Origin of the sequence: Chitinophaga pinensis DSM 2588, assembly GCF_000024005.1 — a bacterium.
Classification (GTDB): Bacteria; Bacteroidota; Bacteroidia; order Chitinophagales; family Chitinophagaceae; genus Chitinophaga; species Chitinophaga pinensis.
In genome coordinates this window covers 7380863-7438533 of sequence record NC_013132.1, presented here as the reverse complement: position 1 = coordinate 7438533, position 57671 = coordinate 7380863, and the positions used below count along the sequence as shown (strand labels likewise).

At 46.0% G+C, this 57671-nt stretch carries 47 protein-coding genes (1 of these 47 cut by a window edge); 23 read left to right on the top strand and 24 right to left on the bottom strand.

Annotated elements, in window-relative coordinates; translation table 11 throughout:
- Positions 1–203, top strand: the end of a protein-coding gene (locus tag CPIN_RS28960) for an SAM domain-containing protein (protein ID WP_012793441.1). 1468 nt of this gene lie to the left of the window's left edge; the window shows 203 of its 1671 coding nt (coding positions 1469–1671); its start codon lies off the left edge, out of view; the stop codon is at positions 201–203.
- A 59-nt stretch (positions 204–262) separates the two neighbouring features.
- Here the strand turns inward: CPIN_RS28960 and CPIN_RS28955 are convergent, their stop codons facing one another.
- Entirely contained in the window at positions 263–502 is a 240-nt protein-coding gene (locus CPIN_RS28955; RefSeq protein WP_272867919.1) for a DUF885 family protein, read from the bottom strand.
- A 217-nt stretch (positions 503–719) separates the two neighbouring features.
- On the opposite strand from CPIN_RS28955, the gene CPIN_RS28950 reads away from it, so the two are divergent.
- The 6 genes from CPIN_RS28950 (at position 720) to CPIN_RS28930 (ending at position 6022) form a co-directional block, all read left to right on the top strand.
- Positions 720–1097: a DUF4890 domain-containing protein gene (locus CPIN_RS28950; RefSeq protein ID WP_044219947.1), complete on the top strand. Its 378-nt coding sequence runs from the start codon at positions 720–722 to the stop codon at positions 1095–1097.
- A 26-nt stretch (positions 1098–1123) separates the two neighbouring features.
- Positions 1124–1345 (top strand): hypothetical protein, encoded by a 222-nt coding sequence (locus CPIN_RS38800; protein WP_012793439.1) that lies wholly within the window; start codon positions 1124–1126, stop codon positions 1343–1345.
- 229 nt (positions 1346–1574) lie between these two features.
- Complete coding sequence (locus CPIN_RS28945; protein ID WP_187294703.1) at positions 1575–2492, top strand: tetratricopeptide repeat protein; 918 nt, start codon at positions 1575–1577, stop codon at positions 2490–2492.
- Positions 2493–2548: 56 nt separating this feature from the next.
- Positions 2549–3862 carry a sensor histidine kinase gene (locus CPIN_RS28940; protein WP_012793437.1) on the top strand — a complete coding sequence of 438 codons (1314 nt, stop codon included), beginning with the start codon at positions 2549–2551 and terminating at the stop codon, positions 3860–3862.
- Positions 3863–3895: 33 nt separating this feature from the next.
- Positions 3896–4564, top strand: coding sequence for a glycoside hydrolase family 19 protein (locus tag CPIN_RS28935; RefSeq protein ID WP_044219942.1), 669 nt, complete (start codon positions 3896–3898; stop codon positions 4562–4564).
- Positions 4565–4816: 252 nt separating this feature from the next.
- Positions 4817–6022 (top strand): hypothetical protein, encoded by a 1206-nt coding sequence (locus tag CPIN_RS28930; RefSeq protein ID WP_012793435.1) that lies wholly within the window; start codon positions 4817–4819, stop codon positions 6020–6022.
- An 815-nt stretch (positions 6023–6837) separates the two neighbouring features.
- On the opposite strand, the gene CPIN_RS28925 is transcribed toward CPIN_RS28930, so the two are convergent.
- Positions 6838–8007 (bottom strand): lipase family protein, encoded by a 1170-nt coding sequence (locus CPIN_RS28925; protein ID WP_083781164.1) that lies wholly within the window; start codon positions 8005–8007, stop codon positions 6838–6840.
- A 78-nt stretch (positions 8008–8085) separates the two neighbouring features.
- Positions 8086–10539, bottom strand: coding sequence for a hypothetical protein (locus CPIN_RS28920; protein ID WP_012793432.1), 2454 nt, complete (start codon positions 10537–10539; stop codon positions 8086–8088).
- Positions 10540–10711: 172 nt separating this feature from the next.
- On the opposite strand from CPIN_RS28920, the gene CPIN_RS28915 reads away from it, so the two are divergent.
- The gene (locus tag CPIN_RS28915; protein ID WP_012793431.1) at positions 10712–11938 is read left to right on the top strand and encodes a BaiN/RdsA family NAD(P)/FAD-dependent oxidoreductase; all 1227 of its coding nucleotides are present in this window, start codon (positions 10712–10714) and stop codon (positions 11936–11938) included.
- A gap of 156 nt (positions 11939–12094) precedes the next feature.
- On the opposite strand, the gene CPIN_RS28910 is transcribed toward CPIN_RS28915, so the two are convergent.
- The 3 genes from CPIN_RS28910 to folK all read right to left on the bottom strand — a co-directional run bounded on the left by CPIN_RS28910 (position 12095) and on the right by folK (position 14872).
- Positions 12095–13576, bottom strand: coding sequence for a catalase (locus CPIN_RS28910; protein ID WP_012793430.1), 1482 nt, complete (start codon positions 13574–13576; stop codon positions 12095–12097).
- Between the two features lie 164 nt (positions 13577–13740).
- Positions 13741–14364, bottom strand: coding sequence for a deoxynucleoside kinase (locus CPIN_RS28905; RefSeq protein ID WP_012793429.1), 624 nt, complete (start codon positions 14362–14364; stop codon positions 13741–13743).
- A 16-nt stretch (positions 14365–14380) separates the two neighbouring features.
- On the bottom strand, positions 14381–14872 hold the full coding sequence (gene folK, locus CPIN_RS28900) for a 2-amino-4-hydroxy-6-hydroxymethyldihydropteridine diphosphokinase (protein WP_012793428.1): 492 nt from the start codon (positions 14870–14872) through the stop codon (positions 14381–14383).
- Positions 14873–14963: 91 nt separating this feature from the next.
- Between folK and sppA the strand changes: the two genes are divergently transcribed.
- The 4 genes from sppA (at position 14964) to CPIN_RS28880 (ending at position 19203) form a co-directional block, all read left to right on the top strand.
- Positions 14964–16727 (top strand): signal peptide peptidase SppA, encoded by a 1764-nt coding sequence (gene sppA, locus CPIN_RS28895; RefSeq protein WP_012793427.1) that lies wholly within the window; start codon positions 14964–14966, stop codon positions 16725–16727.
- Between the two features lie 170 nt (positions 16728–16897).
- Complete coding sequence (locus CPIN_RS28890) at positions 16898–18001, top strand: ABC transporter permease (RefSeq protein ID WP_012793426.1); 1104 nt, start codon at positions 16898–16900, stop codon at positions 17999–18001.
- Between the two features lie 53 nt (positions 18002–18054).
- The gene (locus tag CPIN_RS28885) at positions 18055–18597 is read left to right on the top strand and encodes an SRPBCC family protein (RefSeq protein WP_012793425.1); all 543 of its coding nucleotides are present in this window, start codon (positions 18055–18057) and stop codon (positions 18595–18597) included.
- Positions 18598–18702: 105 nt separating this feature from the next.
- On the top strand, positions 18703–19203 hold the full coding sequence (locus tag CPIN_RS28880; protein ID WP_012793424.1) for a DUF2911 domain-containing protein: 501 nt from the start codon (positions 18703–18705) through the stop codon (positions 19201–19203).
- Positions 19204–19286: 83 nt separating this feature from the next.
- Here CPIN_RS28880 and CPIN_RS28875 read toward each other — a convergent pair whose 3' ends face one another.
- The 11 genes from CPIN_RS28875 to CPIN_RS28825 all read right to left on the bottom strand — a co-directional run bounded on the left by CPIN_RS28875 (position 19287) and on the right by CPIN_RS28825 (position 36453).
- Positions 19287–20228, bottom strand: a complete 942-nt coding sequence (locus tag CPIN_RS28875) for a hypothetical protein (RefSeq protein ID WP_012793423.1) — start codon at positions 20226–20228, stop codon at positions 19287–19289.
- Positions 20229–20237: 9 nt separating this feature from the next.
- Complete coding sequence (locus CPIN_RS28870) at positions 20238–22049, bottom strand: RagB/SusD family nutrient uptake outer membrane protein (protein WP_044219937.1); 1812 nt, start codon at positions 22047–22049, stop codon at positions 20238–20240.
- Between the two features lie 63 nt (positions 22050–22112).
- Complete coding sequence (locus tag CPIN_RS28865) at positions 22113–25244, bottom strand: SusC/RagA family TonB-linked outer membrane protein (protein ID WP_222838156.1); 3132 nt, start codon at positions 25242–25244, stop codon at positions 22113–22115.
- An 86-nt stretch (positions 25245–25330) separates the two neighbouring features.
- A complete protein-coding gene (locus CPIN_RS28860) occupies positions 25331–25906 on the bottom strand; it encodes a discoidin domain-containing protein (protein WP_187294702.1) in 576 nt (191 codons plus the stop codon).
- 704 nt (positions 25907–26610) lie between these two features.
- Entirely contained in the window at positions 26611–27933 is a 1323-nt protein-coding gene (locus CPIN_RS28855; RefSeq protein ID WP_012793419.1) for an ABC1 kinase family protein, read from the bottom strand.
- Between the two features lie 7 nt (positions 27934–27940).
- The gene (locus CPIN_RS28850; RefSeq protein WP_012793418.1) at positions 27941–28567 is read right to left on the bottom strand and encodes a TetR/AcrR family transcriptional regulator; all 627 of its coding nucleotides are present in this window, start codon (positions 28565–28567) and stop codon (positions 27941–27943) included.
- Between the two features lie 140 nt (positions 28568–28707).
- On the bottom strand, positions 28708–31494 hold the full coding sequence (locus CPIN_RS28845; RefSeq protein WP_012793417.1) for a bpX3 domain-containing protein: 2787 nt from the start codon (positions 31492–31494) through the stop codon (positions 28708–28710).
- A complete protein-coding gene (locus tag CPIN_RS28840; RefSeq protein WP_012793416.1) occupies positions 31472–33964 on the bottom strand; it encodes a hypothetical protein in 2493 nt (830 codons plus the stop codon). Before CPIN_RS28840 ends, CPIN_RS28845 begins: the two co-directional genes overlap by 23 nt.
- A complete protein-coding gene (locus CPIN_RS28835; RefSeq protein ID WP_012793415.1) occupies positions 33964–34668 on the bottom strand; it encodes a hypothetical protein in 705 nt (234 codons plus the stop codon). Before CPIN_RS28835 ends, CPIN_RS28840 begins: the two co-directional genes overlap by 1 nt.
- Entirely contained in the window at positions 34665–35816 is a 1152-nt protein-coding gene (locus CPIN_RS28830; protein ID WP_012793414.1) for an AAA family ATPase, read from the bottom strand. The genes CPIN_RS28835 and CPIN_RS28830 overlap by 4 nt, the downstream gene beginning before the upstream one ends.
- Before the next feature lie 7 nt (positions 35817–35823).
- Positions 35824–36453, bottom strand: coding sequence for a conflict system bpX4 domain-containing protein (locus CPIN_RS28825; RefSeq protein ID WP_012793413.1), 630 nt, complete (start codon positions 36451–36453; stop codon positions 35824–35826).
- Between the two features lie 193 nt (positions 36454–36646).
- On the opposite strand from CPIN_RS28825, the gene CPIN_RS28820 reads away from it, so the two are divergent.
- From CPIN_RS28820 to CPIN_RS28805, 4 genes are all read left to right on the top strand, one after another.
- Positions 36647–37414 carry a 3-keto-disaccharide hydrolase gene (locus CPIN_RS28820; RefSeq protein WP_012793412.1) on the top strand — a complete coding sequence of 256 codons (768 nt, stop codon included), beginning with the start codon at positions 36647–36649 and terminating at the stop codon, positions 37412–37414.
- Between the two features lie 158 nt (positions 37415–37572).
- Positions 37573–38586, top strand: a complete 1014-nt coding sequence (locus CPIN_RS28815; RefSeq protein WP_187294701.1) for a sensor histidine kinase — start codon at positions 37573–37575, stop codon at positions 38584–38586.
- Between the two features lies 1 nt (position 38587).
- Positions 38588–39364: a LytR/AlgR family response regulator transcription factor gene (locus tag CPIN_RS28810; RefSeq protein ID WP_012793410.1), complete on the top strand. Its 777-nt coding sequence runs from the start codon at positions 38588–38590 to the stop codon at positions 39362–39364.
- A gap of 416 nt (positions 39365–39780) precedes the next feature.
- The gene (locus CPIN_RS28805) at positions 39781–40548 is read left to right on the top strand and encodes a hypothetical protein (protein ID WP_044219932.1); all 768 of its coding nucleotides are present in this window, start codon (positions 39781–39783) and stop codon (positions 40546–40548) included.
- 80 nt (positions 40549–40628) lie between these two features.
- Here the strand turns inward: CPIN_RS28805 and CPIN_RS28800 are convergent, their stop codons facing one another.
- Positions 40629–41333 (bottom strand): DUF4397 domain-containing protein, encoded by a 705-nt coding sequence (locus CPIN_RS28800; protein ID WP_012793408.1) that lies wholly within the window; start codon positions 41331–41333, stop codon positions 40629–40631.
- A gap of 236 nt (positions 41334–41569) precedes the next feature.
- Here CPIN_RS28800 and CPIN_RS28795 point away from each other — a divergent pair, with 236 nt between their 5' ends.
- Together CPIN_RS28795 and CPIN_RS28790 are read left to right on the top strand one after the other, a co-directional pair.
- Positions 41570–42382 carry an alpha/beta fold hydrolase gene (locus tag CPIN_RS28795; protein WP_012793407.1) on the top strand — a complete coding sequence of 271 codons (813 nt, stop codon included), beginning with the start codon at positions 41570–41572 and terminating at the stop codon, positions 42380–42382.
- 22 nt (positions 42383–42404) lie between these two features.
- Positions 42405–43229, top strand: coding sequence for a hypothetical protein (locus CPIN_RS28790; protein ID WP_012793406.1), 825 nt, complete (start codon positions 42405–42407; stop codon positions 43227–43229).
- Between the two features lie 281 nt (positions 43230–43510).
- Here the strand turns inward: CPIN_RS28790 and CPIN_RS28785 are convergent, their stop codons facing one another.
- Complete coding sequence (locus CPIN_RS28785; RefSeq protein ID WP_012793405.1) at positions 43511–45961, bottom strand: alpha/beta hydrolase family protein; 2451 nt, start codon at positions 45959–45961, stop codon at positions 43511–43513.
- A 97-nt stretch (positions 45962–46058) separates the two neighbouring features.
- Positions 46059–46982, bottom strand: a complete 924-nt coding sequence (locus tag CPIN_RS28780) for a diacylglycerol/lipid kinase family protein (protein ID WP_245552043.1) — start codon at positions 46980–46982, stop codon at positions 46059–46061.
- Between the two features lie 37 nt (positions 46983–47019).
- Here CPIN_RS28780 and CPIN_RS28775 point away from each other — a divergent pair, with 37 nt between their 5' ends.
- Together CPIN_RS28775 and CPIN_RS28770 are read left to right on the top strand one after the other, a co-directional pair.
- Positions 47020–48030 carry an App1 family protein phosphatidate phosphatase gene (locus CPIN_RS28775; RefSeq protein WP_012793403.1) on the top strand — a complete coding sequence of 337 codons (1011 nt, stop codon included), beginning with the start codon at positions 47020–47022 and terminating at the stop codon, positions 48028–48030.
- A 21-nt stretch (positions 48031–48051) separates the two neighbouring features.
- Positions 48052–48783, top strand: a complete 732-nt coding sequence (locus CPIN_RS28770) for a DUF481 domain-containing protein (RefSeq protein WP_012793402.1) — start codon at positions 48052–48054, stop codon at positions 48781–48783.
- Positions 48784–48788: 5 nt separating this feature from the next.
- On the opposite strand, the gene CPIN_RS28765 is transcribed toward CPIN_RS28770, so the two are convergent.
- The 4 genes from CPIN_RS28765 to CPIN_RS28750 all read right to left on the bottom strand — a co-directional run bounded on the left by CPIN_RS28765 (position 48789) and on the right by CPIN_RS28750 (position 53043).
- Entirely contained in the window at positions 48789–49352 is a 564-nt protein-coding gene (locus CPIN_RS28765) for a cysteine hydrolase family protein (RefSeq protein WP_012793401.1), read from the bottom strand.
- Between the two features lie 29 nt (positions 49353–49381).
- The gene (locus CPIN_RS28760) at positions 49382–50653 is read right to left on the bottom strand and encodes an MFS transporter (RefSeq protein ID WP_012793400.1); all 1272 of its coding nucleotides are present in this window, start codon (positions 50651–50653) and stop codon (positions 49382–49384) included.
- A 71-nt stretch (positions 50654–50724) separates the two neighbouring features.
- Positions 50725–51342 (bottom strand): TetR/AcrR family transcriptional regulator, encoded by a 618-nt coding sequence (locus CPIN_RS28755; RefSeq protein WP_044219926.1) that lies wholly within the window; start codon positions 51340–51342, stop codon positions 50725–50727.
- 300 nt (positions 51343–51642) lie between these two features.
- Positions 51643–53043: a DEAD/DEAH box helicase gene (locus CPIN_RS28750; RefSeq protein ID WP_148230664.1), complete on the bottom strand. Its 1401-nt coding sequence runs from the start codon at positions 53041–53043 to the stop codon at positions 51643–51645.
- Positions 53044–53266: 223 nt separating this feature from the next.
- Between CPIN_RS28750 and CPIN_RS28745 the strand changes: the two genes are divergently transcribed.
- The 3 genes from CPIN_RS28745 (at position 53267) to dusB (ending at position 57528) form a co-directional block, all read left to right on the top strand.
- Positions 53267–54376, top strand: a complete 1110-nt coding sequence (locus tag CPIN_RS28745) for a suppressor of fused domain protein (protein ID WP_012793397.1) — start codon at positions 53267–53269, stop codon at positions 54374–54376.
- A 251-nt stretch (positions 54377–54627) separates the two neighbouring features.
- The gene (locus tag CPIN_RS28740) at positions 54628–55956 is read left to right on the top strand and encodes a hypothetical protein (protein ID WP_012793396.1); all 1329 of its coding nucleotides are present in this window, start codon (positions 54628–54630) and stop codon (positions 55954–55956) included.
- A gap of 534 nt (positions 55957–56490) precedes the next feature.
- Complete coding sequence (gene dusB / locus CPIN_RS28735) at positions 56491–57528, top strand: tRNA dihydrouridine synthase DusB (protein WP_012793395.1); 1038 nt, start codon at positions 56491–56493, stop codon at positions 57526–57528.
- The last annotated feature ends 143 nt before the right edge of the window (positions 57529–57671 follow it).

Genomic DNA, 57671 nt, shown 5'->3' with positions numbered 1-57671 from the left:
ACGCCAATGCCGTATTGGCGACCTACGATGGTAAAGATATCCGGAAGACATACCTCTTCGGAGAACCTTCGGGTGAGAAGGAAGCCCGTTTTGCAGAACTGGGCATCAGTACTTACAGCGACGATGGGAAACAATATGCGACCATGATGGTGGAGCGGAAAGGTCGTCATCTGAATGCGTACATCGTGTGGATGAATCTATAAACAAAGGGGGCCTGCATAATTGCTTATGCAGGCCTTCATATATCAGGAATCAGAATGGTCTATTGTATAGTGGCGGCCCATTCATCCATGTACTTTTCCAGCACGGATAAGGGCATATCGCCTTCGCGTAAGAGCGCTTCATGGAATTTCCGCAGACCAAAGTTATTGCCCTGTTGTCTGCTGTATTTATCTCTCATCTTTTGTATTGTAATGCTACCCGCCCTATAGGAAAGCGCCTGCCCGGGATTGGCCATATAACGCTCAATTTCCTTCGTAGCAGTAGCGCCAGCTACTGTCAGCTGTATTCAGCGTTTGCCGGGGAACAAAGCTAGTATATCCGGAACCCGGAAAATTGTATATAATTAGCCTGGGGGAGCGACAGGGGAGTTCAATGTACAGGCAGGTCAGTTCATCCCTGTTTTTGTCAGTTTTGCAGTAATTTATAGGATTTTGCCCTTGTCCGACTGTCTTATATACGAATATCCATTATTACACCTTTAAAACAAGAAGATGACAATGAAAAGAATCAGTACTGTATTAACCGCAGGTTTCCTGCTTTTATTGATGACAATAGCGATGCCTTCCTTTGCCCAGGACACGAAAAAGGACAAGGCGGCAAAAGCCCTTACGGATACCATGCGGACGCAGTTATCACTTGATGATACACAGTATAGCAAAGTATATGATATCAATGCTGACTTCGTGGGTAAGCTGGCGGGTCTGAAAGATGACAGTGATAGCAAAATGGCAAAGTTCAAAAAAATGAAGGCCATTGATGAAGACAGGGATAAGGCATTGAAAGCGGTATTGTCAGCAGAACAGTTCAAGTCATTCCAGGAATTCAAAAAGCAAAACAGGCAGGAGATGAAGGCCCGTTTTAAAGAGCGTTCCTGATTGTTTGATACCTAAAATGTAACACCATGAAAAGTCTGATAATGTTGATGATAGCCGGCCTTTCATTGCCGGGCGGCAAGGTATATGCACAACATGTCATTGTACGGGTAGGATCACCACCTGTATTACTGACGCCTCGTCCGGCGGTCATTGTTGCCCCGCGACCTGTAATAGTACGGCCAGCACCGGTAGTGATAGTGCGTCCCCGCCGGGTGGTATGCAGGCGTCCCGTGCTTTTGGTGAGATAGGATTTTAATACAATAATAGCAGGATAAGGAGTTCGTGTATGCGGACTCCTTATTGCATTTACAGGGGACAGGAGGAATCACGAAATGACGTGAATTCCTGTGAATTATCCATATATCGTAAAGTTTCTGACGAAGGGTATATGGTAAGTGGTTGTCGGTCAGTTGTTTAGCTGTTGGTATGGGATTCGTTATCTCATGGTGTACAGCGAACAAAAAGAGACTTCCTTCTATGCGATTAATACTGATGATTTTAACAGGCATGTTCTTTACCCATACAATGCAGGCCCAGGATGAATATACAAAGGCTATACCGCTACTTTTACAGCAACTGAAAAAAGTGAAGGCTGATACGGGCAGGGTAAGTCTGCTATTGAAAACAGCGCACTTTTATATATTTAAACCTGGTGAACAGGCGGCAGATCTCGACTCTGCCGTATTATTGGCCCATCAGGCTGAAACCTTAAGTCAAAGCCTGAAATATTCCAGGGGAGCAGGGTTGAGTTATCTGGTCATTTCACAGGCATGGCGGGAAAAAGGGGATACGGTACAGGGAAGACCTTATGCTGATCAGGCTATTGCGCAGCTGAGCCGATATGGTACAAAAATGGAACAGGGGAATGCCTGGAAGGAACGTTCGATGTATCCGGGAAATATAAAGGTGGATGAACGTAGTCAGAAGATCTATTACCAGGAGAGGGCGGTGCAGCTGTATAAAGAATCCGGCGATAGTCTGACCTATGCCAAAGAGCTGCTATTCCTGTCAGAGATTACGGATAGTGGGGAAGACCTGGACATGGCGCTGGAAGCGCTGCGGATCTTCAAAAACATAGGCTATAAAGACCTACAGGGTGTTTACTATCTGATAGGGAGCCAGTATTCTGTGCGGAATAACCCGATCGAGGCGATCCGGTACTGTGAGATGGCGGTGGCGGTGGCGGAAGAAAGAGATAGCTCTATGCAGTTATGTACAGTGTACAACAGAATGGGGCTTGCCTATTATGAGATAAATGAGCGGGAGAAAGCAAAGGAGTTTTTTCTCAAAGCATTAGCGGTGGCAGAGCGATATCGGGATATGGATGCAATCTGGACATTGGTGCCGAATGTTACTGCGGGATCAATGATAAAAATGAACGGATACAGTATCTGACAACCATGTTGAAAAAGTTTCCATTACCTGCGGATGATTTTGAAACAAGGGTCCGGATGAATAGTATATATGTGCATACATATACAGAACTGGGGAGGACAACATTGGCGAAATTTTACCTGAATGAATCATTAGCGATGATAGGTCATATACGACTTACGTCCTGGTATAGAATCCCCTTTTACCGTTCAGCCATCGTTTATTATATGCATGTGCATGGATATAATGCGGCTGCAAAACTACTGAAGTTATATGATGAGCAGGTTTACCTGCGGGCGCGTATAGATATGATGGCAGAGAATCATCTGACCTGGTCGAGAATAGATTCGGCGAGAGGGAATTTCGCCGCTGCATTTGAGCATTATAAGGCCTATAAAAAGTTGCAGGACTCTATAATGCTGCAGACTAAAACCAAGGAGTTTGCCAGGGTGCAGGTGGAGTTTGAAACGATCAGAAAGGCCAAGGATCTGAAGTTAAGGGAGCGGGATATTACGTTGCTGCATCAGCAGGCGCAATTGCAGAAAGCGGAATTGAAAAGAGTGACGACCTTACGTAACCTGATCATTATAGGTGCGGTGTTGTTATTCTTACTGCTGATATTAGGGTATAACAGGTATCGCCTGAAACAACGTACAAACCGGGAATTGCAATCCAAACAGGGCCAGATCAACCGGCAGAATGCGTCCCTTAAAAAACTGATCAGGGAGAAAGACTGGTTGGTGAAAGAGATCCATCACCGGGTAAAAAACAATCTTCAGATCGTAGTGAGTTTACTGAACACACAGGCAGCGCACATGGAAGAAGGGTCAGCCCTTACGGCCATCCGCGACAGCCGCCTGCGTATGCAGGCGATTGCGCTGTTGCACCAGAAATTGTACCAGGTGGAAAATGCCGGTTTGATCGATATGCCCTGTTATATCAATGAACTGGTTGGTAATCTGCGCCTGGGATGTGACTGTATGGATGATATCCGTTTTCATATGGAAATAGCGCCGGTATTGCTGGACGTATCACAGGCAACGCCGGTTGGTCTGCTGCTCAATGAAGCCATTACCAACGCCATTAAGTATGCATTTCCTGAGAAGGGGAAGGGGAATATCCATGTATTGCTGAAACAGTTGCCCGAAAGGATGTTCCTCCTGAGTGTTGCTGACGACGGAATCGGACTACCCGCTGATTTCCGGACACAGCGTAAAAAGGGCTCTTTTGGTATGAGTCTGATCGATACCCTGACACAACAGCTGGACGGCAGTCTGGAACTGAAGAATAGTAGTGGATTAACCCTGAATATCACATTCAGGGAGCAATGGGAGGAGCATTCTGTTTTATATAACGAGGACGAAGATTTCGTGCCTGGTGAGTACGTTTAACATTACATTTGTAGTGTTAATCTCAGAAACCTCATGACTATTACCAGCGAACAATTAAAGGCTGTTATGCCTGCGGCTACGCCCGCCAATATCCAGCAATACCTTCCCTATCTGATTCAGGAAATGCCTGTATATCAAATCAATACGCCTGCAAGAGGTTGCGCATTCCTGGCACACCTGGCCCATGAAAGCGGTCAATTTAGTGTTGTGACCGAAAACCTGAATTACAAAGCCGAAAGACTGGTGAAGGTATTCCCCAAGTATTTTCCTGACGTGGCTGCAGCACAGCCGTATGCCGGAAAACCGGAAAAGATCGCTAACAGGGTATATGCCAGCCGCTTAGGGAATGGACCTGAAGAAAGCGGAGATGGCTGGCGCTTCCGTGGCAGGGGGCTTATACAGTTGACCGGCCGGAAGACCTATGGTGATTGCAGTAAGGCCCTGACCGGTGATAAAAAGACTTTTCAGGACAGCTCTGACCTCCTGGTGACCCCACAGTATGCAGTCGCGTCTGCCTGCTGGTTCTGGACCGTTTATAAGGGCCTGAACGACATCGCGGACCAGTCCGACAACTGGACAACCACCTTCAAAGGTAAGATCTACAACAAATTCCAGTGGTTGACGATCAAGATCAACGGTGGCTTGAATGGTTATGACGACAGACTGGCATTCTGGGAACGTGCAAAGGCCGCTATCCGTTAAACCGGCACTTTACAATTTGATTACAGAGCAGATTGGGGTGGAATCCCAAAATGTGTATATTTGCATTCTTCCCATTAGAATCGCTATACTACTCCCATTGAATAACTTATTGTAAAACAAGCAATTGTGTTCGCTATAGCAGCGTCTGCATTGCCGCTGGCATTGCTATGACCCTGATCTGGAAACGGACGGTACAGTCTTTTGTCCGAAAGGTCTGAAAGGCATTATAAGTTGATTTAATCAGATAAATATATGGATAAGCTTAAACTGAAATTACAGGAATATTATCAGCGCTGCCAACGGCAGGAAACGCGGAGTAAAACCAGCCGGGAACAGGCGGGTGGTGCAAGTGTGCTGGATATGGAGAATGATATTCTGCTACAGTTCGGCTTGCCTGCTTCCAAGCGTTTTGTGCAGATATTGCATGACTTTGTCAGCCAGCGTGAAGTGAATGATCATTTACTTGATTACGTGAGTAAGAAATTGCGGACTGCGGCACGTAAGTACCTGCTGGCGCCCGTGATCTCTGACCTGGAACAGCTGGACCAGGCAAAGGAGCAGAAAAAAACACCATATGACCTGTTACCTGAATTGGGGTACCCGGTCAATGACTATTCCGTTTTCCTGATAGGAGAGTTGTTGTATCGCAGGAATATCGTTGCTGTTGATGTGCTCGAAGAACTGAAGAAAGTGCAATACGCGGATGTCTGGGACGATATACTGTTACTCGGAAAGATCGTTAACTATAATACGCATGAACTGTATCATCGTATGAAGGACCACGAGCTCCGTTTTATAGATGATTACGCGCAACAGTCTCTGAAACAGCAGAACGCAAAAGCAGCCGGGAAAAAAGCCCTGCCTGCTTCTGAGGGGTATACTCCTAATCTGCGTATGGTCAGCAAATTGCAGGTAGAGGATATTCTGTTTGATGAACAGCAGATGCCTAGTATCATTGGTAAGCTGAAATCCGGCAGCCGCTATATCCGTGTTACTATGGTAATGGAGTTTTCCCAGTTGAACCAGGTGTTGCAATCCAGTGCCGAACTGGGTGTAGAGATTGGTGCTTTTATCAAAAAGAAACTGTCTGGTGCACAGAAAGACAAACCTATTGCAATTGACGTAAGAGCGGAATTTGGTCAGGTATTACAGCTGGATGATTGTCACCTGGAGGTGTATAAACCGCAACATCAGTCCAGGGGTAAATGGGTAGAGACGAAGGACAATCTGTACTTCGTGGATAAGATCCTTTCCAGGAAGGAATATGATAAGAAGAGTAAAGAAGCGGAGATCAGAGGAAAGATCGAAGAGTGTCTTGAACTGATCGGTGGTTCTTATGGTTATTATCAGCGGATGCGTAAGTTGGGTATTACGGATGAAGAGGCGAAGTTACGTGCAGGTTTGCAGGATGAACTGTTGTTTAAACTGTCTACTTTTTTGCATAAGCTGAGGGATTAAAAAGGTGTGGTTGCGTGAGGTTCTTCTTTGTTTGTGAGGAAGGTGGTGATGATTAAAAGGAAAGGAGAACGACATACGTCTTATTGGATAAAAGATCCGCTTTGCGTATGTCTGGTTATTCGCTGTTAACGAGTGCAGGCGTGAAAGAGAGATAAAAGAGGCAGAGAGTAGCTTTGTAGAAGGATGTGTTTGGTTATTTCTGTTGATGAGTGCGAGCGCAGGCATGAAGAGATAGAAGAAGCAGGAAGCGACATGCGTCTTATTAGGCAAAAGATCCGCTTTACAGAAGCTATGTGCCTAGGTTATTGGCTGCTAATGAATGAAGCGGAAGTGTGAAAAAGATGATGCAAGCCGCAGACATATTATTAAAGAAAACAGCCGCTTTGCGGATCAGGTTATTTTCTGCTTATGAGTGCCGGAGAAACAGTGTGAGAGACGATGAAAAGGACAGTGTCGGGAGCAGATAATCATTATTAAAAGCAATAACTTTTACATCGTTTGCTACATGTTTAGACAGCAAAAAGGTCTCGTGAAAACGAGACCTTTTTCGTTAGTTGGTTTTTGATTTTAGTGACCACACGTCTGTAAGCAAGTGGCCATGTAAAGTATATTTAGTCTACAATATCCCCCTCTAATAAGTTTGCAGGACATGTATGTAATTTCTTCTTTAGAACCCCTTACCATCCAAGCTCCCATACCTCTGTATGAGAACCTGGTAGTAAAGGACAACGTGCTTTTGCTTTTATCGATACAAACATACCGTGAAAAAAAAATCGAACTGTTAATTTCAGGTTAATCAATTGGTTAACCTCATGTTAACGCTCTGTAGGCTTCCCGGAAATGCTCGATTGATAGATACTTTTTGTCATCTCCTGGTAGGGTGCATACATGTGATGAAGGAAGATATTTTTTCCATCGAAAACATGTTTGCTGTCATATGCTGCATCAGGGTATAGAATGATGGGTGTTCCGGCCGGGCTGTAGTTATGACTTTCTGTAAAAGAAGGAGGGACATAACCTGGTACCGATTTTTTCACCAGGCGAGCCAGTCTTTTACCCAACATTTTCTGCATCCTGCGGCTCGCTCTTTTTGTACTGCGATCTAATTTATTATACATAGATCCGATGACAAACCGGACGAAAATGTTCTGTTTTTTAAGTGCGCCTTTTACATTCATGAAGGGATTCGGTGAATTGAAATCCCGGGTGGTCTGGATGGAAAAAGGCGTCTCCGGTACCCAGTCTCTTACATTTACGACACGGAAGCCCCAGCCGTTGCCGGTGATGAAATCGAAGTCATAGGCATAATACAGGTTACCCGGTTTAGGAGCGGCACTGCAATAAGTTTTGTAGGTAATATCCTTTGGAAAACCGGGTTCTTCCAGGTATTGAAGATAGGAGCGTAACAGGAAGCTGATGGCGCCTCCCTGACTGTGTCCTGATATGAAAAAATTACGGATGCCCTGCTGGTAACAGGTCTTGATATGGGCTACGATATCCGGGGCCATACTGGCTAGTGCCAGGGTCCAGCCGGCGTGTACATAGGCCCTTGCATCCCTGGCCAGTTTATACCGGAATTGGGTACTGTCATTAAGCTGTAACTGACCGGTAGCAGGTATCATCCCTGCAAAGAAGTTCTCCATCCAGGATTCCTTATTCCCGACGGTGCCCCGTATGATGATCATAGCTGTTTTATCGTCATGTATCCAGAGGTCCCAGCGATTATATAAACCAGTCTCCGGAGAGCGGTATACCAATCTGGCATTTTCAGGGATGGTGATTTGTTTATTGGTCCAGGGAGTATCTGCTGTCAGAAAATCCATACTGAGCATATCAAGATACTCGCTGGCATCAAATCCGGGTTTCAGTCTTTGAGCGGAGGCTGTCGGGGCCTGTAGAATCGTAAGGCAGCCTGTAATTACTAATAAAAGCAGACTTTTGGGGACCCGCCAGTCTTTTGGGTGCATGTTAATACAATTGTTCATATTCCTGGCATATTGTATAAATAAAAATAGTCCATAGTGATGAACTATGGACTATTTTTTTGTCAGCCAGTATATAGCTTATTGCAACAGTTGTTCCGTGTGTCCTAATGAACCATCTTCACCCATACCTTCTACTACTATACGGAAACGTCTTGTAAAGTCGTTGTTATAGAAGGAGACTTTTGCAGTATGTGTCAGTGAATCTGCAACCAGGTTCGGATTCCAATAGAGAGTCAGCCTCTTGTCCTGGAGGATGTGAATTTCTTTACGAACGGTATAATCCGGTGCATAGAATTCTTTCACGATGTTATAACCACCTTTTCTGTATTTTTCAAAACCACGTGTATCCACATCGTTTTTGCTATCACCGCCTTTTCTGGTGTATACCGCGATAGCGCCAGAGCTACCACCGAAACCACCTACGAAAGTAGGACGCAGTACCTTGATGAACGCCACATCGCCGATGTTGATGTTAGTCAGCATGCTGATGTTGGTTGGCATTTCGTTCAGGAACAGTACCGGAGGACCACCACGCCATTGTAATGAAGGGCCGGTAGTTGGGTCAGACAGGTTTACTGTCAGACCTGGTACTTTGGATTGCAGGTACTGGAAGATGCTCAGACTACCCGCTTCGTCTCTGGTCAGGTCAAAGGAGTAACCGTCGCCTGCATGGAACATACCTGAAGCGTAACGTGCTTCAACACTCTCTGTTTTGCTAAGACGCTTTTCACGTACGTTGATCTCTTTCAGGAAAATCGGCTTATTGGCCATGGATTTGGTTACTGCTGTGTTCTCAGATACGGTGGAGAGGTAAGAACTCAGTACTTTGTTCTCAATTTCCAGTGTATTTCTGAACGGATAAGGCAGTGTTACATTATTGCCAGCTTCGAAGAAGTGTGGCTCAAACTTCACAGATACGTCTTTCCATGCCTTGTTAGGATCGTTTGCGCGGTAGAATACGTTGATGGTATCTACGAACTGCAGACGGTCTACTGCAAACTCACCTTTATCATTGGTTGTAACAGAAGAGAATGCGGTAGAAGTATCGATCGGCTGCTTCAGGATAAAGTCAACTTTACCATTAGAAAGCGGAGCAACGCCTTTGTTGGTAGTAGCAATACCTTTCAGCAGTAAGCCTTGCTCGTAAGGGTATTTGATGTCCGGCATATAGTTATGCAGGATCTTTTCCCAGCTGAATCTTCTCCATCCGTTTGTCATCATTACCAGATCCAGACCTGACAGGGTGGTAGGGTCCGCATCTTTGAAGTACTGTGACGGATTGGAGATATAACCTTTCAGATCAGAAGTCAACAGCAGGTTAGAGAGGATGTTGTTTTCATCCTGGTCTTTTACGATCTGGTCAGCATCCACGATAGATACGGATAAGCTGGTCAGCATCGTATCCGGGATTTTGATCTCCAGGGTGTTCTTCTGTCTTGGTTGTGTATTGATGGCCAGGTTCTGCAGACCCAGTGACAGGAAGTCGTTCTTTCTTACGAAAGCCAGTCTTTCTGCCAGCGGTAAACCGTCACTGTTGAAGACAGTCAGTTGCAGAATACCGGAAGGCAATTCTTTGGTAGGGATGAAACCGCTCATCTGACCTTCCGCTGCATTCAGTTTCGCTTTGTATACGATGTGCTGCTGCATCTGCGCAACGATCATCAGGTTGTTGTACATCGGATCGTCTTTCGTCGCAGGAGAAGTCTGGTAGAAGATACGGGTACTCTTGTTGAATACTTTCAGACCAATCCCTGAAGTTTTCACCACCGGCAGCAGAACGGTTTTCTGCAGACCTTTGCTTGTTTGCATCAGGGCTTTGTAAGTTTCACCGGCAGCAGGCGTCAGTTCAAACATACCCATACCATCACGGGATGTTTTAACCTGTGCAACGGTTTCACCTTTCAGGTTCTGAATGATACCGTTTGCTTCCTGCGGATAACCCTGCTGGTCGATTGCCTTGAACGCAACGCGTCCGGCAACACCGGCGATCAGGTTACCCCCTTCCGGGAAGAAGTTGACAGCAAAGTCAGTCGTAGCCGGTTTCTGGGCAGGACCGATCTGCTTGGAAGGGTCAAATATTTCAATGTTTTTATAGAAGAGATATTCAGCGTCAAAATTCAGCATCCATGCAGTATATGCACGCAGCTGATATTGACCTGGTTTCTGATTGTCCGGGAGTTCGATTGCTCCGGCGCCGGTAGCGCCACCCACGGAGATCAGTTTTTTGTTAACCACAGTTCCTGCTTTATCCACCAGTTCAATGTACAGGTTGGTAGCAGAAAGAGATGGTTGGCCTTGTAGCAAAACATACGCTTTGAACCACATGGTTTCCCCAGCGGCATAGTAATCTTTGTCCAGGTGCAGGTAAACCTTTTCCTGGGGGAAGCGTTTGCTGTACTGTTCTAAGGCTTGTGTGATCTTATCCTGCCATTCATCGGCGGGATAAAATGCAAGAGCGCTCGTAACTCCCAGCAGACAGGCAGGGAGGAGCCACTTTAAGCGTTTTTTGTTTTTATAGAACACAGATTGCATGTGGAACAACATTTTGCGACAATATAGTATCAAAAAATATAATATGCAAAATAGACCGAAAAATTAATATATACAAATAATGTTATTGGTTCCTAATAATTTACAATCTCCCGGCTTTGGATTATTATTGCGGCCAGAAAGGTGACTTTTGCACCTGTCGTTTTATAAGATCATGATAAACAATAGATTAGTAGTAATAGGCGGCGGAGCAGCCGGTTTTTTCTGCGCAGTAAATGCCGCAAGACTGCATAGTCAGCTGGAAGTCATTGTGATAGAAAAAAGTAGTAAGCTTTTATCTAAAGTGAAGGTTTCGGGCGGAGGAAGGTGTAACGTGACCCATAATGCGCCGGATATATTATATATGTCAAAACGTTATCCGAGAGGACAGCACTTCGTAAAGAAGACTTTTAACCACTTTTTTGTACCTGATACGATCAGCTGGTTTAAAGAGAGAGGTGTGTCTCTGAAGGCGGAGGCAGACGGGCGTATGTTTCCGGTAACCGATAATTCCCAGACGATCATCGACTGTCTGTTGAAAGAAGCGGACCGCTATAATGTAAAGATCCGGCTGAATGTAGCAGTTACCGCCCTGGAAAAAACGGAGGCGGGATGGGATGTGCAGTTGCAGGATGGCAGTTCCCTGCAGGCATCTTACGTTTGTGTAGCCGCTGGTGGGTATGCCCAGGCGGATAAATTTGCCTGGTTGAAAGCCCTCGGACATCAGATCGTCGTGCCTATGCCTTCCTTGTTTACGTTTAATATGCCGGGTAATCCTATTACCTCTCTGATGGGCGTGAGCGTGGAAGAAGCGCATATTAAAATAGCCGGTACCAAATTGCAGGAGAAAGGCCCTTTACTCATTACCCACTGGGGGATGAGTGGTCCTTGTGTCTTGCGTTTATCTGCCTGGGGCGCCCGTGAACTGGGCGATATTCAGTACCATTTTACAGCGATTGTTAACTGGTTGCCGGCATTCAATGAAAACAGTCTGCGGGATGAAATCCAGGGATTACGGTTTACACTTGGCGGACAAAAAATGCATCATAAAAATCCATTCGGTCTGCCACAAAGACTCTGGCAGTTCCTGCTGCAGCAATCCGGTATCGGGGAGGATATAAGATGGGCGGATATGCCGGCAAAAGAACAGCATAAGCTGGTCAAAAGTCTGACTGCTATGGAGTGTGGAGTCAAGGGTAAAACTACTTTTAAAGAAGAATTTGTTACCTGTGGAGGTATACAATTGTCAGAGATCGATCCTAATACAATGGAAAGCAAAGTGGCGCCGGGTCTGTTCTTTGCAGGAGAAGTGATGGATGTAGATGGGATAACAGGCGGCTTTAACTTTCAACATGCCTGGACGAGTGGATGGATAGCGGCCAGTAGTATAGGGAGAAATTAGGAATTAGGAATTAGGGAATTAGGAATTAAGATTACGTTTTGCTATTAGTTAGAACAGCGTGCCTTTTAAGTACACCCTGTTCTCTCAGATCAATATACGCATCAATCTTCGCTGCATTTCAATTCCTAATTCCTAATTGAATAATTCCTAATTGATTTAATGTGTTGCCATTGCATCTACCGATACGCCCAGTCCCTGTGCGATACCCATCCCTAACTGGAGGTCTGCACGGAACCAGTGGCATAACTGGCGGTTAATAATTTCCTCTCTTTTGTGTCCTTCAATACCACTCATTGCGCCTACAATATTGCTGATTGTCTTTTTCTTTTCTTCGGCTGTCATCAGGCGGAACAGGTTACCCGGCTGTGTATAATGGTCATTTTCCCCATCTGCATTACGGTCATACCAGTCAGCAAACAGTGAATCCAATGGCATACCTGGTTCTTTGTATGCAGGATCAGGTGCGATATTGCCAAAGCTGTTAGGGAAGTAATTCGGATGGCTACCACCATTACCATCTACGCGCATAGCGCCATCACGGTGATAGTTATTGACAGCAAACGGACATCTGTTCACCGGTATCTGCTCATAGTTTACGCCCAGGCGATAACGATGTGCATCAGGGTAGGAGAGCAGGCGGCCCTGTAACATTTTATCCGGAGAATAGCCGATACCATCCACTACGTGCGCCGGTGCAAATGCAGCCTGTTCTACGTGAGCGAAATAGTTGTCAGGATTCTCATTCAGTTCCATCACACCAACATCGATCAATGGATAATCCGCATGTGGCCATACTTTCGTCAGGTCAAAAGGATTCCAGCGGTAAGTCTTTGCATCCGCTTCCGGCATGATTTGTACTTTCAGTTTCCATCTTGGGAAATCACCTTTATCAATCGATTCAACCAGGTCACGTTGCGCCTGATCCGGATCTTTACCACGCATCTCTGCTGCTTCCTCATTGGTGAAGTTTTTAATTCCCTGTTCGGTGATGAAGTGGAACTTCACATAGAAGCGCTCATTGTCTTTATTCAGGAAAGAGAAGGTATGGCTACCGAATCCATGCATGTGACGATAGCTGATGGGCGTACCTCTGTCACTCATCAGGATCAGTACCTGGTGCAGGCTCTCAGGATTAAGGCTCCAGAAGTCCCATACCATTGTCGCGCTCTTGGTGTTTGTACGCGGATCACGCTTTTGTGTGTGAATGAAGTCGCTGAACTTCTTCGGATCTTTAATGAAAAAGATAGGTGTGTTGTTACCTACAAGATCCCAGTTACCTTCTTCTGTGTAGAATTTTACGGCAAATCCACGCGGATCACGCTCACTGTCTGCCGATCCTTTTTCTCCACCTACAGTCGAGAAGCGAACGAACACGCGCGTCTGTTTGCCAATGGTGTCAAATATCTTTGCTTTTGTAAACGCGGCGATGTCGTGGGTAACGGTAAATGTACCATAGGCACCGCTTCCTTTTGCGTGTACGACTCTCTCAGGAATACGCTCTCTGTTGAAATGCGCCATCTTTTCATGGAGAATAAAATCCTGCAGCAATATCGGACCTCTGGGACCTGCGGTCATTGAATTTTCGTGTTCGAAATAAGGAATGCCGGAGGCTGTGGTCAGCTTCTTCTGCTCAGACATAAAGTAAGTTTTAGGATTGAATAATGTGTGCGACCCGGGAGTGTATTTTAAATAGTCAACTTTAATCAAGTTGTGTCTTTATGTTTTTCCCTGGTACACGACAAAAGTAGCCTTCCCTTACTTATAGAGCAAAACGATATTGTTTATTATACGATAGAGGATCTTTATAGGTAGTGAATGCCTGGCTCGTAATCCTTGTCCAGCGCGGCCAGCAACTTTTCGAAGTCACCGGTATCTTTTACAAAATCAATTTTTGTCATATCCAGCATGAGTACACGCACGGGATGTTGTCTGATATACTGCATGTACATATCATGTACATTGATCAGGTATTGATCTTCTATCTGCTGTTCGTAGGAGCGGTTGCGGTGTTTTATATTCTGTTGCAATTTGCTGACCGGCGCATTGAGGAAGATCAGCAGGTCGGGTTGTATGAGCTGAGGATTGATGATATCAAAAAGTTTCTGGTAAAGATTGTATTCATCTTCTTTCAGATTGATCTTGGCAAACAGGAGGCTCTTGATAAAGAGATAGTCTGAAATTACCAGGTTGCTGAACATATCCTGCATCTGCAGCATATCTTTCAGCTGTTTGTAACGTTCTGCCATGAAGAACAGCTCCAGGGGGAAGGCGTATTGTTGTGGTTTTTCATAGAATTTAGGCAGGAAGGGATTATCTGCAAATTCTTCCAGTATCAGTTTTGCGCCGAAATGTGCGGACAGTTTATTAGCCAGGGTCGTTTTACCCGCGCCTATGTTCCCTTCTATTGTAATGTATTTATATTGCATGAGCCGGTTAAATGGTTTAGGATATGCCGGTGTATTTACTGGCAGGTAGTTGATCGGTGCAGTTGGCCAGTAAGGTGCTGACGGACTGATGCAGCACGGGATGTTCCCAGTCGGGAAGGATTTCCATGAGCGGTACCAGTACAAACTGTCTGAACTGCATCTGTGGATGAGGGATTTTGAGATCCGGTTCATTGATGACGGCATCATTAAAGAAAATGACGTCAATGTCAATTACCCTTGCACCCCATTTCTGCCGGCGTACGCGGCCTATGTTATGTTCTATGGCCAGCACGGTGTTCAGGAGGGTTCGTGCATCCATTTCAGTAGAAACCAAAAGGGCCTGATTCAGGTAATCTGGTTGTCCGGCTACGCCCCAGGCAGCCGTTTCATAAAGAGAGGACTGCTTTTCGACCCTTCCGACCTGTTTGTCTATTTGCTCCACAGCCTCCCGGAGGTGCCCTGTACGGTCTCCCAGATTGCCACCTATAAGTAATATTGCTTTATTCATGTATCTTCAACGGCCCAAAAGTAGACATATTCTTTATTTTTGGAAAAAGGAAGACGGAGCGTCTGTCCTTTAAAACTAAATCCTCTAATAAATGCGTAGCTTTTTTAAAATTTTCTTTGCCACCCTTCTGGCCTTCGTCGTGATCCTCATTTTAGGGGTGATCCTGCTGGCGGGGGTGATCGGCAGCGCTATCAGCCCCGAAGTTGTTACCCTGTCGCCTAACAGCGTACTGGTCCTGGAAACCAGTCAGCAATACAACGAACAAAAAGTTTCAAATCCCGTAAATGCCCTCCTGCGTCAGGAACCGAAATCAGTACCTGGCCTGAACGACATGATTCGTCTGATCAAACATGCGGAAACTGACGACGACATAAAAGGTATCTATCTGAAAGCGGAAGGTAACGCTAACGGATTTGCTACCAACGAAGAAGTCCGCAATGCATTGCTGCGCTTTAAACAGTCCGGCAAGTTTGTTTTTGCCTACGGCGAGGTAATGGACCAGAAGAGCTATTATATGGCTTCCCTCGCTGACCGGGTATATGTGCATCCTAAAGGCGGCGTGGAATTCAGCGGTTTCTTTACCCAGCTGACTTTCCTGAAAGGTACCCTTGAGAAACTGGAGATTCAGCCACAGATTTTCTATGATGGCCGTTTTAAAAGTGCTACTGAGCCTTTACGCGAAACGGAAATGACACTGGCGAACCGTATTCAGACAAGCGCCTACCTGGGTGACCTGTATGGCAATTTCCTGAAGAATATCGGTACGGCCCGTAAAATAGATACTGCTTCCCTGCATCGTTATGCTAATGAAGGACTGATCCAGGAGGCGGCAGACGCATTGAAATATAAACTGGTAGACGGTTTGAAATACAATGACCAGGTGATGGATGAAATTAAATCCAGACTGGGTCTGAAAGGATCTGACGACGTTAACTTCGTATCTGTATCTAAATATATGGATGCCGTTGACCTGACAGAAAATAAGGGCGCCGACAATAAAGTGGCCATTATCTATGCAGAAGGTAATATAGTAGGAGGGGACAGTGAAAAAGACGTTACTATCAGCAGCGGTCATTTTATCAAGTTGATCCGCGAAGCAAGACAAGATAAAGATGTAAAAGCCATCGTTTTCCGTGTGAATTCACCAGGTGGTAGCGCCCTCGCTTCGGAATCGATCTGGCGTGAACTGGTGCTGGCTAAAAAGAGCAAACCTGTGGTAGTGTCCATGGGGGACTATGCAGCTTCCGGAGGCTATTATATCTCCTGTATGGCGGATTCTATCTTCGCACAGCCGAATACCCTGACCGGTTCTATCGGCGTATTTGCCGTATTGCCTAACCTGCAGGGATTCTTTAAGAATAAGCTGGGTGTGACTTTCGACGGGGTGAAGACCGCACAATACGCTGATCTGGGCAATACTTCCCGTCCGCTGACTGACATCGAGAAGAAATTCATCCAGAACTCTGTGGACAGCATTTATAGCACCTTCAAAAGCCGCGTGGTAGAAGGCCGTAAACTGAGCGGTGCTGTGGTAGATAGTATCGCACAAGGTCGTGTATGGAGTGGTATCCAGGCAAAACAACTGGGACTGGTAGACCGTATCGGTGGTATCAATGAAGCAATTGCCTGTGCCGCTAAACTGGCGAAGGTAAGTTCTTACCGTCTTCGTGAATATCCTGAATCAGATGCTTCTTTGTCCCGTATGATGAAGAGCTTTGGCGCCAGCGCCCATGTGGAAGCTGCCGTTAAGAACGAACTGGGTGAGCAGTACGACCTGTACCGCCAGATCAAGGAGATGAAGGAAATGAGCGGTGAGATCCAGGCGAAACTGCCTTATGCGGTAGATATCCGATAATCTCCTTGTAATACAAGTAGTTATTAGTCGGTTGAAAGAAGGAGAAGATGCTGGAAACTGACTTAAAAAAATATTAAACCTGCCGCTTGCGGCAGGTTTTTTTATGGAAATGGGTAAAACAATAGTAGTTTTATGCGATTTTTCAAGAACAGATCCAGCGAAAGTTAAGTATGGCGGTTAAATATAATCAATGGAAGGCGCTGTTAGCCATGTCCAGGGCAAGCCTGAAAGGAATATTAAGAAGCCCTTCAGCAGTTATCTTCAGTTTAGGGTTTCCTTTGGTATTTATCCTGGTATTCGGCTTTATCGGCGATAATGGCGTATCAGTAAAAGTAGGCGTAGACGCTGCGACGGACACCACCAGCTACCTGTACAGGCAACTGGCAAAAGAAAAGAGCCTGAAGTTGCAGACGGGTCAACCGGCGGCAGAAATGGAAGAAGACCTGAAAAAGGGACATATTACTGCCATTATCCGTATCACCTCCCAGTCGGCCGACAGCAATGCGCCGGCCTGTAATGTAAAGGTGCGTACCTCTAAGGCTGCAGTCGACAAGATCTCCCTGTTCAATTCAATCCTGACAGGCGTCATATATAAAGCGGATGACAACTATTATCCGAGACAGTCCATCGCAAAGGTGGAACCTATGGAAGTGCTGCCTGGTCGTCGTTATCGTACTATTGACTTTATTTTACCTGGTCTGCTGAGTTTTTCACTGCTGAGCGCTGCTGTGTTCAGCACTGCTTTCCTGTTCTTTAACCTGCGTCAGACCCTGGTGTTAAAACGTTTCTTCGCGACGCCTATCCGTCGTCTTTATATTGTATTGGGTGAGGCATTGGCCCGTCTGGTGTTCCAGGTAGCCGGTGCTATCGTGATCATTGCTATCGGTTACTTCGCTTTCGGGTTCACCCTGGTGCATGGATGGAGTACCTTTTTTGAAATGCTGTTCCTGACAGCTTTTGGGGTGGTCGTATTTATGGGCTTTGGATTTGTGGTGAGTGGAATTGCCAACAGTGAAAGTACTATTCCGCCGATCGCGAATGTGATCACCTTGCCTCAGTTCCTGTTGGCAGGTACTTTTGTATCGGTAGATTCCTTCCCTTCCTGGTTACAACCGATCTGCCGTATTATGCCGCTGACTTACCTGAATGACGCTTTTCGTAAGGTAGCCTTCGAGGGACAGCATCTCTGGAATGTAGGACTTGAGCTCGGTGTGATTACTGCCTGGGGGATCGTGGTGTATATTGTGGCAGTAAAAGTGTTCCGCTGGGAGTAGACTGGCAGAAAGCGATTTTGAAAGCCGGTCTGTTACCGGAGAAACCAATAGATATGCGTTTTATTAAGTTATTGTTGTTAAGCGGCGTAGTTTTCGGGACATTGATATTCCTGATATCCCTTTTATTTCCGTCAACAGCCATTGTTGAGCGTTCCGGTGTGATCGATGCGCCTATATCAACAGTATATTCCCAGATCAATGATCTTTCTACCTGGCCTTCCTGGAATCCGTGGGCGGCCCCGGATGTGGCGCAAAAGATTGAATTTTCCAGTCCTGCTGCCGGAGAAGGCGCTTACTATACCTGGTCAGGCATGCATCACGAGCGTCCTGTTTCCGGTAAGGTGACGATTAGTAAAAGTAATACGGGTAAGGAGCTGGTATATGCCCTTGATTTCAGCAGTATGAAACCGATGACAGGGACTTTTGAGATTAAACCATCTGCTGATGGAAATGCGACCGCTATTCAATGGAGAGTAGAAACGAAACTCGGGATGCTACCCTGGTGGAAACTGAGGGGATTTCTGGCGGACAAACTGACCGGGCCTCAGCTGGAAAGCGGGCTGACGAAACTGAAGAATATCTGTGAGAAGAAATAGTCAGGAGGCTTACTGCCGCGTTCCCTAATTGTTATGGGCGGTAGTGATGTTTGACCGAAAGGATGTACTTTCATAGAATTCTGAACAGTAAAATAACACATTACTATGAAACACGTTCTCTTATTCTTTGCATTGCTGGCGGGCACCAGCAGCTTTGTATCCGCACAGGAAAAGAAAGCGCCGCAAAGTCCACGCGTGACAGCTGAAGGAAAAAATGTTACAGTTGCCTACGGACAACCGGCTAAGAAAGGCAGAGTTATCTTTGGTGAGCTGGTACCTTATGGTAAAGTATGGCGTTTAGGCGCTAACGAAGCGACTGAAATCACTTTTGCAAAAGACGGTAGCTTTGGTGGTAAACCTGTAAAAGCGGGTACTTATACTTTGTTCACTATTCCGGAAGCAAACGAATGGACATTCATTCTGAACAGCGAACTGAAACAGTGGGGTGCTTACAAATATGAGGAGATCAAAGGAAAAAATGTACTGGAAGTAAAAGCGAAAGCTACTAAGACCAAAGCACCTGTTGAAAAACTCACGCTCACTGTACCGGCTAATAAACTGGTAGTAGAATGGGATGAAACCCATGTTGAAGTGCCTGTAAAATAAGATAGAACAGATTCCATCTTAAATAGAAAGCGCCTGCCATGCGGCAGACGCTTTTTTTATAAAAAAACGAAACAACAAACTGATTAATAGGTGATGTTCGGGAAGTCTTTACGAGCCTGCTCAAACTGCACCGTCCAGTCCTGTCCTTTCTCGTCGTTTGTACCGAAGGCGTCCAGGGCCAGTTGTTTCAGATTACTGTGAGCGGCGCCGCTCCAGAAGTGTACAAATTCACCCATATTCAGGTCTCTTGTATATTCTTTACCCAGGGAGATTGTCCTGGTTGGAAACTGTTGTGATAACAGGGTAAAGAAGCCGTTCAGTACATCTTTACCACCGTGATCGCGGTAGATAGGATAAAACCAGTTTTTAAACCATTGCGTACCCGCCTGCGGATAGTTGTCAACTGCATTCATCTTATCATTATACCAGCGCGTTGCTTCTTTGTCCCATCCCAGATTCTTGTATACATCGTACTGGTAGATCTCCATCCATTTACTGTCATGCCAGATAGCCATAGCAGGGGAATTGTGTGTGCCTTTGGAGGCGCCTTCCACGATATGACCTACTTCATGTGCTACGATATCGAGATTCCATCCTGTACTGTCGGTCCATGGATTGTTGGAACCTACGTCGATCATATTGCGATAGTCATGACTTGCATCAAAGAAAGTAGCCGGGTGGCCGCCGCCATATTTGTTGAAGTGCAGGATTACAGAGAGACGTTTGTCCTTGTCCTGACCGAAGGCGCCGTAAGTCGCTTTGGTATACTTCCAGATAGCGGTCATGGTACGCTGTGGCCAGGTAATGTCTTTAGGAACATCGTCATCGTAATATACGCCTACTTCAGCGTTATAGGAGACAAGTTTCACCAGTTGGTTATGTTCAAACCAATGCTCCTTCCATGTGGAAGAAGGAGCATTGGGATCAGCCTGATTGCCTGTGAGTTTTATTACTTCCTTTTCGGTTTTGCCGCAGGAGGCAGTAAAAAGTCCCAGGAGAGTTAAACTGAAAAATAGCATTCTCATAGAGTTTGATTATTTCCAGCCTGGGTTCTGTGCCAGGTTTGGATTGATCAGGATTTGCTTGTTTGGTATAGGGAACAGATAGTCTTTATCAGTAAAGATGCGGTTTTCGATCTGTGTTTTCTGATAGAACGCAGTACCGTCGCCATTCATATTCATACCATATATCGGACCGTTGTTGGTAGTTTTAGCAATTTTCCAGCGACGGGTATCGAAATAACGTACGCTTTCGAATGCCAATTCCACTCTTCTTTCTGCACGGATAGCTTCACGCATAGCATCCTGTGAAGCAGGCGCCGGAATCATACCTTCACCGCTACCATATTGTGGGATGCCTGCACGCTGACGAATGAGATTTACATATTTCAGGATGTCAGCATTTGCCGGAGAAGATTCATTCAGCGCCTCTGCATAATCCAGGAAAATATTCGCTAATCTCAGCATGAGAGCACCGCGACCGTTATCGTTAGGCATTACGTCTTTTCTCACGATATAACCAGTAGGAGATACATCGGAAGTACTCTGACTTCTACCGGAGTTACCTTTGAATTCCATGTTAGTAATGATCGGATTGGAACCAGTCTGGTACAGCCAGTAACTGTTGTTGTAAGTGATACCAACATAGAAACGAGGTTCTCTGTTGACCCATTGGTTATAGGTATTTCTTGCGGCGTTATCAAATGGTGCTTTAAAGTTGGAGAAACCACTTGCTACATAACCGGAACCTGCATCAGAGATAGGCAGACCGTTTGCCATGAAGTAAGCATCTACCATTGCCTGTGTAGCGCCATTAGCACCTGCACCATGTTGCTCAGCAGGGAAGCCGGCATGGAATGGTGTTCTGTCGTAGCGCATGTAGCTACCAGAGTTAGATCGTGCATAGATCCATTCCTGGTTCCATTCAGTAGTCGTTACCTGGCTGCAGGCATTGTAAGCTGCAGTAAATGCATCAGGGCCGCTGGCAGTGTACAGGCTATATTGACTCGGCACATAGGTATCCAGGAACTCTTTTGCAGCAGCAGCAGCTTTGGTCCATTTAGCAGCATCATAAGTGGTGCTTACGAGTGGCGTACCATCCGGATTTTTGAAATTAGCATAGTCTGCGTTGCCATTCCAAAGTGGGCTGGCGGCCAGTAACAGCGCTTCTACTTTATAGGCCTTCGCAACACCGCTGGTGATCCTTCCGAACTCTGTACCGCCTGGAACGCTTGCGTCCAGGTCAGCAGCCGCTTTGTCCAGTTCACTAACGATATAGTTGATACAGGTATCTATGTGAGAACGCTTGAACTGTAATTGGTCAGCCGGCGTGTTGATATCGATCGGCGCTTCACCCAACAGGATTACCGGGCCATAAATCTTTACCATGAAGAAGTAAAACATAGCACGCAGTGCACGCGCTTCAGCTTTATATTGTTTTTTAAAGCCGTCATTTACTTCAACCGAATTTGCGTTGTCAATGTTCTGTACAAAATAGGAAGCATTACGGATCGCTTTATAATAATTAGTCCAGTAGGTTTCTACTTCACCATCAGTGCTCGCCCATGCACCGGTATTCATATTATTGGTATAGTTAAACGACCAGGTATACTTGGATTCGTCTGAGGCCGCGTACCAGGCGCCTGAGTTCTGATTGCCTGTAAAACGCTGTTGCAGTTCATTAGGCAAGGAGAAATAGATATTCGCGAGGAAATTATCCGTGTTCGTTTTAGACTTGAAGATGTCGTCAATGGTGAGGATATCGTCAGGCACCTGATCAAGATATTTGTTACAGGCGGTGATACCCAATGCCAGTACGGCGGATAATATTAAAAAGACTTTTTTCATGTACGAGTGTTTGACTTTGTCACATATCCCGCTATGTGTATAACGGGTCATTCAAAACCTGTTTTAGAAGTTGGCCTGCAGACCGAAGTTGATAGACCTGGTGTTTGGATAGTTGGTACCGTTGCTGGTATTCAGCTCAGGATCCCACAGTTTGAATTTGCTCCAGTAGAACAGGTTCAGACCCTGTACGTACAGGCGGGCATTTTTGATATGTGCCCTTTTCATCAGACCCTTTGGCAGGTTATATCCGAAATCAGCAGTTTTGAGACGCAGGAAGCTGATATCTTTTACCCACCAGCTGGACTCCTGTGAGTTATTTTTGTTGGCTGCGTTACCATATGCCAGACGAGGATAGAATGCATGCGGATTAGGATTGTCTTCTGTCCATCTGTCTTCTGCTATTGCAAACAGGTTACTTCTTTCAGGACCAGTGCTGTTGTTGAAAGGAATAATACCATCGCCACCCAGCATCCTGTCTGCGCCGGCAACACCCTGGAAGAATGCACCGATGTAGAAGTTTTTCCAGGTCAGGTTCAGACCGAAGCCATATACAGTAGTAGGAACGTCGCCATTACCGATACGTTTTTTATCATTTGCGGTGATAACGCCATCGCCATTCAGATCCGCATATTTGATATCACCAGGATGAACTGTACCGAATATAGACTGGTTTGCGTGCTTGTCTATATCTGCCTGATCAGTAAACAGACCTTCTGCTACATAACCGAAAGTAGCGTTGTAGTTGGTCCCACGAGTGTCCATATAATCATATGGCTGTTTAGGCTGATCATTTTCGATCACTTTATCTCTGTTGTATGTAAAGGTAGCGCGACCATCCAGTGTCATGTTTTTAGCGATCTTGACAGGTGACATTTCGATCGTTGCATCAATACCTTTGTTCTGGATGATACCGAGGTTACCCCAAGGGCGGGAGTTCAGCCCCACGAAAGAGGACAATGATTCTCTCTGCAGGAATACGCCGGAACGTCTTTCTTTAAAGAGGTCAGCAGTAACGGAGAGATGTTCGTTCAGTGTTTTGAATTCGATACCGAGGTCCTGTTTGTGAGAAGTAGCCCAGGTTACATTGGAACCATAGTCAGTGATCACAATACTATGTCTCGAGAAAGAGTTACTGTTTTTACCAAAGTCCAGACCCAGATCCTGTGGATTACCATTTGCATCCAGCGGATCGTAGGCAACCAGTGTCAGGTAACCGAAACGACGACCGCCATTACCTCCATCACCCACTTTACCATCAGAATAACGGATCTTCAGGAACTGTATGCTGCTTTTTGCACCTTCAAAGAAGTCTTCATTAGACACTACCCAACCCACACCAAAAGATGGGAAGAAACCGAATCTTTTGGATGGTGCGAAGTTCTCAGAACCATTGTAACCAAAGTTTACCTCAGCGAAGTATTTCTCATCGTAAGAGTAAGTACCCCTTCCTGCAAGACCCAGGCTACGGTATGGAATGGAACCTGTCAGGTCATTAGCAAATGCCTCTGTACGTTCACGCTGGTTATAGAGCATCATCGCAGTCAGGTGGCCTTTCTTACCAATGTTTCTGTCATAGTTCACTGCACCTTCCAGGTAGAACTGTCGTCTGCCGCCGTTTGTACGACCATATTGCAGTTCATCGTTACCATTGGAGATCAGGTTCAGGTTAATACTGCCGTCAGCATTGTAAGGACGTACCTTGTTGATCAGGTATCCACTTCTATCACGGAAGCGGCTAATCTGGTGGTTATTGAATACGTCAAATGAGAACAGGGCATAAGCGGATAAACCAGGTGTGATTTCGGACAGATCCTGGGAAATACGCGCGTTGGAATATACCTGGTTGTTAAATGTATTTTTGAAACCGGTCTGTGTAACCTGTGCATACGGGTTAGGCTGTGCACCTTGTGAGTTCACGCTAGGTACCAGGTTGCCCGGGTACATGATCGGATAGAGCACCGGGTTAGTCTGCATTACATTTCTGAATGCATCTTCCGGATTAACGTTTGGTGTGTTCACGGAACTAATATAACCCTGGATACCGAGATCGAATTTGGTGGTCTTGGTCCAGTTCATATTAGTGTTAGAGGTGAAGTTATAGCGTTTGAAACGGGTAGATGCGTCATAGGTCTGTGATTTGTCCGTTCTCAGTAAGCTGGACTCGTCATAATAACCCAGGGACACATAGTAAGTTGCATTGTCGGAACCGCCACGTGCGCTGAAGTTAGCACGTCTGTTTGTGCTTACATCTTTGAAGAGCGCATCCAGCCAGTCTACATTCGGATACAGATAAGGATCCTGTTTCAGAATGGTTGCATTGATTGTATTATTGGAGTACTCTGGAGCAAGGCCGGTATTACGCTGCGCCTCATTACGAAGCATCATGTACATTACGCCATCAGTCAGTTCCGGCCTTTTGGTAAAGGACGTCACACCCTGGTTGTAATTGGCCATCAGGCTGGACTTACCTGAAGTTCCTTTTTTAGTGGTGATGATGATAACACCGTTCGCACCTGCCACACCATATACTGCAGTAGCAGCAGCGTCTTTCAGTACAGTGAAGGATGCAATGTCTTCAGGATCGAATGAGTTAATGTCACGTCCCTGAACACCATCCACTACAACGAGCGGTGATGCACTGTTGCCTGAGCCATTAAAAGTAGAAATACCACGGATCCATAGATCTGCGCCATTGGATCCAGGTAAGCCGGAACGCTGAACACCAACAACACCCGCAAGACGACCAGCCAGTGCCGCACTCAGGTTAGCTACAGGCTGTTTCAGGTCTTCCATTTTAACGGTAGACTGCGCACCCACGAGACTGATCTTTTTCTGCTGACCGAAACCTACGACAACCACCTCATTCAGGGAACTGTTGGTAGCTTTCATTGTAATATCAAAGTCGATCGTTGTTTTAATCACAAATTGAAATGGTTCAAATCCCACGAGGCGGGCTACCAGGGTATCACCCCTTTTTGCGCCAATAGAGAAATGTCCCTTATCATCAGTAGGAACACCCGATTTGGACGTCTGATTGATGATCATCACCCCAGGCATCGCAGCTCTCAGTTCATCCTTTACGTTACCAGTGATGGTGATTTTTTCGGCTTGTTGTGCGACAACCGCCGTAGTGACAAATATTCCCGACAGGCATAGGCTGCCCATCGCAAGAGACTTTCTTAGATTTCCAAGCATAGTTGCTTTGTTTGGTTGAATTATGGAAATATTAGCAGCGTCGTACTGTCAATGATGGACCGTTGACAATACAGCGTTTAATGTTTTTATTGTTTAGGTCTTTTTATTAAACGCCATTCAGCCATCTGAAAGAGACCGCTGGTACCACCTTTTAAGGCAGAGATAGCAAGACGGTAGTACTTGTATGAGTCGGCATTGGTATATTCGAAACGAATAGTTTGCTTTCTTTCCGTAAATGCCTGATCGGTTTTGCTGTCAAGTTCTTTCCATTCAGTCAGATCATTTGATCCGAGTATTTTCCAGTTTTTAGGATCTCTTCCGTCAGCGTCGTTGGCAGAAGTGAATGTATACGCATCTACTCTTTCAGGAGCATCGAATTCCAGCTGGATATAGAATGTTGGCTCAAACGAGAAAATGAGGAATTTAGAGCTAAGATCATTATCTATTAATTTTCTTGATCCTTCACCGGCATTTGGTCCACCTGTGTTTTCAATGCTCACGGTCATACCAATGTTACCATCAGTTACGTCCATTTCAACTTCAGGATCAGGAGGCAGTAATTCATAGATACGTTCTTTCTTTTTGTCGCATCCTGCGAGAACCGCCATTATCAGCGCCAGGATGACCAGTGCTTTAATGTTGGTTAGTTTGTAAATCTTCATGTTCATATCGATTTTGGCTTGAATTGCATTGTTGTTATAGCTCATTCGCTATGGTGTATAAAAATCCCCTTCCGTTCCAGTCGCTTTTGTTAAAAACGACTGGGCAGACGTTAGCCGGTCTCCTTTTGTATCAGAGAAGCCTACAAGAAAGAATAATTAAGCATTACTGCCTGGTTCCCTTAAAAGTATAAGATGACAACTTACTTCCCCCATTTATTGGCTGATTATTATTTTATAACGACGAACTAGCTATTCCTCTAGGGATAGAATCAGTTAACCGGCATAGGGCTGATAACTGCTATCTTTTTACATACATTGATTTTGGTCTCTCCTTTAACTCTCTCTCACAACTTAGAATTCTCACAGCCATAGTACGAGGGATCATTTTTATGATCTGCATTACTTAGTATCAACGGTTTCGGTAATGTTAATCAGCGTATTTTTCCCGACCCTATAAAAATAGTAGGATTTGTTTTCCAAACCTGTTAACAGATTTTAACAGAATGTTAACGGAGTTTTAATTGATTTCTAATAATACTGTTTATCAGTTTGTTACGTATTAGCTGAGCACTCTTTTTTGTTAAAAAAAAATTAAAATGAGAATAAAAACGTGAATGGATACAATAAAAAAACCGGCACTTTAATATAACCTTCCAGGTTACATCAGTGCCGGTAATAATACGCTTAATTCAGTAGGAGTTCTTTTATACAGGGCGTAACATGCTTTGTATACGGGCTTCGCTGGTAACGACCTTCGCTTTCAGATCACTGAGAATAGAATATAAACCGAAATAGGTCCGGTTCACATATAAGGAGTGTCGCGACCCTCTCGCTACTTTAGAATCTCTTACTTCTTTCAGATTGTACAGGTAATCCATGTATGCGTAGATCTCTGCAAAATACGTTTCGTCCCCGAAATCAAATTCCTGCTGCGTAAAAGGAAGCGTCAGCATATCAATCATTTTCTGGAAGAGTCCTGAGAAGAATACAATTTCCTTCTCCGTGTCATTCGGATGGATCATCTCCAGGTTCAGGTAGATTTCCTTCCGTCTGGCTTCATCTTTCAGCACTTCTTTATCAACCAGCAGGAAGTAGTTGGTATAGAAGTCCTCAGGAATTTCTTTGATACAACCAAAGTCGAATACGCCGACAGTACCATCTTCCCGCATCAGGAAATTGCCTGGATGAGGGTCGGCATGTACTTTCTTTAATGCATGTACCTGGAACTGATAGAAATCCCACAGGGCTTGTCCGATCTGGTTCCTGGCCTCCTGTGAAGGATTGCGTTCCAGGAATTCTTTCAGGTGGAAGCCTTTCAGCCAGTCCATCGTAATGATCCTGTCACTTGACAGTTCCGGGTAATACACCGGAAATACCAGGTTGGGAATATGTGCGCACTGGGCAGATACTTCCATTGAGCGTCGCAGCTCCAGTTTATAATCTGTTTCTTCCAGCAGTTTGCCTTCGATCTCCTCAAAATACTTATCCATGTCCACTTCATTCATCCCTACAATGCGGATGGCGAAAGGCTTCACAATGCGGAGATCGGACTTTACGCTGTTAGCAACACCAGGATACTGGATCTTTACAGCCAGGTCTTTCTCCCATTTTACTGCTTTGTGTACCTGTCCGATAGAGGCTGCATTGGATGCCTGCATCTCGAACTTATCGTACAATTGTCCGGGTGTTTTACCCAGTGTTTTGACAAATGTATTGATGACCAGCGGACCGGAAAGAGGAGGGGCACTGTACTGTGACATGGCAAAGCGTTCTGTATAGGCTTTGGGAAGCATTCCCTTGTCCATACTGAGCATCTGCGCCACCTTCAGCGCACTTCCTTTCAGATTGCTGAGTGTATCGTAAATGTCCTCCGCATTGTCGGCGTGCAGTTCTTCTCTGCTGGTGGAGGGATCTATGAGTTTCTTTGTATAGTGTTTGAGATAGTTGGTACCTACTTTTAATCCAGTTGTAACAAATTTGCTGGCACGTTCAACTTTTCCGGTAGGGATGTTAGTCTGTTCTTTCATCACAATGTTATTTCCTTGCAAACATGAATTTTCCGAAGTCCAGGATGCTGTCAAGTGTATTGGAGCTGATCAGCTGAAAGCTGAGGTTAACGGCTTTTTCTATGGCGGCATCTGTCATTTCGAAGCGTTCACTGTCATCTTTTGTCCAGTAGCGTAGTACAAACAGCGCCTGTACCCAGAAGCCATGTACATACTGATCGGAAATATACTTACGTTCCTTGATTTCACCGGTCTGATAGCCTTCCTTGATCAGGTCGCGGATGTAATCGTAAAACGCGATCCGGAAGGATTCCAGTTTGTCCAGGTGCAGACCGGGCACCAGGTATTGTTCTTTTTGCTGAAGAATATAGCTCCTGTTTTCTCGTAATTGCTGTACCCACAGGAAGTAGAAGGTCAGGAGTTTTTCCCGGGCGGAATAGTTCCGGTAAATTTCATCTTCTTTCAGTTTGTCCAGTGTTTCCTCAAAGAAAGAACACCAGATGTCTTTTTCCAGTGAATCGAATGAGGAATAGCTGTCGTAAAAGGTAATTTCAGTTATATCCAACTGTTGACAAAAGGCGTATACGGAAACAGGTCTTTTACCATTTTCCAGCCAGTATGTTTTATAAGCGTCGCGTATGAGTTTTTTATCCATGATCCAGGGTTTGGCGTGTAAGTAAAAACATGACAAGGGTGACGCGGGTAAAACGTCACCAGCTATAACAAATTTACGCCACAAACGCCGGATTAATATCAATCTCCGGCATCTGACTGTTAATAAATCCCTAAATTGATTCAGCCCGGACGATGACCGGTTTCTGCCACGGTAATCCTGCCTTTATCATCTACCAGCACCACGGTTCCCGGATCGCCTGCCGGCAGGATAAATCTGACAGGAGCGGCCGTTTTCAGTTCCCGGACGATCCGACCGCCTTTACCAGGGATAAATTCATAAACCTGTGCGCCGGAACGGTCTGACGCCATGACCAGGAGGCTTTCCGATACCAGTTGCCAGGGGCGGGTATGCGATCCGGGAGTGAAATGCTCTGTCATCTTCCTCAATCCTCCACTGTCTTCCCTGATGAACAGGCAGCCCCTTTCCGTTGACACTACGATCGTTGTGCTGATAGAATGCTGAAAAATGGTCATATTGTCTATAGCTGCATCCATTTTCAATATAGCGGTACCGCCCAGGCTTTCGATCCTGAACAGATATTCCTTGTGATACAGGTAGAAAGGATCATTACCATAGATCTGAAGTGGCGTTGCTCCTTTGGGCAATATGACAGGCAAGTTGGTCTCCTCATTGAAACATTTGGTAAGCACTCTTTCCCCTTCCATATTGTCATCCTGGAGATGGAGTTCTCCGCTGTGTTTATCGGCAATAAAGAGCACCGGTTGGCTATCCAGATCATTTGTCACGCCCACCAGTTGCTCTTCCACAGAATAGTCGGTGGTATCCAATCTGATATTGCTCTGAAAAGGGTTAATCAGTGGTAATTCAGGCGCCCCGATATCGATGACTCCCCAGTTTGTTTTCAGGAACATGGTCAGCTGGCGATGACGCATATTGCCTGTGACCGGGAAATAGGGCTGAAGCGTGACCGGTCTTTTAAGTCTGACCTGCTCTGCCAGGTGCGGGCTTTCCCAGGAATAGTATTTCTGCTGTCCCTTTAGGGTCATGCGCAGTACAAAGACGCGGGTTGATAATATGCCCACGAATATGAGCTGTTGCATGGATGCTGTTGCGCCATACCATTCGATATCTTCCCGCAACCGGAAACCCTGCTCTGTTTTTATGCTGGCATCCGGATATTTCAGCCGGTTGTGATAGCGTTCGATATCCTGGGAGAGCTGTTTATCTTCCGGCAGCACCCTTTTCAGGAGGTTCAGTTTGCTGATATCGCCCCGTTCTATCTGTGGACTGATGATCTCATAAGTAATCTGGGTGGTGGTATTTCCGGCCTGCTCATCCATTTGTTCCCGGAAGTCGAGTAAAACGGACAGGAAGAGGTCGTATCGTTGCTGTGGCGTTTTCTCTGTATATATAGTGGCTATTTTCGCCGCCATTGTTGTTTTATCGAGCAGGTTATTGATTTCCAGGTACTTAATCAGGCAGTTTTTACCGCTGTAGTCATTTTGCCAGCCACGTACCAGTATATCGCTGGCGGCGGCGGTGTCATCTGCTTTTTCATGGAGGATACGTGCAGCTCCCAGATAGTCCCGTTTACTAAGGGATTGTTCAACAGCGAGGTGATAGTATTCAAGCGCGCTTTCACGCCGGGAAAGCTGCATCAGCAGATCGCCTGTTTTCTCAAATTTCTTTTGTTCCTTATAGATCTTAATCGCTTCCAGCAGGATTCCACCCTGTTCGTAACACCTGGCTGCTTCTAATGGCTGGTTGAGATGATTTTGGTAGAGTATGGCAGCTTCATGAAAGAACTTACCTTCTTCCAGCAATCTTGCTGCCTGCCAGAGATCATTGAAGAGGTGGGCATAGATATAGGCTGCCTGCCGGTAATCGCCATCCTGTATAGCTTTCTGTGCCTGTTCCAGGTATTTTTTTCTCAGTAATTCTCCATGGTCCCGGCTAGTCTGCCATCCGTCTACGGCGCCGTTGCTGAACAGGCCACCCAGACTGAAATTTGTGGTATGCGCACTTAAACGGTCAGATGGCGGCGCGGCGCCTCTACCGGATGCATTGTCCTGCAGGGGAATGGCGTATTTCAATGCTTCCCGTGGATTTGTTTCAAATAGTTTCAGCAGGCGTTCCAGTTCACGGTCCCTTTTTGCCTGTATGTCCTGCATCATTTTTTCAAGCCCCCTTTGTATATAAGATCCACCTGTGCCAGCGCTATTTCCTCCGCTCAAGGAGCCGGTTCTGCGGCCGAAGGAAAAAAGGCTCATAACACCTGCTAATATTTTAAACAGCAAGCCTCCACGGAAAAATGATGGTGGCTGAGGGGCGCCTTCGGGATATTCTTCTGGCGGAAGACCCGAAGAAATGGAGCCATCATCCTCCGGTAACTCATACAAGGGTCTGGGCGTTTCTCCATTCCCCAATAAATCACTGAGATTGGCCATTGTAGCGACCTGTGTAATACCGATATTCGTCAGTCTTGCTGTCGGCGGCATACCAGGATGTGCATGGTCCCAGGAGCGGGAGAGGAATTCGCCTGCGCTTACCAATGCAGACAATCTTATTTCATCCCGCGTTTCAAAGCCGACAAAGCCGATAGCAGGATGTAATATCTGCCGGTGCCAGATCAACAGGTCTTTCATTTCTACCGGAGAAATGGCAGGTGTGATCTGCGCATTGACGGGAATAAACAAGTTCCCGTTAATGACGGTATAAGGATGACGTATTTTTTCGGGAGAGGGGAGCTGGTTGTTGAAAATGACCAGCAATCCGCCCGCTTCTTCTGTGTTTTTGTGTTCCGGTAAGAGAAATCCGGAGAGCCCTGTCAGTGGGATCTGCCATTCATTCATTTCACGGAACCATTCCTCCGACGTATTGCCGCGCAGGAAAGCAGCGCCTGTGTTGTGCAGGGTCTGTGCATCATATTGCAGCTGCAGTACCATATTTCTGGATTATGTGTATGAACGGTCTGATATATTTCTGATGGAAGGCCATTACCTCTACTACTTTCGCGTCATCTGGTCTTAAATATGGATGTCCGCAGATATCCCCATTGGATGCCCAGCAGGCAATACCGACGTTTACCATTACCGGCAACGCTATTTCCGGCAGCGATTTGTTTGAGCTACGGAGATAGAGCATATGTCGTACTGTGTCAAACCATGCCTCGCTCCCGTCTGGCCAGCGGTAGCGAAACAAGGGTTGCCGCAGGTCTTTTATTTTAAGCTTTTGTGCGGTGCTGACGATGTTGTGTACAGGTAAGGGTTCCGTAACAGGAATCAGTTCTACTTTTTGTTGACTGAAGACTAATTCATGTCTGTTGATCACAAAGTTTCCCTTGTCATTAATGGAGATATGTTTCACCTTACTCAACATGTCATATCTCGCTGCACTGGTACTATTAGTGCGGGTTGTCTTTAAGGTCTCTGTGCGAAGTCGATCGATATCTTCTGTTGTCAGAGAAGGAACTACGTTTGTCAGTTCTCCGCTATATACGTCGAGTATACATATGCCATTGGCCGTTTCAAAAATGAAAGCTTTGTCAGTAATACTGAATATGGTCCTGTGTATCTTAGCAACCGTTTTTTCTTTCAGTTTATTCGTTACTGCCTTTGTTGATAACTGCCTTGTGGTTTTATCGAAATGACAGACGATAAACTCCTGCGAATGTCTGTCCCTGAACTGGATAAAAAAGTTTTTTTCATCATGTCCGTAGTTGTAAACGGACATGTAGGCTTCGGGAAACAGGGACATTATTTCCAGTGCACCTTTATGTTCATTCTGCCAGTATACAAACTGTCGCTGGTCTGTGATACAGATGCCGGCATGTTCTGTAGAGGCAATGCCGTTATAGCCATAACCACGTCTTGCCGGCAGCAGCAGGGGAAAGGGCAACTGTTCCAGAAACCGGGGAATGTCGAGGATAGTAGGGGCGCCTCTGAAACCATGTCTGGCCCCTTGTTTTTTAGTGCGTGGCACAGGTTGTTGCATATTGATACAGGCCCTGCTGACTAACTTCCGGTGGCCGGAGAGATACCGGTATAATTGAACGGTCGCGTCCCGGTTGACCGTTACAAGGAATCCATTGTGTGGGCGCAGGGTGACGAATGCCTGTTGAAAGAGCGTTTCATGGAATAATTCTTCGCTGGTGATCAGGAAAAATTCCTGGTTACTATTGAGTGTATGCAACTCATTGAAAGCGAATAATGCATTGGCACTGCGCAATGCCGGAGAAAGCAGGTGCATGGCCTTTACGATATCATTTTTGTTGGTCAGATCGATGGCAGTGCTTTGATCTCCAGCCAGGGCATAACTTGTGATGGTCGCCTGCTGTTTCTTGTCCATGATGCAGGCCAGCGCGGTGGAGATCGCCAGCATATGCGGCGTTCCCCACATTTTTATACTGGTATCGATCAGTATAAAACGATGTGTATGCATTTTGTCCGGTATTTCTTCCCGGCGAAGGTATAAGGCTTCATTGTTGGCCAGTCTTGCCATCAGCACATCATCTTCATTGGCAAGCTCACTGAGCAGCAGTTTGTCGATAGCGCCCTTATTGGTAATATCTGACACTCCACCGATCGTCATATCACCGGCACGATTTGTATGCATCGGCAGGTGAATAGCGGCCATCAGTTGTTGGGTCAGTAATGCTATATACGCTGTACGTTCATCTTCTGTCAGTTCCTGCAAGAGGTCTTTTTCACCCGCTTGTGCGGGTAATGGCAGTTCTTCCGGCATCTCTATCGGTGCCGGAGCAGGTGGTGGTGCAGGCGGTGTTTTGATAAGTGCTTCCAGTTCCTGTTCAAGTACATCGGTATAAGGGTACTTTTGCAGGATCCGGGACATGACACGCAGGTCATCGCCTGCCTGTTTGTTTGACCAGTTATTGTCGTCTATCCGTGGCGCACAGTAATCTTCCGGCGGCAGTTGCCGGAAGATGGCCAGCATTTCCTTTCCCCAGCCATTTGCCAGTGCAAGCGGGATCTGTCCGAAAAGGCAATTGAAGAGTATTGTACGTTTACCCTCTTGCCAGTATTGCCGGGACAGCGGATACAGGAGGTCGACGAATGAATGCAGGGTATTGGTATCCCGGGGTAAGTCTTCCGGGCTGGAGCGGTATAACCAGCTCTCGGGATTGATCATGGCACGCCATAATTCCTGCTTCAATATCTCCGGTGTTATCCCTTCTTTTGACTGCCGATCCATTTTCCCGATCATCAGAATAATCAGTAAAACAGATAAGGGCGGCGTTGTTATATATTCCGGTGACAGGTGGTTAATCAATTCTTCTTTGAAACAGATTGTTTGGCCTCTGGCAAATTCTATAACAGTGCCTTCTTCTGTCCAGTGCCAGAAATAATCTTTTGGGGCACTGAAACAGGCGATGGTTTTATCGTGCAGATTTTCCATTAAAATACGTTGGTGAGGCGGATGGCGCTTCTGGTAGCATGTACAAAACAATTCATTGGAATGCGTTCCCACTGTCCATCCGGATGAAACAATATCATGGCACCTTTATCTGCGGCAAACTGCTCTGCAATGAATGCGCCTGCAGCCAGCGGATTGAAATCGTAACCAGCTGGTAGTAACAGGTTGTTCCTGAGTACGAATGCCTTTCCTGGCAGGGAAGGCATTGGTGCGCCGATGACCAGCACTTCTTCAGATGCACATACTGCAAAACTGAGTTCCTGTAATCTGACCAGCGGGGCATAGTCTGCGTATGCTTTCCAGTGGGCCAGATCAGTAATGATTGCGGCTGGTTCTGTAGTTTGTGCAGCAGGAGCCAGCTTTACGGTGAATGTCCGCCGGGTCTTTCCCGGTAAGGCGGAAACGGGCAGTTCTACTGTGAGAAAAGATGTCAGGGCTTCCCAGGTCATTCTTTTCAGGATATCATGCGGTGTTTGTTTGCCTGGAAGGAATAGCCGTCCTTCGAAATCCGCCAGGTAAGTATGCAGTACAGGCAACTTACGCAGCCGGATATCCGTGCTTTCCACCGGAATGCCTCTTACCCAGATTTCGTCTCCGGATAGTGCTACCAGCAAGTCTGGCCAGGTACGTATGCTCCCCAGGGTTTCCAGTTGTGCCAGGGGAAGCACGATGATCATTTCTTTCATGCTGATTGCATTATCTTCTTCCAGAGCGCATCAACAGGGACGAGTACATAGTTGCGTTGTGTGGTATTGCTGATCCATTCGCAACGACTGTTGATGCTGCGTAGTCTGTCTTTGATCTGTGCGCGGATGGCTGCTGTTGTTTCCGGATGGTCCCATTGCTGTTGCAATTGTTCTACTTCGCGGTATAGTGCATCTGCATCCGGCGTGCTGCTGTTGTCAGCGCGCGGATGTTCCTGTGGATGGTGTGCTCCTTTTGCAATTACAGCATTTACGATACCGGCAATGATCTCGATCTGTTCTTCTGTATCCCAGATATAACGCAGTATCCACAGATCGGAGAGGATGGCTTTATCCCTTTTGCAGAGCAGGGCGCTGGCGGCCACGAGGCGTTGCAGTTTTACGGCACGTCTGTCAGAGATCTGTACGCCTGCATTCCTGAGTTGCTGCACCAGGGAGATGTATTCCGGTCTTACACCGTTGAGATCAATGGTAGTATTGAGGTGCTGTAATGCGCGGAGTTCATCGGCAGCGATTCCTCCATGGATATGTCCGGATTGTTGTTCCAGTCCCCATCCAGCCTGTAGCACGCTATCCAGCATTACCGGATCTACGTTGCTACAGCGTACCCTGATCAGGAACCTGTCAAAGAGGGCCTGTAATGCCTCGTCTTCCGGCAGGTGGTTGCTGGCGCCGATGAAGGTCAGCGTCGGCAGTATGCGGGTTTCTTTTGCTCTACGGAATATTTTTTCGTTCAGCGCCATCAGCAAACTGTTTAGGATGGCACTGTTTGCGTTGAGTAATTCATCCAGGAATACCAGTGATGCTTCGGGGAGCATTCCTTCTGTATTGGTTACCAGGTCGCCGTCACGCAGTTTGCGGATGTCGAATGGTCCGAACAGTTCATTAGGTTCGGTAAAGCGGGTCAGCAGGTATTCAAATGTCTTCAGGTCCAGCTGGCGTGCCAGTTCGCGTACCAGTGCACTTTTGGCGGTACCCGGAGGGCCGAACAGAAAAAGATTTTCTCTTCCCGCCAGACAAATCCCCATCAGGTCAATAATATCATCTTTTCCTACGAATGTGCCTTTCATGTGTTGAAGTACATCATTCAGCTTGTCTATCAGTGGTGATTCAGAGGTCAATGGTTCCATGTTGTTGTTATGAAGCGGTAAGGTCAATTTTAAATTGTGGCCAGAACTGTGCGATGTGCATACCAAGGGCTTCTACCACCAGTGGGAGGCATAGCGGATGCTGGCATTTCTCATAATCTTTTGCCAGGATAATCCGGTCGATGTAAGTGCTTTTCAGCGAGGGATGTTCCAGTATGCTAGACAATCCTTCGGTGGAGACTTCAGGAATGGTGGCGGCGGACAGGGGCCATTGTGCAGCCAGTACGACGAGTATTTTTACCAGCGGGTCTTCCGGGGAGATTCCTTTTGCGAGCAGGAATATGTCCGGTAGGTACCGCAGACAAAGATCTGCGGAATAAATAGCCGCAGGCGTTTGTTCGCCGTCAAAAGGAGGCAGATAATGCTTTAATTCAGCCGCTTCCAGGTGTCGTAGGAGCAGGAACTGGATGGTCCTGTACAGATAAGCGGCAGCCCAGAGGGCGGCTTTTTCATTATAGGGGGGCGCCTGTCCCGGCATGTCGTTGATATCGTCGGTATAGTATTGTTGGAGGTGTATCCGTGCCAGCCGAATCTCTTCCTCGTCAAAATCCTGCAGCACATGAGCAACCCTTACTTCTCCCTTGTTAATGAGCGATGATATGAATTCACTTAGTGTCATTGTCTTAATGTGTTGGCGCAGGTGGTATACGGGCAAGATAAGGACTTATAGAATTATATACAAATATATTGATATATGGATGGCTGATATATAGGGTGCCGGCATTATCTTCCTGAAAAAAGACTTAAAAATGATGACTGGATTGTTATTTGTGATATCTATTTTTAATTTAGGGAATTAAATTAAAGAGATCATGTACAAGAAAACGTTAACAACAGCTGCTGCTGTTGTGCTCTCAGCCACGTTATTTGCGCAGTCGAAGCCTGAAGACACGGAAGTATGGGAACCGGTTCCAACAGTTGTTACACCCGGTAAAACAACCACAGATGCGCCATCAGATGCGATTGTATTATTCGACGGCAAAAGCCTGGACCAGTGGGTGTCCGTAAATAAACCGGATCAGCCGGTAACCTGGAAAGTAGCGGGTGGTATCTTCACTGTAGATAAGACATCCGGTAACATCCAGACAAAAAGGTCTTTCACGAACTATCAGTTGCATGTTGAATGGCGTGTGCCTAAAAATATAACCGGTACCGGACAGGGCAGGGGTAACAGCGGTCTGTTCCTGGCGTCTACAGGTGCTGGAGATGATGGTTATGAGTTGCAGATCCTCGACAACTTCAACAACAAGACATATGTAAACGGTCAGGCAGCCAGTATTTATAAGCAAACTGCTCCGCTGGTGAACCCTAACCGTAAACCAGGTGAGTGGCAGACTTATGACATCATCTGGACGGCTCCCCGTTTCAACAGCGATGGTTCTTTACAGTCACCTGCCCGTGTAACCGTATTCTTTAACGGTGTACTCGTACAGAACAATACTGAACTGCTCGGACCTACCAAATACATCGGTAAAGCTTCTTATGATAAAGCACATGGCGCCTGCCCGATCAAATTGCAGTCCCATGGCGATAAGAGTGAGCCGCTGAGCTTCAGAAATATCTGGATCAGAGAATTATAGTCTGTTACAGACGGCCGCAATCCCGTATTGCAGCAGTAAATCGCTTTCGCCGGCCGGCGAAAGCGATTTTTTATTTCACCCCTCTCTTTTACAGCTTCCCCCTTATTTTTTTATACATTTAGCACAGTTGCAGTTCATTTGCAGCTATGAATGAGCCAATGGGAAGAATGTTATACATCTATAGTTCCCTGTTTATTGCCATTGCACTGAATATTGCCCGTTTGCTTGCCTTAAAGGAAGACAGCGTTATGGCGAGATACATGCATTTCGATACCGGGGAATGGTTGTTTCAGACGGGGGCCAGTTTCCTGTTTTGTCTGCTGGTATTCCTATTGGCAGCACACAATTTTCAGGGGCCATTCCGCAAATGGACATGGGGCCGGGAAGGTCGCACCGTTTTATTGCTGCTGCTGTTATTTTTTTGCTTTACGGCGATCTGTATCGGGATACAAAGGCGTGTATTCGGACAGGGCTTATTGCCGGGTAACGGCATCGGCATGAAATTCATGTTGATTCTCATACTAGCAGGTATTGAACTGAAAATTGTGAATATCCTTCGTATGGCAAGATTCAGCGAACTGGAAAACGTTCGTCTGCGTAACGCGCATCTCAAAACGGAACTGGAACTGCTGAAAGGTCAGTTACAGCCGCATTTCTTTTTTAATGCGCTGAGCAGTCTTTCGGGTGTGGTGAGGGAAGATCCGGCAAAGGCCCAGTATTACATTAACCAGCTATCCAGGGTATTCCGTTATTCTCTACAGCGTGAGGATGATCACCTGGTGTCGCTGAAAGAAGAACTGGACGCGGTACGCGCCTATGCAGCATTGTTGAAGATGCGGCATGAGGCAGGTTTTGAACTGATCATCGATATTCCCGATACGCTGCTGACAGATAAACTACCACATATGTCGCTGCAACCGCTGATGGAAAATGCCCTGAAGCACAATGTTGTGACGGTTGGGAGTCCTTTGCTGGTCATCATTACGGCAGAAAAGAACGGAAACAGTACCTGTCTGCTTGTCCGTAATAATCTGCAACCTTTATCATTTTACCCGCCAGGTACGGGTATCGGGTTATCAAATCTGAATGAGCGTTACCGGATATTACTAGAGAAAGAAATCAGTATTAATAAAACGGCAGCTGATTTTATTGTAAAACTACCATTGAAATAATATGTCCTTACGTGTCGCGATCATAGAAGACGAACCGGCCACCGCCCGCAACCTGCGTTATATGATACAGGATGTGGCGCCGGATAGTGAAATACTGGCCATATTGAGTGGTGTGGGAGAGGCGGTGGAATGGCTGCAAAGCCATATGCAGCAGTGTGACTTGTTGCTGATGGATATCCGGCTGGGGGATGGACTTTCTTTTGATATTTTCACAAAGATGGAAGTTACTTTGCCGGTGATCTTTATTACTGCATATGATGATTATGCATTACAGGCATTTAAAGCCAATGGCATCGACTATATTCTGAAACCGGTGGATGAAGATGATCTGAAGCATGCGATCGCAAAATTCAAACGCTTACGTCAGCCACTCACGGATACTACGGGATATGAAGTTCTGCTGAAGATGGCTGCGGGAATGAGGGAAAGCCCGGTAGCCTACAAACAATCCTTTCTCGTGCATAACCGCGATAAGCTATTACCATTAGCCGCAAGTAATATAGCGTGGTTTTACACTGCCAACGAACTGGTATATGCCGGGACCGCAGATAAGAAGGAATTCATTATTGATTTTACACTTGAACAGTTGCAACAGCAGTTGGATCCGGCTATTTTCTTCCGTGCTAACCGGCAGTTTATTGTACAACGTTCCGCTATACAGGAAGTAGATTTCTATTTTAATGGTCGTTTGTTACTGAAGGTGAATCCTCCGGCAAGAGAGCAGATTCTGATCAGTAAAGCGAGGGGTGGAGAGTTTAAGAACTGGATGAATATATGAGGAAATTAAGAATTAAGAATTAGGAATTAAGAATTAGCGTGAATGGGCTGATTTGAAGGGAATTGGAAGAGGTGAGAAAGAGAATAAATTGCGAATTAATGATGTTTGGGAGTTTGAAAGGGCATTTCCTTGTAATTGCTAATTCTAAATGAATTATGAATTAGGTGTTTTAAGTAGTAAAAAAGAGCATGTTTTTTATCAGTGCTCTTTATTCCATATTGATTATCAGGAGAAAGTTTTATCACAATTGTCATGGGAACAATAGAATTGTAAAATATCCGTTTATATTATGATTTAAGATTATATTATTATAGATTTGTGAGGACAAGGAACCTGTAGCAAGCATTATCGTGAATGTAAAAGAAGCATCAATCATTAATATATCATCAACATTAAATTCCAAAATGTCGCAATCTATGAAAAGACAAAACCTCTCTTTCGCAAAGGGAAAATCTACACTATTGTTCCTGTTGGTAGCTGCCGGTATTGCTGTTGGCGTAACTTCCTGTTCTAAAAAGGATGATGACAAAAACACTCCAGGCGTAACCAGCGAAAATGCGGCTGTAATGGTAACTCAGTCTGTGACTGCACAGGGAGGTCTGACCGATCAGATCTCTTCTGCAACAATGGCTGTAACTAATCTTGAAGCAAGAAAAGCATCCGGTGGTAAACTGAGCGATTTCTGTGGTCAGTCTGAAAAAGATTCTCTAAAACTGGCGGGTGATGGTCAGAATTTCAGCTTTGACTATGCGCTGTACTGGACATATGGTCTGACTTGTCTGCAGGATATTCCTTCTGAGTTCAAATTCGATTATTCTGGTCGTGTTGCACTGGCAATGGAAAAATTCGCTACATCCAGCAAATTCGCTTCTAAATATACAGTGAGAGGTCTGAGCGCAAACAGTGCAAACTGGGAAATTTTCCAGACATATGACGCTACAGGCGATCTGACTTCTAAAACTGCTGAAATTCCTTCTTACTCCAGCGAAATTCACTACGAATCAACTAATATCAAGGTGAATAAAACAAGCCACGAAATTGTTTCCGGTAGCGCTGCTGTAAAGATCACAGGTAAAGACAGCAAAGGTAATGCATTCAGTTACCAGGGTATTATCACTTTCAAAGGTGGAAGAAAAGGTACTTACGTTGTAAACGGCGGTGGTACTTTCGAACTGCAGTGGTAATTATCTGAAAAGATAAAAAGAGAAAACCCGGTTGCTGTAGCGACCGGGTTTTTTTATGTAAGTGTGTATGATCAGATGTACTAGTTATTACCCAATACATTCAAGGCAAATGGTTGTTCCAATACGGGTGTCGGTGTTAATAAACCCTGTGCAACAACCGTATAAATCTTACCTGCTTCCAATACAATGCCCGTGCGGCTGATGGCAGTTTCTCCGCTGCTTGCATTATTTAGTTTCAGTGTGTAGGTTCCTGCTGCCATTTCTTTGAATTCAGTAGCGGTTTTGTAAGCTGTACCGGTGAACAGCAGACTATCATTCACCAGGAAGTTTACAGCAGGTGCATCGCTGCCTGCGTGTACGAAACGGATCTTTGCTTTACCACTGGCAGGTGCGCCCAGGTTATCTTCTGCCAGGATGCCTACGGTTGCATTGCCATCGGTTTCACCGGTCGCAAACAATGAGTAACTACCGCCTTTGAACTTAACAGGTGCAGATAATACCGTATTGCCGGTAGCGGTAGATTTAAAATCAAAAGTAGCATCACCATCCTTTACATTCAGGTAACCGGTAGCTTCGCCATAGCCGACAGCGGAAGCGGTGATCTTGCTGGATCCGTTGAATACATCTACAGATCCTGCGTCAGGTAAAACGTTTACAATTTTGACAGTTGCGTCCGGGTCCACAGTGGAATCATCATCATCTTTGCTGCATGATGTGAAAGTAAATAATCCTGTGAGGGCTAACATGGTTAACAGACCCTTGCTGGCATGATTCAGAGGCGTCATAATTCTGGAGCTTTAAAAATTGAACAATGATTTTACTCCATAAAAACATAAACTGTGCCATTGGAAATATACATGTGCCGTTTTACTGGTATAGTCCGCTGTTTAGTGGCAATTTTACACATCTTGTCCTGTCGTGTATGCTTTTTCTTCCTCAGATTATGTAAGTCTGTTTAACCACATAATTTGCGTATTTTAGCTGACAGTAAGGTATCCCCGTTTCTAATATTCCATATCGTATGAGCATCACAGCAAGTGTAACACAGAAGAATAATATACACGTCTGCGGTAACCAGGACGCAGCGCAAACAATCATCTTCGGCCATGGCTTTGGATCTGACCAGACGGCATTCGGTCCGCTGGTAAAGGCTTTTGAACAGGATTATAAGATTGTGTTGTTTGATAACGTGGGTGGTGGTAAAGCGGATATCGATGCTTTTAATCCTGCCCGTTACAGCAATATGCAGGGGTATGTGACTGACCTTTCGGATATCATTAAATCTTTACAGCTCTCCTGTATTATATATGTAGGGCATTCTGTGAATGGGATGATAGGACTTCTGACTGCGATTAAGCACCCCGATTGTTTTGATAAACTGATCCTGCTGGGTAGTAGTCCGCGATATTTGAATGATCCGACAAGTGGCTACACCGGCGGATTTGATATGGAAGCACTCAATGGTTTGTACAATGCAATGAGTACAAATTATTACGCATGGGCCAGCGGATTCTCCGCACTTGTCATGAGAAATGCCGACCGGCCTCACCTGGCGGAGGCATTTGCCGCATCCTTATCAGAGATCCGTCCGGATATTGCATTGTCAGTAGCAAAGGCTATCTTCGAAATGGATCACCGCGACGATCTGGGTAAATGTAAGGTGCCTTCTCTTGTCATACAGACTTCTGACGACGTAGCGGTACCCCTGATAGTAGGTGATTATCTGGCACAACATATACCCGGCAGTAAGAAAGTAAATGTAACCGCAACAGGACATTTTCCCCATGTGGCAGCGCCCCAGGAAGTGATCAGTGCTATCCGTAATTTTATATGACTACAACCAAACATCGCACATAGTGGTAAGCTGGGAACGAAAAGCATTGACTTTCATCAGTCAGACAAGTGAGTGGGACAGACGGGGAGACATCCGTACCTTTTTATCTTTCGGTATCTCGTTATTGCGTGAGCTGACAGGGGCCTATATGTCTTTGCAACTGGACTTTGAAGACAGCTATACGGCCAGAGTAACGGGCGCAACACCTTCTTATCTCGATGACCTTATCTTCAATCCGGGGCCGATGCATCAGCTGCTGGAAAAATCAGGGCAGCGTCCTCTCTACTGGACACAGATTCCCGAAAAAAACGCATTTGAAGACCTTTTTCAGGCACTTTCCTCAGCAGTAATCATACCAGTCAGGGCGGGCGAAGTAAACGCCTTAATCGTGCTGGGATGGAGTGATATTCATGCCTGTGATTCCTCCTTCCGTGAGTTCATGGACATTGTGCGTACACGGATAGAGGAAGTATGCCGCCATGCACACGTCGAACATACATCAGACAAGGTCATTACCCGTTATACATCTATTCTCAATACTTTATCAGAAGCCCTTGTCTTTATCGGAGGGGATGGTAAATCCGGTTGGATTAATATCGCGGCTGCACAGCTGCTGCAACTGGAACAGCCGGGAGAATATGCCCCTGCGGTCCTGTCAGGAGCGATGGCCACCTTGATCCAGCAGGCATTGAACAAAAGTGAGATTGCCGGACTGGCTATGCAGGCATTTGCATCGCCTGCCAGTCGTGTGGAGCATATGATCTGGAAGATGTCGGACAGGATTTTGGACGCGAGCTGTCTGCCGGTGGAAGGGAAGGGGAAGCTGTGGAAGATAATTAGGAATTAACAATTAGGAATTAGGAATTGAAATGCAGCGGAGATTGGAAGGGATGAGATTAAGATATTAAGAAATTAATTGCTTTTAATAAACAAAAAATGAGCCTGTATCAAAAGTAAGATACAGGCTCTCTTTATTCGGGTACCTGATGGAATCAGGTAGTCATTTAAGTAATTCTAAGGATGTTCATTTATTTTCGATACATCCTCATTTTTTGTTTAGGTTATTGATATGTAGCCTAATTGTGAGAGTAGGGACACATTAATTATTCAATTCCTAATTGTTAATTCCTAATTCCTAATTTGTTCTGCTTCATCCATCTTCCACGCATTATCATAGAACCCTGCTGTCTTCACTGCCTGAGTATTACCTTTCAGCAATTCTACATCAAAGATCATATAGTCGGGGAAGCCGCTACCACCAGCAAAATACTGGTTGGCATCCGCTGCGCGCATACCGGCTAATCCGGTACCTGCTACTACTGCAATAGCCGCTGTTTTGCTGTCTGCTCTCGGCCAGATGAAATAAGCGGCGAATCCTTCGCCATTGTATTCCTGTTTGCCGACAGTTACCTTACCACGGGCTATCTGTACAGGAGCCTGTGATAGCAATTGTTTCCAGGCTTTGTTTGTCGTAGCATTACCATAGATGATGATACCACGATCAGGATAGTTGGCCGCATTGAAGTCTTTATCTGCTATGATATCAACCGCGCCGTTGCCTCTGTAATACCAGGTTTCTGCATCGTAACGGGCTTTGTTGAGCGACCATTCATTTTCAGCTGGCAGACCTGCCGTGCTGTATACGAATACCATCCGGTGATTGAAGGCTTCTTTGAAGGTGCCGTTACGGACAGGGCCTTTATCGGTAGCCAGTGGGGCTTTACTGATCGTCCACTGTGCATCATGTTGGAGATATAGTAAGCTGTCACCATTCTGACGGGTGTAGCTGAGCGCCGGGCTACCATCCAGGGTGATGCTGAGTGCATTGCCAACCGGTATATCTTTCAGGTCGATTGCCAGTGTACGGATGTTGCTGGTGGTACCTGTTACCGCGTTGCGAGTATGGTTCCTGCTGAGCTGTATGCGGCTGTATTCCAGTGTATGTTGCTGTTGCAGGATGCGTACCCAGTGGTGTACGGCTGATATAGCCGGATTGGCAGTGGTGAAGTCGATCTCATTTACGCTGGTATCAGCAGGGATCGTGTGCCATTTGAAGTACTGGAATAAAGGTCCCCAGTCTACGCAGGTATCACCATACCAGTGCTCTCCGCCAGGATATTCATAATAGCTGAAGTCTTTATGGAAATCGGCCAGTATCTTTTTCATCTGTCGTGCATAATCAACAGAAACTACCTTGTCGCTGTCGCCATGCAGGATGTAAACGCCACCCGCTTTGTAGTTGGTCGCCAGTTTGAAAGTGTTGCTTGGGTTACTGGCTCTCAGCAGTATCTGTTCTGTGCTGTTACGCGGAGAATCTGGTATCAGTCCGTCAGCAGAGCCATAGCCCATCAGGGTAGGATAACCGGAGCAGGGAGCGATAGCAGCCCATTTACCAGCGTAGGTAGCGCCCAGGTACCAGGTACCATGTCCGCCCATGGAGTGACCGGTCAGGTATATTCTTTCAGGGTCAGGATGGAAGGTATTCAGACCGATATTCAGTACTTCCAGTGCATCCAGACGCCCCCAGTCTTCCCAGTTGAAACCACGCGGACGACGGTTGGTGGGCGCTACCAGTACACCCCAGTCTTTGTATTTATACGCGCTGGCCTGGTTGATCGCCTGTACCTCCGCACCGTGTACGGACAGGAAGAATGCAGGTGCTTTTACATCAGGATTGGCCTGTGGGGATACCGCATAATATTGTACGCTGCCATCGATATCGCTGACGAATGTATTGCTGTAGTGATCTTTGTTGGTCACTGCTTTCAGTGCAAAGGTCTTCGTATCTGCTACCTGTTTACCGCTCAGGGTCAATGTACAGTTGTAGCTACCATTAGCTGCCGTTGCAGAAGCGTCAAATCTGAAACCTACTTTACGTGTGCTCAGGGCCGCTACTTCGGGAATGGCGGTGGTCACTGTTTTACCGTTTACGGTTGCATTAACAGACAGTCCTTTGAGTGGCTGTGCAGTTGTATTTACTACTACCACAGCGCCTAACAGGTCGTTGTTATTATTACCTGCCACTACGAAAGGCATGGTGGAATCGGCGATGCTGATATATACCGGTTTTTCCGGGAAGAGCAGTTTGGCCTTGATGCCTGCACGACCCCAGCTACGACCGGTACGGATATAGAATTCGTTATTTCCCTGGCGCAGTTGCACCGGAATGTACATCCAGCCGTAGCGGTACATGTCTCCGGCGTGTGGGGTACCATTTACATATACCATCTGGTGACCGGAGATGTTCAGCACAGCAGTTTGTGCTTTGGGTGCATTGTAGGAAACATACAGGTAGCCGTTATTGATGCTGCGACCGGCAAAGGAGCCGTCGGCGCCGGCTGTAATTGTCTCCCATTGCTGGGCAGCGCCTTTTTCGTCCGGAAAGGAGGCAGCACCTTTCGCGGGTGTTTTCAGTTGTCCGTTACAAAGTTCATAGGCCAGCTGATCTGTGTACAGGGCTGTTCTGCCATATTGGTGGCAGGGACCGCTGATTAATCCATCTTTAAACTCGTACGTCTGTTGAGCAATAAGTCCATAACCTGACAGTAGAATTGCCAGGAGCAGTAGTATCTTCCGCATATAAATTATTTGTATACAAAATAGAAAGCAGAATACAATTGCCGGCAATATATTGACGGATGGATAGTAGATGGGAAGAACGGTTGCTGATATGATCTTAGCTGTTCTCTGCTGGAGGCGCAGGTACGATCACTTTAAGGGCTTTGGGCAGGATGGAGGCGGTCACTTCATTGATCTTGCCTCTGTATTCTCCGTCTATCTGGAAATGGGCTCTTTTACGGGTATGGATGGTCACCTGGCTGGCTTTCAGGATCTCTGTCTTGGCGGGATCAAACGGGCGGTGCCGGAACAGCATTTTCAGGAGTTCGGGGATAGATAATCTTCTCAGGATCACCACTTCGAATAAACCATCTGTCAGATCTCCATCCGGATTGATACAGGCGCCGGTACCGTACATACGCGCATTGGCCAGTACGATCATATGCGCCTGCCGGGTCAATTGCAGGTCTTTATTTTCGATACGTACGGCGAGGCGTTTATTCTGCCACAATGTTTTGAAGGAGGAGAGGGCATATCCGAGTTTCCCACGGATGCCACGTTGTTCGAAGTTCTTTACCAGCAGGGCGTTTAGTCCGACGTCGCTCAGGTGTATACATACGTCTTTTTTATTGATCCTGATAAGATCTATATTCCTTTCTACGGCTGGCGTTTCGTTGGTAATAAGGTGCAATACCTGTTCCCAATCGGCCGGTACACACAATTCCGTCGCCATACCATTCGCAGAACCAGTTGGCAGAATACCCAGCGGAATGTCTTTTCCCAGTAGTTCTTCTGCTACCATCTTCACGGTACCGTCTCCGCCGACCGCTATTACCTTGTCGGGGGCTATTTTTTTTATAATTGCTGTAAGTGACTGCTGTGGCTCGTCCAGCATGAAAAAGTGGACTTCTTCCGCGCGTTCGCGGAAATAATTTTTGATGAATGTTTCAGGATCGGCCTTCTTTTTGCCGCCTGAAACAGGATTGATCACAAAAAGGAGCCTGAGCCGCATAGGTGTTGTTTGCGCCATGTGCTTACTCATAAATTATACTTCTGTTCATTGCAAAATAAGCGCCTGAATGTCTGTATGGAATAAAATTCTACATCGGCTGGGTTTGGAAGCGCGGACGCACATCAAAGTTTATCATGGTGTGGGTGGCGCGGAACAAATGGAAATATTTGGTCATGTACTGGATCGTGGCCCCTTGCCACGCACGCATTACAGCCGCTTTTTCCTTGTGAATACATTTGCATTGATACGTTTGTTTATGGTAAAACCCCGAAAAGGCGCGACAGTGGAGCTTATATGGGAAGGAAAGGCTATACGCGCCGTTACGGAGACAGACGGCTTTTTTCATTTGCAATGGAAACCGGATGTCATGCCTGAAGCGGGTGATCATACTGTGGAAGTGACGATTGCAGATGTGGAGCAAAGTCCGGTAACGCGTGCAGTAGGTGTAGTGATAATTCCACATCGCAGTCAGTTCGGATGTATCTCAGATATTGACGATACTTTTCTCGTATCGCATTCCGCGTCGCTTTTCAAAAGACTGCATGTGTTATTTACCCGCAATGCCCGTACACGTAAGCCATTTGAAGGAGTCGTAAATCATTATCGCTTATTAAGCGATGCCGATAATAAAGGCAGATTGCCACGTCCATTTTTTTATGTGTCCAGCAGTGAATGGAACCTGTATAATTATATCCGTGAATTCTGCCTGATGCATGGTTTGCCGGAAGGGGTATTCCTGTTAAGTCAGTTGAAACCTTTACTGCTGTTACTCAAAAGCGGACAGCAGAAACATGCTACGAAGTTCACGAGGATCAGTCGTATACTGAAGCATTATCCGCATATGCGTTTTATTCTGCTGGGAGATGATACACAGGAAGACCCGAACATTTACGAGGCGATCACGAAGCACTTTCCTTCCCAGATTCTCGCTGTATACCTGCGCCATGTGCGTAACAGCCGTTATGCGGTCACACAGGAGGTGGCCGATGTGATCATGCGCAGAGGTATTCCCTGTTGTTATTTTAAACATAGCAGTGAAGCCATTGCTCATTCAAAAAAGATAGGACTGATTACGTGATTTAAAAGAATGTATTGATTTATGAAGTATGTTTTCGCGCTTTTACTGATATTGACCACTTTTACTACAGCTTCTGCACAATTCAGCGACTCCGTGCACTATTACGGCAAATTTGCTTCTATGGGCTCTATTAATACCACACAGGATGGCAGGGCATACCTGCTCAACAACAGTTTTAAAGTGGGTGTCAGCAAGAAGAAAATCTCACTGAATGGTAGTGGCGGATGGATTTATGGACAGCAGGATGGCACGCTGACCAATAATGACTTTGCATCCGCGCTTGACTTTAGTTTGTTCCGGTCTGTTCGCCAGATCTACTACTGGGGACTGGCTACATACGATAAAAGCTATTCCCTGAAGATCAATGACCGCTTCCAGGGAGGCGCCGGTATTGCCTATAATCTCCTGGATTCCAAAAAGGCGTATCTGTCGCTTAGCGACGGACTCTTATTCGAAACCAGCAACCTCTTTCTGGAAGACACCATTCCCGATATTTATCACACGTTCCGTAATTCTTTTCGCTTACTCTACAAGTTTGTGATACATGATATCGTGGTCATTGACGGGGCACATTTTCTGCAAAACTCTCTGTCGCTGGGCCGGGATTTCAATATCAAATCCACCTCCAATCTGTCTATTCTCCTGAATAAGTGGTTGAGTATTACTGCTACGCTTACTTACAATAAGCTCAACCGGACGGGGAGAGAGAACCTGTTATTCAATTACGGTCTGACGGTAGAGAAGTATTTCTGATACGATCAGGCATTATTCCATTCAGCAACTGTGATTACTTCGGACTGATGCGGGAATATCCTGTTCATTAAGAACTCGTGTACTTCTGTTTCGCGGTCTGCACAGCCATCGGACAATACAGTGATACGATAGTCTTTGTCGGCCGCTTCTCTCAGGGTAGACAGGACAACTCCGCTGGTTACTATACCAGTCAATACGATATGATCGATGTGTAAGCTTCTCAGCAGTACTTCCAGGTCGCTGCCGGTAAAGGCGCTGAAACGACGTTTTACAACTACCGGTTCCTGCTCCTGTGGAGTGAGGTCGGGATGTATGGCGGTGAAATCGGCAAAGTTTATATTGGAAAACCGTGCTTTGTTTTCTGTGAATACCTTGTTGTTGCTACTGATTTCAGGTGCGCCTTGTCTGAAACCGACGACTACATAGATCACCGGTACTCCTTTGCTGCGGGCGTTGCCGATCGCTTTGGCCACGTTAGCGGTAACGGCAGTGCCTTCCGGGAAGGAGGACAACATAGCGTTCTGCATATCCATTACCAGTAAAGCGGTGTTGTTTGTGTTGTTGCTCATGTTATTCGTTTTATGTTTAGTCTTCGTTTTTATACTTTATCGGTGACAATGTTTGCTGTTTCCAGGATTTCCTTTTTCTTCATTCGTTCCTGTTTGAGATAGCGGGAGAATATGACCATTGTGATGATGGAGATTGCTCCCTGCAGGAGCATGGTCCAGGGCGCTGATATCTGTTGCGATGCGGCGCCAGCTAATAAACTGCCTAGTGGCAGCATACCGAAGTATGCCATAGCTACATAACTCATGACACGGCCTCTCATACTGGCGGCGGCTTCTATCTGTATAATTGTGATACTGACGGTAGCGGGTGTAAGTGAGGCCACGCCAATAATCACCGCAAAAGGAAGGGCTGTCAGGAACGAGGTACATTGGGAGAATCCTATTAAACCAACACCTAATACGCCGATGCTGATCAAAAGAATGTTGGTAAGATCGGCGCTCTTTTTCAAAGCCGCGAGAAAGAAGCTGCCGGTTACAGCGCCGAATCCTACTGCACTGGCGATATAACCAAAAGTACGGGCGTCGCCATTAAAAATGGTTTTTGCGAAAACAGGTGTGAGGGTGTCGTACGGAAATACGAACATCGCCATACACATCATCAGTAAGATGATGGCGCCTATGCGCGGTGTTTGCCGCAAATAGCCGAAACCTTCTGATAGTTCGGCTACTACCTTCTTTTGGGTAGAAGGTGGTATGAAAGGCGGTAATTTTAAAAATAACAGGGATGCCAGTACGGCCAGAAAGCTCACTGCATTTAAGATAAAACAGGTATGTGCGCCGAATGATTGTAATACAATGCCGGAGAGGGCAGGACCGACGAGACGTGCGATGTTTACCATGGCGGAATTGAGCGCCAGTGCGTTAGTGATATCCTCCTTGTTACTGACCAGGTCATGTACCATGGGTTGTCTGGCGGGGGTATCAAATGCATTGACGATACCCAGGATAACGCTGAGCGCCATGATTTCCCAGATCATATAGTGATTGGTGAAGGTGAGTATCGCCAGTAAAACGGACTGTATCAGTGAAGCGGTTTGCGTGATCAGTAATATCTTCCTGCGATCATAGCGGTCGGATGCGATTCCTCCAAGCAAGGAGAACAGGAAAGAAGGAAACTGTTGTGCAAATACGGCGAGTCCGAGCATGGAAGCTGAGTGGGTGATGGAATAAATCACCCAGCTGACGGCGGTACGTTGCATCCAGGTGCCGATCTGGGAAGTGGATTGTCCGGCAAAGAACAATGCATAGTTTCTATTGCGGAATGCCCTGAAGGGATTGACTTTTTCAGCTTGTGTCGTCATATATTGAATCTGTTCCTTTCTTTACTTTTCGACACAATTTGATAAAGTGTCGAAACAGAGGCAAAAAAATATTAGTCTTTAATAGTCAGTATCGTCATGCGTACCAGCATATCAATAGCGGGTTCCATGCGAGCGTAGCTGTTTTCCAGGTACATCTCGCGTTTGAGTCCGCGCAGACTGCTCATAAATACATAAATGATCGTTTCCTGTGTTTTAGGGTCCAGTACAGCGATTTCGCCGTTCTGTGTACCCTGATCCAGGATATGATGTAATAACATGGCTTCTTCTTTCCTGATCTTCTTTTGAATGACTTGTTTCTTCTGTACGTACTGAGACATTTCATCGGCATTCATGCCGGTTTCCAGTGCATCGAAGAATGCTTTTCGTTTTCGGGATATTTTTGTTTTAGTAATACCGAAAGCGCGCAATTGTTGTTCGACAGTTGTTGCCTGTCCTACCATGCGGTTGATCTCTGTAAAGATTTCGTTGATTTCGGCGGTCATCACTGCATCAAAGACCTCGTCTTTATTCTTGTAGTAGTAATACAACGAACTTCTTCCCTTGCCGATCGCTTTGGCTACGTCGTCCATGCTTACCTTCTGATAACCATGTTTTTGAAATAGCTGTTGAGCGGCCTGCAGGATCTGCTGCTGCATGATATCTTCTTTCTGTGCGCTGTTCGCTGGCATGAGATGGTGATGTGATGCAAAGGTAAGGGAGTTTTCGACAAAAAAATAAAAAATGTCGAAAAGGGTAAAAGTCGATGTAGTTGTATATAGTAAATACCATGTCAGTTTGGCCATAACTATTAGAATAAATGCGTTTATGGCCAAATTGGCAATTATAAAAGGTCACTAAATTGAACCATGACGGAAAAAGGGCCTAATATGAGAGCTGACTACATTCATAAAACAAAGCGGGGGAATTCATTAATGAAATCCCCCGCTTTGTTTTATGGATGTAGCCAGGATAGAATTCCCGATTACTAACTAGTAATTCTTCATCCCTTGCGGTCTTTCCCTTCTTGCACTGTTTCCATTACCATCTTTGGGTTTACCGCCTTGTGGTCTGCCACCATTCGGTTTACCGCTATTCGGCTTTCCTGCACCTGCGCCAGGTCTTGCATCTCTTGACTGTACCACACCTTGCCTGTTCCTGGAGAAACCACCTTTTTTATCTCTTGGATGTTGTTGTTTTGGTTTCTGCTGTGGAGCTGGTTTTGGTGCAGGCAATGCCATGCTGTCGCCGTTATGAAACGGGTGTTCGGTCTCAACCGGAATCTCGCGGGAGATCAGTTTCAGGATATCTTTCAGGAAGGCTTTTTCTTCCGGTTCGCAGAAAGAGATCGCGATACCATCGGCACCTGCGCGACCAGTACGACCGATACGGTGTACGTATGTTTCAGGTACGTTTGGCAGTTCGTAGTTCACCACGTGTGTGAGTTCGTCGATGTCGATACCTCTTGCGGCGATGTCTGTCGCTACGAGTACGCGGGTCTGCTGTGATTTGAAATTATTCAGCGCACGCTGACGGGCATTCTGTGATTTGTTACCATGGATTGCTTCTGCGGTGATTTCTGCTTTGTGCAGGTCTTTCACTACTCTGTCTGCACCATGTTTGGTACGGGTAAATACCAGCAATGTTTTGATGGCTTTATCCTTGAGTATATGCAGCAGCAGGTTACGTTTATCATTTTTATTGACAAAGTACATGGACTGTGTGATCGTTTCGGCGGTAGAGGATACCGGTGTTACTTCCACTTTGGCCGGATTGTTACGCAGAATCGCTTTTGCGAGCGTCTGTATTTCCGGAGGCATGGTAGCAGAGAAGAAGAGTGACTGACGCTGTTCAGGGAGTTTTACGATCACGCGTTGTACGTCGTGTACGAAGCCCATGTCCAGCATTCTGTCTGCTTCATCCAGTACGAAGTATTTAATATCTCTGAGTGTGATATAGTTCTGACTGATCAGGTCCAGCAGACGGCCGGGTGTTGCAATCAGGATATCTACGCCTTTTTTCAGTGCTTCTGTTTGCGGGTGTTGTGATACACCACCAAAGATCACCAGGCTTTTCAGGTCGAGGAACTTACCGTAGGCGGTAAAGCTTTCCTGGATCTGGATAGCCAGTTCACGGGTAGGCGTGAGGATAAGCGCTTTGATATTTCGAAGGCCTTTGCGTTGCTGGGCCTGTTGGTCCTGATGCATTAATTGAAGCAGGGGAATGGCAAACGCAGCTGTTTTACCAGTGCCGGTCTGGGCGCAACCCAGTAAATCCCTCGTATCAAGTACATGGGGGATGGCTTGCTGCTGAATGGGCGTGGGAGCGGTATAACCCTCGTTATCCAGGGCCTTAAGCAGCGGCTCAATGAGCCCTAACTGTTCAAATGACAAAATAGTTAATTTTTTATGATCAATAGTGGTAAGGCTGTCAGCTGGAACAAGTCCTTTTTGTGCATGATGCTGACACATTACCCGCCTTACTCGCAAGCCTGCACATTGTTTTGAAGCTAACTGCAAAAGCAGGTGAGGAAGAGAATAAAAGTGATGCAAAGGTATACTAAATAAATGATATGCGGTGGGTTGTTTTACTTATAAGTGACTATCTTGCATTATTATGAGCAACGGACCAACAGTATTGATAGAACAGGCGAACAGCCGCTACACGATGTATGCGGTGGTAGAGCAGGACGAACGGACAGCTTATTTTTACCTGTATCCTGCTGAATTGCAGAGCAAAAAATACCGGATGCGTGCCTGCTGGCTGCGCAATATTCAACCGGGACCTGCTAAACGCGACAGTGCAGCCATGGCAAATGGAGATGCACCTATGCTGGAAGCACACTTTAGTAATCATCCGGAAGGCAAAGAGCCTTTAAAAGCGGAATTAGTGTCTGTCGTATGGATGCCGGAAGATGACGGCGCCGCTGTATTGTACGATGGGAAAACGCTGGGTGTTATTCCCGGATGGAGCCTTTATGCAGATGAACCTGCGGCCTATGCGGCAGATTGTATAAATGCAGATGGTAATGCCATCGTATTCCCATTAGGTGAGTTGGGCAAGAACGAACAGCATACGCGTGTAGCAGAAGCGGTGCGTTTCCGTGAAGCATGGGATGATACCGAAGCGCCGCAATGGCCGGTGATTCAGCAACAGTTTATTGCTACTTACGAATCACATTTCGGAGAGATAAAACAATACTTTGCGATCGACAATAACCAATGGCCGCCAATGGCATTGGGTAAGTTTGAAAAGGATAACATCGTTTACTTCCTTACCATGGGTGTCAGCATTCGTCCTATGCCATGGGTGTCTTATCTGTATAATGATAATGCATCTGCATACAGAAGAATGGAACTGGCGATGGCTATCAGCAAAGATGATTTTAGTGAAGAAGAGATCATGAAAATGGCGGAAGGATTGTCCAGTATGGCAGATATTCCATGGAGACATATCAGCTGGCTTGGAGAAGGACATACAATTGCTTCCAGCAAACTGCCGGCTCCTTTTGAAAGTATTGTATTGTCTGCCGCACTGTATAATGGTGAAAGTATTGCATTACCGGAGATGTACGGTGATAAGGTGAACCTTTTCTGGGTAAGCCCTGTGACACTCTCTGAAAGACAGTTCGCACATGAGAAAGCAAATGGCGGATATGAGTTGCTGGAGAAAATGATTCAGGAAGATATTACGCATATTGTGACGAAGCGGGAGGCGATCGTTTAAACAATTAGGAATTAGGAATTAAGAATTAAGAATTGGTTTGAAGCGGCAGCCGGTCTTGTAATAGGCTGGTGCAGGAAATGGAAAAATTATGAATTAAGAATTAGGATTTAATACCAGACCTAATTCTTAATTGTTAATTCCTAATTCCTAATTTTCTTTATATATGACTATCAGCGGGCTTGGTTCCTTCCGTTTACCGGAAGGAACATACTCTATATACACTCGTATCAGATAAACAAGCTCAACGGAAAATGTACATCCAAAAACTTACGAAACTGGCGGCATGTGTGCTGCTGATGGCGGGAAGCACCATGACTGCCTATGCTCAGGGATTTAAAGACGGTAAGATCTGGCTCAATGAAGATGGCAGTAATTACTTTAAGTTCACCCTTGTATCCCAGGTATGGCTCAGAAATACCGATTTGAATCCTGGTTCCACGATCAACGGTTTTGAAAAAAACAACTTTACGGATATTGGCATCAGAAGAGCCAGGATCCAGGCTTTCGGACAGGTTGCAGATCGTGTATTCATCTACTCCCAGTTCGGTATGAATAACTTCAACTATTCCTCCGACAGAAAAGCAGGTTTCTTTATCCATGATATCATGGGAGAATATGAAGTAGTCAGAAAACACCTCTCATTGGGTGCTGGTTTGTCTGCATGGAATGGCCTGACCCGTTTCTCCGCACCTTCTGTAGGTACCATCCTGGGTGTAGATGCACCGCTGTTTGAACAGAGTACGAATGACGTGACAGATCAGTTCCTCCGTAAACTCAGTATATATGCGAAAGGTAAACTGGGCAAACTGGACTATCGCCTGGTTATGAGCAGTCCGATGTCTCCGCTGAAAGCTGCCGGTTATTCTCCTTTATTGACCAGCAATGCTTCTTTCTCTGCCAAACCTGCTAAAATGCAGCTACATGGTTATTTCCAGTGGCAGTTCCTGGACCAGGAAGCAAATACCACTGCTTATACTACAGGTACTTACCTGGGTACTAAAAAAGTATTCAACATTGGTGCTGGTTTCCAGTACCAGCCTGACGCGATGTGGCGCGCCGGAAACAACGGGGATACCATTGAATCCAATCTGCAGCATTTTGCTGTAGACGCTTATTATGACGCTCCGATCAATGCAGCTACCGGTACCGCTATCAGTGCTTATGCTTCTTATATCAATTTTAACTGGGGGAAAGGATATCTCCGTAACCAGGCGACGATGAACCCTGCCACCGGTACTTCAAAACCAGAGATCCTGAATGGCAGCGGGAACGGTTATCCTTCTTTTGGAACCGGTAACCTGCTTTACGGACAGGTCGGTTATAAATTCAAAAATGACCTGATAGGCAAGACGACCCTGATGCCCTATGCTTCCCTGCAATATGCGCATTACGAAAGACTGAACGATAATATGGCTTTCTGGGATGGCGGTGTTAACTGGCTGCTGAAAGGACATACTTCCAAGCTGACTTTCGCTTACCAGAGTCGTCCGGTGTACCAGCTGAACGCCGTAAGCAGCGGGGCTGATAAAATCGACCGTAAAGGTAGTTTCCTGGTCCAGTTCCAGGTATTCCTGAATTGATTGAATATTGCAATAATATCTGATAGCCCGGTGTTAGCTCCGGGCTATTTTTTTGCCCCTGACTAACTGTATCCATACTATATACATGCTTTATACAGGGAGTATATACGACGTATATACGGAGTATCTTTTTCCGGGTTTCACTCTTTGCCTAGGTTGATGGTTACTCTTAACATATCATATATTATTGTTTATTAATTATTAACAAAGTAATAATAATTTGTATAGTCCAGGTATAGTAAATTTCCGGTATCTGAAAGGAGTTGTTTTCCCCGTTTTAATGCCTGTCCGTTCTGAAAGTGTATTGTTTGAATTTTGTAATGTCTTTATTAGTTAACAGATCTACTACGTTGATCTTTCGTTGCCGAATGAAGGATGAACGAAGGAGATCTATTATAAAGCACTGTTTGAAGCAGTTATTTATGTTTTGCTGTATTAACTGCCGGAAAATGAATTAGTTGGGATGTGGTGGGTGTATGCAGTTCCTAATCCTTAATTGGTGTACCTTTGCGTCTTCAAACAAAAAAAGCCACTTTGGTAAAGATCGACAATATTGTGCTGCCTGATTTCCCCCTTCTTTTGGCGCCTATGGAAGACGTGAGTGATCCGCCTTTCCGGGTAGTATGTCGTGAGAACGGGGCGGACCTGTTATATACCGAATTCATTTCCAGTGAAGGACTGGTGAAGGATACGGAGAAATGTCGCCGTAAACTGGCAATTTTCGATGAAGAACGTCCTGCCGGAGTACAGATCTTCGGAGGTGATGAAGGTAAACTGTCGATGGCTGCCCGCATTGTCGATATGACCCAGCCCGATCTGCTGGATATCAATTTTGGTTGCCCGATCAAGGGGATCGTCAGTAAAGGCGCAGGCTCAGGGGTACTGAAAGACATTGATCTGATGGTCCGGCTTACAGCAGCCTGCGTAAAGTCCACAAAACTGCCCGTTACGGTCAAAACCCGTCTTGGCTGGGACGAGGATACCCAAAACATCGAAGAGGTCGCAGAAAGGCTCCAGGACGTCGGTATTAAGGCACTGGCTATCCATGGTCGTACCCGTACCCAGATGTACAAGGGAGAAGCCAGCTGGGAGCTGATCGCTAAAGTAAAGAACAACCCACGTATACATATTCCCATCTTCGGGAACGGAGATATTGATAGTCCGCAGAAAGCCCTGGAATATAAAAACCGCTACGGCGTAGACGGTATCATGATCGGCAGGGCCGCTATCGGTTATCCCTGGATCTTCCGTGAAGTAAAACACTATCTGCAGACGGGGGAGATGCTACCTGCTCCGACACTGGAAGACCGTATCGCCGTTTGTAAACGTCAGCTGGAAAAATCTGTGCAATGGCGTGGCGAAGGTCATGGCATTTTCGCCATGCGCAAACATTACTTCAATTACCTGAAAGGGTTACCTGATTTCAAAGCATTCAGAAGCCGACTGGTCACCCCGGAAGCATCTGCAGAGATCATGGATGTACTGGATGAAATCGCGCAGGTGTATGCCGGTTTTGAATTTGACCGTAAGCCTATTCAGCTGGTCAATTATCATGAGAACTGTGCATTGTAATAAGTGACTTTATTTTTTCAAAACAGTGTTCTTTGCCGCTTTTATGGATGTTTGGGCAGAGTTATCCTGCTGCCAATTATTTCCCAGAAACTGCAATAATTGATTGGCAAGCAGATAGACCTTGGTGATATTTTTTCGGGAAA

Bases quoted from the DNA above. Each gene is read 5' to 3' on its own strand.
- CPIN_RS28950 (WP_044219947.1), top strand. From the start codon at position 720: ATGAAAAGAATCAGTACTGTATTAACCGCAGGTTTCCTGCTTTTATTG.
- CPIN_RS28765 (WP_012793401.1), bottom strand. From the start codon at position 49,352: ATGAGCAACAACACAAACAACACCGCTTTACTGGTAATGGATATGCAG.
- CPIN_RS28825 (WP_012793413.1), bottom strand. From the start codon at position 36,453: ATGACACTAAGTGAATTCATATCATCGCTCATTAACAAGGGAGAAGTA.
- CPIN_RS28905 (WP_012793429.1), bottom strand. From the start codon at position 14,364: ATGCAATATAAATACATTACAATAGAAGGGAACATAGGCGCGGGTAAA.
- CPIN_RS28885 (WP_012793425.1), top strand. From the start codon at position 18,055: ATGCGTTTTATTAAGTTATTGTTGTTAAGCGGCGTAGTTTTCGGGACA.
- CPIN_RS28870 (WP_044219937.1), bottom strand. From the start codon at position 22,049: ATGAAAAAAGTCTTTTTAATATTATCCGCCGTACTGGCATTGGGTATC.
- CPIN_RS28935 (WP_044219942.1), top strand. From the start codon at position 3,896: ATGACTATTACCAGCGAACAATTAAAGGCTGTTATGCCTGCGGCTACG.
- CPIN_RS28835 (WP_012793415.1), bottom strand. From the start codon at position 34,668: ATGAAAGAAATGATCATCGTGCTTCCCCTGGCACAACTGGAAACCCTG.
- CPIN_RS28860 (WP_187294702.1), bottom strand. From the start codon at position 25,906: ATGAAGATTTACAAACTAACCAACATTAAAGCACTGGTCATCCTGGCG.
- CPIN_RS28785 (WP_012793405.1), bottom strand. From the start codon at position 45,961: ATGCGGAAGATACTACTGCTCCTGGCAATTCTACTGTCAGGTTATGGA.
- CPIN_RS28830 (WP_012793414.1), bottom strand. From the start codon at position 35,816: ATGGAACCATTGACCTCTGAATCACCACTGATAGACAAGCTGAATGAT.
- CPIN_RS28920 (WP_012793432.1), bottom strand. From the start codon at position 10,539: ATGCAATCTGTGTTCTATAAAAACAAAAAACGCTTAAAGTGGCTCCTC.
- CPIN_RS28890 (WP_012793426.1), top strand. From the start codon at position 16,898: ATGGCGGTTAAATATAATCAATGGAAGGCGCTGTTAGCCATGTCCAGG.
- folK (WP_012793428.1), bottom strand. From the start codon at position 14,872: ATGAATAAAGCAATATTACTTATAGGTGGCAATCTGGGAGACCGTACA.
- CPIN_RS28925 (WP_083781164.1), bottom strand. From the start codon at position 8,007: ATGAACAATTGTATTAACATGCACCCAAAAGACTGGCGGGTCCCCAAA.
- CPIN_RS28880 (WP_012793424.1), top strand. From the start codon at position 18,703: ATGAAACACGTTCTCTTATTCTTTGCATTGCTGGCGGGCACCAGCAGC.
- CPIN_RS28845 (WP_012793417.1), bottom strand. From the start codon at position 31,494: ATGGTACTGCAGCTGCAATATGATGCACAGACCCTGCACAACACAGGC.
- CPIN_RS28780 (WP_245552043.1), bottom strand. From the start codon at position 46,982: ATGAGTAAGCACATGGCGCAAACAACACCTATGCGGCTCAGGCTCCTT.
- CPIN_RS28850 (WP_012793418.1), bottom strand. From the start codon at position 28,567: ATGGATAAAAAACTCATACGCGACGCTTATAAAACATACTGGCTGGAA.
- CPIN_RS28875 (WP_012793423.1), bottom strand. From the start codon at position 20,228: ATGAGAATGCTATTTTTCAGTTTAACTCTCCTGGGACTTTTTACTGCC.
- CPIN_RS28815 (WP_187294701.1), top strand. From the start codon at position 37,573: ATGGGAAGAATGTTATACATCTATAGTTCCCTGTTTATTGCCATTGCA.
- CPIN_RS28795 (WP_012793407.1), top strand. From the start codon at position 41,570: ATGAGCATCACAGCAAGTGTAACACAGAAGAATAATATACACGTCTGC.
- CPIN_RS28775 (WP_012793403.1), top strand. From the start codon at position 47,020: ATGTCTGTATGGAATAAAATTCTACATCGGCTGGGTTTGGAAGCGCGG.
- sppA (WP_012793427.1), top strand. From the start codon at position 14,964: ATGCGTAGCTTTTTTAAAATTTTCTTTGCCACCCTTCTGGCCTTCGTC.
- CPIN_RS28800 (WP_012793408.1), bottom strand. From the start codon at position 41,333: ATGACGCCTCTGAATCATGCCAGCAAGGGTCTGTTAACCATGTTAGCC.
- CPIN_RS28805 (WP_044219932.1), top strand. From the start codon at position 39,781: ATGAAAAGACAAAACCTCTCTTTCGCAAAGGGAAAATCTACACTATTG.
- CPIN_RS28855 (WP_012793419.1), bottom strand. From the start codon at position 27,933: ATGAAAGAACAGACTAACATCCCTACCGGAAAAGTTGAACGTGCCAGC.
- CPIN_RS28755 (WP_044219926.1), bottom strand. From the start codon at position 51,342: ATGCCAGCGAACAGCGCACAGAAAGAAGATATCATGCAGCAGCAGATC.
- CPIN_RS28940 (WP_012793437.1), top strand. From the start codon at position 2,549: ATGAATAGTATATATGTGCATACATATACAGAACTGGGGAGGACAACA.
- CPIN_RS38800 (WP_012793439.1), top strand. From the start codon at position 1,124: ATGAAAAGTCTGATAATGTTGATGATAGCCGGCCTTTCATTGCCGGGC.
- CPIN_RS28865 (WP_222838156.1), bottom strand. From the start codon at position 25,244: ATGCTTGGAAATCTAAGAAAGTCTCTTGCGATGGGCAGCCTATGCCTG.
- CPIN_RS28760 (WP_012793400.1), bottom strand. From the start codon at position 50,653: ATGACGACACAAGCTGAAAAAGTCAATCCCTTCAGGGCATTCCGCAAT.
- CPIN_RS28745 (WP_012793397.1), top strand. From the start codon at position 53,267: ATGAGCAACGGACCAACAGTATTGATAGAACAGGCGAACAGCCGCTAC.
- CPIN_RS28740 (WP_012793396.1), top strand. From the start codon at position 54,628: ATGTACATCCAAAAACTTACGAAACTGGCGGCATGTGTGCTGCTGATG.
- CPIN_RS28840 (WP_012793416.1), bottom strand. From the start codon at position 33,964: ATGGAAAATCTGCACGATAAAACCATCGCCTGTTTCAGTGCCCCAAAA.
- CPIN_RS28820 (WP_012793412.1), top strand. From the start codon at position 36,647: ATGTACAAGAAAACGTTAACAACAGCTGCTGCTGTTGTGCTCTCAGCC.
- CPIN_RS28770 (WP_012793402.1), top strand. From the start codon at position 48,052: ATGAAGTATGTTTTCGCGCTTTTACTGATATTGACCACTTTTACTACA.
- CPIN_RS28910 (WP_012793430.1), bottom strand. From the start codon at position 13,576: ATGTCTGAGCAGAAGAAGCTGACCACAGCCTCCGGCATTCCTTATTTC.
- CPIN_RS28915 (WP_012793431.1), top strand. From the start codon at position 10,712: ATGATAAACAATAGATTAGTAGTAATAGGCGGCGGAGCAGCCGGTTTT.
- CPIN_RS28930 (WP_012793435.1), top strand. From the start codon at position 4,817: ATGGATAAGCTTAAACTGAAATTACAGGAATATTATCAGCGCTGCCAA.
- CPIN_RS28945 (WP_187294703.1), top strand. From the start codon at position 1,575: ATGCGATTAATACTGATGATTTTAACAGGCATGTTCTTTACCCATACA.
- CPIN_RS28810 (WP_012793410.1), top strand. From the start codon at position 38,588: ATGTCCTTACGTGTCGCGATCATAGAAGACGAACCGGCCACCGCCCGC.